This window comes from Cytobacillus sp. FSL R7-0680, assembly GCF_038009245.1.
Lineage (GTDB): Bacteria > Bacillota > Bacilli > Bacillales > Cytobacillaceae > Cytobacillus > Cytobacillus kochii.
Genome location: NZ_JBBPAO010000003.1, coordinates 1 through 47,470, shown reverse-complemented (window position 1 = coordinate 47,470; position 47,470 = coordinate 1). Strand labels below are relative to the sequence as shown.

At 35.3% G+C, this 47,470-nt stretch carries 46 protein-coding genes and 6 pseudogenes; 34 read left to right on the top strand and 18 right to left on the bottom strand.

Annotation, left to right across the window (positions count from 1 at the left end; genetic code table 11):
* Positions 1–62 precede the first annotated feature (62 nt).
* A pseudogene (locus tag MKY26_RS23360) lies at positions 63–398 on the bottom strand (recombinase family protein); the annotation flags it as partial.
* 139 nt (positions 399–537) lie between these two features.
* Entirely contained in the window at positions 538–1,383 is an 846-nt protein-coding gene (locus MKY26_RS23355; RefSeq protein ID WP_010731423.1) for an AraC family transcriptional regulator, read from the bottom strand.
* 285 nt (positions 1,384–1,668) lie between these two features.
* Between MKY26_RS23355 and MKY26_RS23350 the strand changes: the two are divergent.
* Both MKY26_RS23350 and MKY26_RS23345 read left to right on the top strand, forming a co-directional pair.
* Positions 1,669–2,934 (top strand): annotated as a pseudogene (locus MKY26_RS23350) (DUF4158 domain-containing protein); the annotation flags it as partial.
* A gap of 198 nt (positions 2,935–3,132) precedes the next feature.
* Positions 3,133–3,702 (top strand): cupin domain-containing protein, encoded by a 570-nt coding sequence (locus MKY26_RS23345; protein WP_223254522.1) that lies wholly within the window; start codon positions 3,133–3,135, stop codon positions 3,700–3,702.
* Between the two features lie 171 nt (positions 3,703–3,873).
* Here MKY26_RS23345 and MKY26_RS23340 read toward each other — a convergent pair whose 3' ends face one another.
* Positions 3,874–4,314, bottom strand: coding sequence for an Lrp/AsnC family transcriptional regulator (locus MKY26_RS23340; protein WP_116354207.1), 441 nt, complete (start codon positions 4,312–4,314; stop codon positions 3,874–3,876).
* Between the two features lie 132 nt (positions 4,315–4,446).
* Here MKY26_RS23340 and MKY26_RS23335 point away from each other — a divergent pair, with 132 nt between their 5' ends.
* The 3 genes and pseudogenes from MKY26_RS23335 to MKY26_RS23430 form a co-directional block, all read left to right on the top strand.
* Positions 4,447–4,860 (top strand): carboxymuconolactone decarboxylase family protein, encoded by a 414-nt coding sequence (locus tag MKY26_RS23335; RefSeq protein ID WP_116354206.1) that lies wholly within the window; start codon positions 4,447–4,449, stop codon positions 4,858–4,860.
* Between the two features lie 186 nt (positions 4,861–5,046).
* Positions 5,047–6,804 (top strand): annotated as a pseudogene (locus MKY26_RS23330) (Tn3 family transposase); the annotation flags it as partial.
* 56 nt (positions 6,805–6,860) lie between these two features.
* Positions 6,861–6,977, top strand: a pseudogene (locus tag MKY26_RS23430) (tyrosine-type recombinase/integrase); the annotation flags it as partial.
* Between the two features lie 144 nt (positions 6,978–7,121).
* Here the strand turns inward: MKY26_RS23430 and MKY26_RS23325 are convergent.
* From MKY26_RS23325 to MKY26_RS23315, 3 genes are read right to left on the bottom strand one after another with little or no spacing between them, the layout of a single operon-like run.
* Complete coding sequence (locus MKY26_RS23325) at positions 7,122–8,192, bottom strand: GerAB/ArcD/ProY family transporter (RefSeq protein WP_281203336.1); 1,071 nt, start codon at positions 8,190–8,192, stop codon at positions 7,122–7,124.
* 33 nt (positions 8,193–8,225) lie between these two features.
* Positions 8,226–9,419, bottom strand: a complete 1,194-nt coding sequence (locus MKY26_RS23320) for a Ger(x)C family spore germination protein (protein ID WP_341099395.1) — start codon at positions 9,417–9,419, stop codon at positions 8,226–8,228.
* Complete coding sequence (locus tag MKY26_RS23315; protein ID WP_341099392.1) at positions 9,416–10,981, bottom strand: spore germination protein; 1,566 nt, start codon at positions 10,979–10,981, stop codon at positions 9,416–9,418. The genes MKY26_RS23320 and MKY26_RS23315 overlap by 4 nt, the downstream gene beginning before the upstream one ends.
* A 157-nt stretch (positions 10,982–11,138) precedes the next feature.
* Here MKY26_RS23315 and MKY26_RS23310 point away from each other — a divergent pair, with 157 nt between their 5' ends.
* The gene (locus tag MKY26_RS23310) at positions 11,139–11,366 is read left to right on the top strand and encodes a hypothetical protein (protein WP_341099391.1); all 228 of its coding nucleotides are present in this window, start codon (positions 11,139–11,141) and stop codon (positions 11,364–11,366) included.
* 459 nt (positions 11,367–11,825) lie between these two features.
* Positions 11,826–12,395 carry a recombinase family protein gene (locus MKY26_RS23305; RefSeq protein WP_009336472.1) on the top strand — a complete coding sequence of 190 codons (570 nt, stop codon included), beginning with the start codon at positions 11,826–11,828 and terminating at the stop codon, positions 12,393–12,395.
* 99 nt (positions 12,396–12,494) lie between these two features.
* On the opposite strand, the gene MKY26_RS23300 is transcribed toward MKY26_RS23305, so the two are convergent.
* Complete coding sequence (locus tag MKY26_RS23300; RefSeq protein WP_224938897.1) at positions 12,495–12,890, bottom strand: DUF3888 domain-containing protein; 396 nt, start codon at positions 12,888–12,890, stop codon at positions 12,495–12,497.
* A 135-nt stretch (positions 12,891–13,025) separates the two neighbouring features.
* Positions 13,026–13,655, bottom strand: coding sequence for a hypothetical protein (locus MKY26_RS23295; RefSeq protein WP_251163443.1), 630 nt, complete (start codon positions 13,653–13,655; stop codon positions 13,026–13,028).
* Positions 13,656–14,286: 631 nt separating this feature from the next.
* Between MKY26_RS23295 and MKY26_RS23290 the strand changes: the two genes are divergently transcribed.
* From MKY26_RS23290 to MKY26_RS23265, 6 genes and pseudogenes are all read left to right on the top strand, one after another.
* Complete coding sequence (locus MKY26_RS23290) at positions 14,287–15,024, top strand: membrane lipoprotein lipid attachment site-containing protein (RefSeq protein WP_224938899.1); 738 nt, start codon at positions 14,287–14,289, stop codon at positions 15,022–15,024.
* Between the two features lie 376 nt (positions 15,025–15,400).
* Entirely contained in the window at positions 15,401–16,426 is a 1,026-nt protein-coding gene (locus tag MKY26_RS23285) for a DUF3231 family protein (RefSeq protein WP_341099387.1), read from the top strand.
* A 45-nt stretch (positions 16,427–16,471) separates the two neighbouring features.
* Positions 16,472–16,920: pseudogene (locus tag MKY26_RS23280) on the top strand (hypothetical protein).
* A gap of 614 nt (positions 16,921–17,534) precedes the next feature.
* A complete protein-coding gene (locus tag MKY26_RS23275; protein ID WP_251162848.1) occupies positions 17,535–18,017 on the top strand; it encodes a hypothetical protein in 483 nt (160 codons plus the stop codon).
* A gap of 767 nt (positions 18,018–18,784) precedes the next feature.
* Positions 18,785–19,228, top strand: coding sequence for a JAB domain-containing protein (locus MKY26_RS23270; protein WP_341099407.1), 444 nt, complete (start codon positions 18,785–18,787; stop codon positions 19,226–19,228).
* A gap of 130 nt (positions 19,229–19,358) precedes the next feature.
* Complete coding sequence (locus MKY26_RS23265) at positions 19,359–19,850, top strand: hypothetical protein (RefSeq protein WP_340978783.1); 492 nt, start codon at positions 19,359–19,361, stop codon at positions 19,848–19,850.
* A 536-nt stretch (positions 19,851–20,386) separates the two neighbouring features.
* On the opposite strand, the gene MKY26_RS23260 is transcribed toward MKY26_RS23265, so the two are convergent.
* The 3 genes from MKY26_RS23260 to MKY26_RS23250 are packed head-to-tail and all read right to left on the bottom strand — an operon-like array spanning position 20,387 to position 21,159.
* Positions 20,387–20,596 carry a hypothetical protein gene (locus MKY26_RS23260; RefSeq protein WP_340978782.1) on the bottom strand — a complete coding sequence of 70 codons (210 nt, stop codon included), beginning with the start codon at positions 20,594–20,596 and terminating at the stop codon, positions 20,387–20,389.
* A 15-nt stretch (positions 20,597–20,611) separates the two neighbouring features.
* On the bottom strand, positions 20,612–20,803 hold the full coding sequence (locus MKY26_RS23255; RefSeq protein WP_340978779.1) for a hypothetical protein: 192 nt from the start codon (positions 20,801–20,803) through the stop codon (positions 20,612–20,614).
* A 26-nt stretch (positions 20,804–20,829) separates the two neighbouring features.
* Positions 20,830–21,159: a hypothetical protein gene (locus MKY26_RS23250; protein WP_340978777.1), complete on the bottom strand. Its 330-nt coding sequence runs from the start codon at positions 21,157–21,159 to the stop codon at positions 20,830–20,832.
* 143 nt (positions 21,160–21,302) lie between these two features.
* Between MKY26_RS23250 and MKY26_RS23245 the strand changes: the two genes are divergently transcribed.
* From MKY26_RS23245 to MKY26_RS23235, 3 genes are read left to right on the top strand one after another with little or no spacing between them, the layout of a single operon-like run.
* Positions 21,303–21,959 (top strand): SprT-like domain-containing protein, encoded by a 657-nt coding sequence (locus MKY26_RS23245; RefSeq protein WP_340978776.1) that lies wholly within the window; start codon positions 21,303–21,305, stop codon positions 21,957–21,959.
* A gap of 37 nt (positions 21,960–21,996) precedes the next feature.
* Positions 21,997–22,482 (top strand): hypothetical protein, encoded by a 486-nt coding sequence (locus MKY26_RS23240; protein WP_340978774.1) that lies wholly within the window; start codon positions 21,997–21,999, stop codon positions 22,480–22,482.
* A 27-nt stretch (positions 22,483–22,509) separates the two neighbouring features.
* Positions 22,510–22,872 (top strand): hypothetical protein, encoded by a 363-nt coding sequence (locus MKY26_RS23235; RefSeq protein ID WP_340978773.1) that lies wholly within the window; start codon positions 22,510–22,512, stop codon positions 22,870–22,872.
* A 143-nt stretch (positions 22,873–23,015) separates the two neighbouring features.
* Here MKY26_RS23235 and MKY26_RS23230 read toward each other — a convergent pair whose 3' ends face one another.
* The 3 genes from MKY26_RS23230 to MKY26_RS23220 are packed head-to-tail and all read right to left on the bottom strand — an operon-like array spanning position 23,016 to position 24,799.
* The gene (locus MKY26_RS23230; RefSeq protein WP_341099384.1) at positions 23,016–23,225 is read right to left on the bottom strand and encodes a hypothetical protein; all 210 of its coding nucleotides are present in this window, start codon (positions 23,223–23,225) and stop codon (positions 23,016–23,018) included.
* 40 nt (positions 23,226–23,265) lie between these two features.
* Entirely contained in the window at positions 23,266–23,646 is a 381-nt protein-coding gene (locus tag MKY26_RS23225; RefSeq protein WP_340978769.1) for a hypothetical protein, read from the bottom strand.
* Positions 23,627–24,799, bottom strand: a complete 1,173-nt coding sequence (locus MKY26_RS23220) for a ParM/StbA family protein (RefSeq protein ID WP_340978822.1) — start codon at positions 24,797–24,799, stop codon at positions 23,627–23,629. Before MKY26_RS23220 ends, MKY26_RS23225 begins: the two co-directional genes overlap by 20 nt.
* 597 nt (positions 24,800–25,396) lie before the next feature.
* Here MKY26_RS23220 and MKY26_RS23215 point away from each other — a divergent pair.
* From MKY26_RS23215 to MKY26_RS23155, 13 genes are all read left to right on the top strand, one after another.
* On the top strand, positions 25,397–26,845 hold the full coding sequence (locus MKY26_RS23215; protein WP_341099382.1) for a primase C-terminal domain-containing protein: 1,449 nt from the start codon (positions 25,397–25,399) through the stop codon (positions 26,843–26,845).
* 502 nt (positions 26,846–27,347) lie between these two features.
* Positions 27,348–29,888 carry an ATP-binding protein gene (locus tag MKY26_RS23210; protein WP_340978765.1) on the top strand — a complete coding sequence of 847 codons (2,541 nt, stop codon included), beginning with the start codon at positions 27,348–27,350 and terminating at the stop codon, positions 29,886–29,888.
* Positions 29,889–29,902: 14 nt separating this feature from the next.
* The gene (locus tag MKY26_RS23205; RefSeq protein WP_289432528.1) at positions 29,903–30,793 is read left to right on the top strand and encodes a replication-relaxation family protein; all 891 of its coding nucleotides are present in this window, start codon (positions 29,903–29,905) and stop codon (positions 30,791–30,793) included.
* Between the two features lie 56 nt (positions 30,794–30,849).
* Positions 30,850–31,188: a hypothetical protein gene (locus MKY26_RS23200; RefSeq protein ID WP_289432527.1), complete on the top strand. Its 339-nt coding sequence runs from the start codon at positions 30,850–30,852 to the stop codon at positions 31,186–31,188.
* A gap of 13 nt (positions 31,189–31,201) precedes the next feature.
* Complete coding sequence (locus tag MKY26_RS23195; protein WP_340978761.1) at positions 31,202–32,182, top strand: conjugal transfer protein; 981 nt, start codon at positions 31,202–31,204, stop codon at positions 32,180–32,182.
* 18 nt (positions 32,183–32,200) lie between these two features.
* A complete protein-coding gene (locus MKY26_RS23190) occupies positions 32,201–32,422 on the top strand; it encodes a hypothetical protein (RefSeq protein WP_289432525.1) in 222 nt (73 codons plus the stop codon).
* A 3-nt stretch (positions 32,423–32,425) separates the two neighbouring features.
* Positions 32,426–32,857 (top strand): TcpE family conjugal transfer membrane protein, encoded by a 432-nt coding sequence (locus tag MKY26_RS23185; RefSeq protein ID WP_340978757.1) that lies wholly within the window; start codon positions 32,426–32,428, stop codon positions 32,855–32,857.
* Complete coding sequence (locus MKY26_RS23180; RefSeq protein WP_289432523.1) at positions 32,835–35,396, top strand: ATP-binding protein; 2,562 nt, start codon at positions 32,835–32,837, stop codon at positions 35,394–35,396. Before MKY26_RS23185 ends, MKY26_RS23180 begins: the two co-directional genes overlap by 23 nt.
* A complete protein-coding gene (locus tag MKY26_RS23175) occupies positions 35,393–35,827 on the top strand; it encodes a hypothetical protein (protein WP_340978753.1) in 435 nt (144 codons plus the stop codon). Before MKY26_RS23180 ends, MKY26_RS23175 begins: the two co-directional genes overlap by 4 nt.
* Positions 35,824–38,262: a CD3337/EF1877 family mobilome membrane protein gene (locus MKY26_RS23170; RefSeq protein WP_340978752.1), complete on the top strand. Its 2,439-nt coding sequence runs from the start codon at positions 35,824–35,826 to the stop codon at positions 38,260–38,262. The genes MKY26_RS23175 and MKY26_RS23170 overlap by 4 nt, the downstream gene beginning before the upstream one ends.
* The gene (locus tag MKY26_RS23165) at positions 38,262–38,891 is read left to right on the top strand and encodes a hypothetical protein (protein WP_340978750.1); all 630 of its coding nucleotides are present in this window, start codon (positions 38,262–38,264) and stop codon (positions 38,889–38,891) included. Before MKY26_RS23170 ends, MKY26_RS23165 begins: the two co-directional genes overlap by 1 nt.
* Positions 38,878–40,077 carry a C40 family peptidase gene (locus MKY26_RS23160; RefSeq protein ID WP_340978748.1) on the top strand — a complete coding sequence of 400 codons (1,200 nt, stop codon included), beginning with the start codon at positions 38,878–38,880 and terminating at the stop codon, positions 40,075–40,077. Before MKY26_RS23165 ends, MKY26_RS23160 begins: the two co-directional genes overlap by 14 nt.
* A 15-nt stretch (positions 40,078–40,092) precedes the next feature.
* Positions 40,093–40,374: a heavy metal-binding domain-containing protein gene (locus tag MKY26_RS23155; protein ID WP_251162690.1), complete on the top strand. Its 282-nt coding sequence runs from the start codon at positions 40,093–40,095 to the stop codon at positions 40,372–40,374.
* A gap of 916 nt (positions 40,375–41,290) precedes the next feature.
* Here the strand turns inward: MKY26_RS23155 and MKY26_RS23150 are convergent.
* The 4 genes and pseudogenes from MKY26_RS23150 to MKY26_RS23135 form a co-directional block, all read right to left on the bottom strand.
* Positions 41,291–41,551, bottom strand: coding sequence for a hypothetical protein (locus tag MKY26_RS23150; protein WP_251162689.1), 261 nt, complete (start codon positions 41,549–41,551; stop codon positions 41,291–41,293).
* Positions 41,552–41,572: 21 nt separating this feature from the next.
* A pseudogene (locus MKY26_RS23145) lies at positions 41,573–41,812 on the bottom strand (zinc ribbon domain-containing protein YjdM); the annotation flags it as partial.
* Between the two features lie 202 nt (positions 41,813–42,014).
* Positions 42,015–42,353 (bottom strand): ArsR/SmtB family transcription factor, encoded by a 339-nt coding sequence (locus MKY26_RS23140; protein ID WP_251162687.1) that lies wholly within the window; start codon positions 42,351–42,353, stop codon positions 42,015–42,017.
* A 27-nt stretch (positions 42,354–42,380) separates the two neighbouring features.
* The gene (locus MKY26_RS23135) at positions 42,381–44,141 is read right to left on the bottom strand and encodes a SulP family inorganic anion transporter (protein WP_251162686.1); all 1,761 of its coding nucleotides are present in this window, start codon (positions 44,139–44,141) and stop codon (positions 42,381–42,383) included.
* 578 nt (positions 44,142–44,719) lie between these two features.
* Between MKY26_RS23135 and MKY26_RS23130 the strand changes: the two genes are divergently transcribed.
* From MKY26_RS23130 to MKY26_RS23110, 5 genes are all read left to right on the top strand, one after another.
* Positions 44,720–44,923, top strand: coding sequence for a hypothetical protein (locus MKY26_RS23130; RefSeq protein WP_251162685.1), 204 nt, complete (start codon positions 44,720–44,722; stop codon positions 44,921–44,923).
* 148 nt (positions 44,924–45,071) lie between these two features.
* On the top strand, positions 45,072–45,530 hold the full coding sequence (locus MKY26_RS23125; protein ID WP_251162684.1) for a DNA mismatch repair protein: 459 nt from the start codon (positions 45,072–45,074) through the stop codon (positions 45,528–45,530).
* Between the two features lie 73 nt (positions 45,531–45,603).
* A complete protein-coding gene (ytzI, locus tag MKY26_RS23120; protein WP_251162683.1) occupies positions 45,604–45,771 on the top strand; it encodes a YtzI protein in 168 nt (55 codons plus the stop codon).
* An 806-nt stretch (positions 45,772–46,577) separates the two neighbouring features.
* The gene (locus tag MKY26_RS23115; RefSeq protein ID WP_251162682.1) at positions 46,578–47,243 is read left to right on the top strand and encodes a recombinase family protein; all 666 of its coding nucleotides are present in this window, start codon (positions 46,578–46,580) and stop codon (positions 47,241–47,243) included.
* A partial coding sequence (locus MKY26_RS23110; RefSeq protein ID WP_341099404.1) for a DUF4158 domain-containing protein occupies positions 47,240–47,470 on the top strand: 231 nt, incomplete at its 3' end. The genes MKY26_RS23115 and MKY26_RS23110, both read left to right, overlap by 4 nt.

The window sequence follows — 47,470 nt, the reverse complement described above, 5'->3', positions numbered from 1 at the left end:
TAGGCCTAGTGACAGGGTTCCTGCTGTAGACCGCAAAGTAACTTTGGAGAAGTAATAAAATCCTATTTTTTTAGTTCTTCAAGCTTTCTTCTATTGACTGCTCTGTATAAGGAACCTTGTGATATTCCAGTTGCCGAGACAATCTCCTTTATGGAATATTCCTCACTATCATACATCCTTAGCGCAACAGCAAGCTTTTCTTTATCCAACTTGGGTCTACCTAATGTTTTCCCACGCCTTTTACTTGCTTCAAGTCCTTCCTTTACTTTCTCAGCAATAAGGTTTCTTTCTAATTCTGCAATGACACACATCATTTGGAACATGGCTTTGCCTGTAGAGGTTCTTGTATCCATATTTTCTTTTAAAGAAATGAATTGCACCCCCATCTCTTCTAACTGGGGTAGCGTCAGGAAAATGCGGATTTACAACGATAAGGAATTTCCAATATAAAAAGCCTGATTTCCCATCACCTAAATTGAGAAATTAGGCTCTTTTTTCGTTACTCCATAAACAGCATTCTATTACTGAATATGTAATTTACTTCGGGATAACAGGGACCCAGAGTTCGTGTCTTGGTTTATGCTTCGGACCGTAATAACATTCTATACACGGTAAATTTGCAAGTTCATACTCGGAGGTAGGGACCCACTCGGAATATAAACGTTTCCATGCATCCACTATGTTCGGAAAAACTGCCCATGTACTTGCGGGAATAATAAGCGTCTCCATATTTTCTGGGGATTCCCCATCGTATCTTACGCCCATGAAATAGGAAAATTGTTCATCTGTTATGGCAGCTTCTTTTCCGCAAACCCCCAGAAGGCTTTCAAGCGTGCATTTTGGATTTTCCCATGACATATCTACTAGTTCTTGCATAAATCCATCTTTTTTCGCAGTGTTCCAAAGCGTAGGGATTGTTTTAAATGCTCTGCTTGTTTTTACTGGCTTACTTTTTCCAACAATTCTTAATTCAAAATCAAGGTTTTCAATTCTGTACTCCATCTCGGTATCTCCTTTAATAGAAATTTGAAAGGAAATTCTGGGAAAGGCTTTTAACTGTACCCCTCTATTACGAGCATTGGAAGGGGTTACTCCATGCATTTTTTGAAAAGCACGTGAGAAAGTATCAGAAGAAACATAACCATATTTAATTGCCACATCAATGATCCGAATATCACTTTTTTGAATTTCAAATGCTGCGAGTGTTAACCGTCTACGTCTAATATATTCTGATAGCGATATACCTGAGATTGAAGAGAACATTCTTGAAAAATGAAACTCAGAACAATTAGCTGCTTTTGCAATCTCTTTGTAGTCTATTTCTTCATTCAAGCTATTTTCAATGTAGTTTAACGCATTGTTCATTCTTTCTAGCCAATCCATAAGTTTACTCCCTTTCAATATTTACTTTAAAACAAAATAGATAATAATTGCCGACATTTCATGCCTAAAAATGTTGGTATCAAAAAATAAACCTTTTGATAGAATCAGGACAAACTATTTGTTTCCTTCCGATAGGCTTAGTGACAGGGTAGCTGCTCTAGACCGCAAGATTATTTCCAATAAAAGTAAAGTTGTTTTTTGATAATTTCGATAAGTATTGTTGATAGCTCACTATGTCGAAATTTATACTGTTTATAAAATGACATAGTGAGAAGAGGGAAACCATTGAAGAGAAATTGGAATCAAAATGAACTCGATGAACATTTTAGTTTATTGCCAAATTAAAATCACTTAGTGCTAAGTAAGAAAACAAGCGCAAACCGTTTAGGGTTTGCTGTCCTTCTTAAATATTTCCAACAGGAAGCACAGTTTCCTAACAAGAAGCAAGATGTGCCCAAAGAAGTTGTCCAACATGTAGCTGATCAAGTAGATGCTTCGGTAGAGGACTTTTTTGACAACTATGGTTGGGGTGGAAAAGAAAGAAGTTATACGGAACATCGAAAGGCAATACGTAACCTTTTTGGATTTCGAGAACTTACTGCAAACGACAAACATCTCTTCGCAGAGTGGTTAGGAGAACAGGTTCAGTTTACACATGATACCGACTACTTGAAAAATCAAGCATACAGTTTCTTTCGTACGTGGAAAGTTGAACCTCCTTCATTAGGAAGTTTGAAGCGAATGATTGAATCTGCTATCGATCATTTTGAAAAGAATTTATATAAAATGACCTATCAACAACTTTCTCCTAAGACCTGTTCACGATTAGATGCCTTTCTTGAATCACACTCTGATGAAGGGTCCGATGGTTATTTCGAAGCTAAAATTCCTGATGAAGAAAACAACGACATTTTAACCTTTCGCCAGTTGCTATCCTCTCCAGGCAAACCAAGTGTAAGTACGATGGAAATGGAAATCAAAAAACTATTAGCCATTCAACATCTTCAAATCCCTGATGGTTTATGTAAACAGATGTCTCCTAAACTAGTAAAAAAATATCGACTACGTGCAGCTACCGAAACCGTAACGGAATTGCGTGCTCACCCTGCACCTATACGCTATACCCTTCTTGCCATTTTATTTTCGCATCGTCATGAGGAAGTCATTGATTATTTAGCTGATTTATTGGATGAAATTGCGCTAAAATTCGGAAATAAGGCCAAAAATACAACCCGAAAAGAAGCAGTAGAAGAATTAGAAAGAGTCCAAGGGAAAAATAAACATATTGTCAATTTATTAAAAGCGACCGTAGATAACCCAGAAGGGGTCATTCAAGATACTCTATTCCCTATTGTTAGCTCTGATATGATTCGGGATATTATTAAGGACATGACAAAAAATAACCGGGAATACAAAGAAAAAATCTATACGAAAATGCACGCTTCTTACCAAGGTCATTATCGAAAGTCCCTTTCTAAAATTTTAAACAACCTTACTTTTCGCTCAAATAATCAAGTTCATCAGCCGATTATCGAGGCTATCCAACTAATGTTGATTTAAAATAAAGTCTGCTAATTTGTAAAAAAGTTCGATAATTTATAATAAAGTTTGATTAAAATTCCTGTATCAATGCAGGAATTTTTCATTCCGCAATCGGGCCAGATAACGGAATAAGAATTAGCAATGAACTTCTAAATCCGCGGGACATATGATGGGTTTATAATCATATATCTTTGGAGGTATGTTTTAATGAATAACCCTTTTTATATGTATCCTTATTATTCGAACACTTATTATAGTAATGGGCAAATGTGTAATCATGATAATATGTTTGGTCTTGGCTATGGAAATATGTCATATGCTAGGCGCTATGCAAATCAATATTGGTCATATCCAAACACTCAGGGATATACTAGTTCCATATTAAATGACCATGGAAAAGAACCTTTTGTAATAAATATCAATCAGGCTGCTAAACAAAATAATACCTATCGAGATACTATATGGACCGGAAGTCATTTGCAGGTGACCTTAATGAGTATTGACGTTGGAGATGATATAGGGTTGGAAATTCACCCTAAGGTTGATCAATTTCTACGAATTGAGGAAGGTCAAGGACTTGTTCAGATGGGTAAGAGTAAAGATAACCTGAATTTTGTAAGAAATGCGGGTGATGATTTTGCCATTATAGTACCTGCCAATACTTGGCATAATGTAACCAATACAGGTAATATACCGTTAAAGCTTTATTCAATTTATGCACCACCTAATCATCCTTTTGGTACTGTTCATAGAACAAAGGCAGATGCCGAAGGTTAGAAATCTATAGTCTTCTGGAATCGGGCGCAATTATTGAATAAGGTTATACCAGAATCGGGCCATTTTGTGGAATAAGCAGGAACTCGTTCAAGAATTTCCATTATTATTTAAGCATGCTATTTCAATTAACTGTCTGGTAAATAAAGAGTATTGCTTTTGACTGAAAACTTATCAATCCATATTAATTTTTAAATATGTTGAAACTTGTGAAAAAATAAAATGTGTTACAGTATGTGCGATTGGATTTACTTCATCAATAAACTTTTCTGTTTTATCGAACGTTTCAAATTGCATTTTAAGCATATAACACGCACTTCCTGCTATTCGATAACAGAATTCGACGTTTGGAAGTTTCTCAATATAATTTTTAAAAGATTTATAGTCACCATTTTTAACTGTTGCTTCAATTATGCATTGGATTGGTAAACCTAATTTTTCATAATTCACTTCTAAAGTATATTTTTTTATAACTCCAAATGATTCCATTTGCCTTACCCGTTCTGTTACTGATGGGGAGGACAGATTCACCCTTCTCCCAAGCTCGCTCATTGATAGACGGCTGTTATTAAGTAGTTCATCTAAAATTTTTTTATCAATATCATCTATTTTCATTTTTAAAGTCTATCCCCAATAATCGTTAATTTTATAAAAGATTAATTTGATAATCGTTATAAATTTAATTTGTTTTAGTGATTTTACTTTTTATAATTAATTTGTAATTAAATATAACAGGGAGGTACCTATATGGCAAGGATTGTTGGATCTAATTTCGGGGAAACACATTTTCAGAGACTATTGGGGCATAATAAAGAAGTAATGGAAGGATGGAATCAGTTAGGAAATGTGTTAGAAAAAGATGGACTACTAACATCTGAATTAAAGGAACAAGTAAGGAGAACATTAGCCCAAAGTAACGGATGTGAGTATTGTAAGGCGAAAGGAAAACCTGATCCAGATAAGTTTAATGAAAAAACTTCTATTGCAGTAGGATTTGCAGAAGTCTTTTTAAAACAAAAGGGTGACATAGCTGATTCATCTTTTGATATTTTAAAAGAATATTTCACTGAAGAGGAAATAAGTGAATTATGTGCATTTATCTCTTTTACAACTGCTTCACAATATTTTGGTGCAATGATGAAATTAGAACCTTTAAATTAATATTCTATTCATTCCATTATCGGGCGCGATTGTTGAGCAACACAGGTAGAAAATGATCAAACTTTTTTATAAAAACCAAACTTAAATCTGCTAAAGAAGAATCCTTTTTGATTAATCTTTTTTTCAAATGGATTCTTCTTATTTATCGTAAAATAAGGATTTGCGAGATCTTTTTGCTCAAACTTTATTTCAAAGCTACAACTAATTCGAGAGTATGGGGAAAGTGGGCAGCGTTATTTTGCTGCTGGTGATGAAGTTCCCATTGAAGGCGTAATTCAGCCAAAATGGAAAGACGTCATTGTCGAGACAGACAGCAAAGGGATAGAAAGAGTAAATCGAATCAACTATGAAATTGCAGTGATCCAATCGCTTCGCACTCGACTTCGGTGTAAAGAAATTTGGATTGAGGGTGCTGATCGATATCGAAACCCAGATGAAGATCTCCCTCAAGATTTTGAAGAGAACAAGGAAGAATATTTTCAAGCACTGAAAGCACCACTTGATGTAGAGCCTTTTATTGAAGATATTCTACAGTTGATGAAAGATAAACTCCATTTATTGAATCAAGGGCTAGGAGATCATAGTAACGAAAAAGTAGCCATTACTACCAGAAATAATAAAGGATGGATTAGAGTCACTCCACTCGAAAAGCAACCAGAACCTCCACATGTGACGATGCTTAAACAGGAGATTAAGAACCGTTGGACCGACATTAACCTATTGGATTTACTAAAAGAAACAGATTTTCATACGGAGTTTACCAAACACTTTAAAACCACCGCCAATCGAGAGATTTTAGATCGAGAAACCGTCCAACGAAGGCTTCTTCTAAGTTTATTTGGATTAGGAACGAATACAGGTTTGAAAACAGTTTCTGCTGGAAACCATCTAGATAGTTATCGAGAACTTCGATATATACGCCAAAAATTTATTCATAAGGATCATTTGCGAAAAGCCAACGCCGAGGTTACCAACCATATCATCTACAATCGAATGAAAGAGGTATGGGGAGAAGCTACCACTGCATGTGCTTCCGATTCAAAACATTTTGGCTCTTTTGATCAGAACTTGCTTTCAGAATGGCATCCTCGTTATAAGAAGCATGGAGTCATGATCTATTGGCATACAGATCGAAAATCAGCTTGTATCTATTCTCAGCTTAAGTCCTGCCTTTCTTCTGAGGTGGCAGCAATGATGGAAGGGGTTCTTCGTCACTGTACGGACATGGAGGTTGACAGAAATTATGTCGATACACACGGACAAAGTGTCGTTGCATTTGCTTTTTGTCATCTACTTGGTTTTAAACTGATGCCACGGTTTAAAAATATTGGATCTCAAAAGCTATATCGTCCAGAATCCGGCATGAATGAGGAATATCCTCACCTACAACAGGTTTTAAGTAGACCGATTAACTGGGATCTTATTCGGCAACAGTATGAACAAATCATTAAGTTTGCAACTGCTCTACGGTTAGGTACTGCTTCTGCCGAATCCATATTAAAGCGATTTACAAGGGATACGAAACATCCAACCTATCAGGCTTTATGTGAATTAGGAAAAGCGATTAAAACGATCTTTTTATGTGATTATTTACACTATGAAGAGATTCGAAGAGAGATCCATGAAGGATTAAATACAGTGGAACAATGGAACTCAGTGAATACTTATATTTTCTATGGGAAAAACAGTGAGATTCGTTCCAATTCGATAGAAGATCAAGAGGTGTCTGCCTTATCACTTCAATTGCTGCAAAATTGCTTAGTCTATATGAATACCTTAATGGTACAAGAGGTTCTTTATGACAACAACCAATATTGGTTGAAGAAAATGACTCCAGAAGATTTTAGGGGATTAACACCTTTATTTTATCATCATGTCAATCCATACGGAACTTTTGAACTCAATATGAATCAGCGAATACCTATTAAGTTGAAGGTGTCGTAGTTTTTTATCATTTTGATCGGTGACAAAAGCCAGCTAATATCCCATCAAGATATTAGCTTGAGGACTTTGAGGTTGATGCGAGAAAAATTCATATACGTGATCGAGGTGAATTGTCCAATCTAGCTGAAATTAAAACGGTATGTAGTCCCCGTAGTATTGATGTATCTGCACAATGATAGGGTGCTTGCCTTGCTTACTTTTTTATCAACTGATAGTTATACTTTTAAAATCATAACTCTGAAAATACCCCCTTATCTAGCAATGATTTTTGCAAAACTTAAGACATAAGGTAAGCATCACTTTTCCCTTTTTGGGAGCTAACTCTGCTTTGTTTTTCCTTTTAAATAAGAGATACCTAGTAACAAAAATGGAATAGGAAACAGGACAATCATATATGCGTAAATATCTAATGTTTTATCTAGCCGAAGATGTTCTTTTGATAAATAGTACGTACCAAGGAATACGAGTAAAACAAACCCCGTAAACCCAAATCGTCTTATCCACTTTGAGGAAACCTTTGATACAGTTATATCATAAGCGATTCGGAAGTATAGACTGCAGCGTATGTATGTCCCTACAGCCATTAATAGTAATCCATAAATATCAAAACGATCAATGAATCCTAAACTAATAATTCGTACTGACTCTAATGCGGGGTATACAGAATTATCAGCCTGACCTAATCCGAAAATCGTAATACTACCTATAGTTGTTGAAAACATCATAAGTGCATTTAACAAAATTCCAATACTCCATAGTAAAAACATTCGTTTTTCACGAATGTTTTGAATGGGTAGAAATAAAAGTAGTAATAATTCTACCCATATACTTAAAATTATCAAAGATCCCCATAATATTGGATTCCAACCAAACTCAAATATAGGTTGGAGCTCACTCCAATCTTTCATTGGTCTGTCCAAAATCGTGACTGTATGTCCAGTCGCCATAGCAATTATTGCTAGTATTCCTGCCGTTAATGCAATTCTTTTAATACCTTTTGAAGCTGCATAAACAAAGAATAACAAAAACCAGACCAGTATAGCCAATCGTGGTGTCTCAGGAAAAAAGGCAATGTAGATAAAATCAACTAACAAAGCAAACGAGAAAATTGTTAAAAATAAAAAGTAGATAATGAAAATTATCTTTATCATCACTCCAAAAGGTTTTCCTAATAAATTGTGAAGCATATCAGAAATATTTTGTTTTGGGTATTTAAGTCTCAAACGATAAATGGAGATTGCCAACGTAAATGCTGCCGGAAGTGATATAATTATGGAAATCCAAGCATCTCTCCCAGCAACATCGAGCATTAACGGAAGAATCACGACATGTCCCATGATTGGAAGCGTCATTATTAATAAAAAAAGTGTCTCCCATTTCGTTAACATATCAGTAATCTCCTTCTTCATTGTCCATAGAATCTATCGTTTATAAGGGTTGTTATAAGGCTTTTTGTGATTTTTTTCTACACTTTTATTAATAAGACCTTGATGAGTAATATTTGTATGAACATCAATCATTATATCTGCATTAGAAAAAATCTCATTCCATTCAGATTGGACATTTTTCCATTGTTTAGGATATTTTCTGTAGGTTTCCAGTCCAATTCCTGATATATCAGTCTTTATTACCTTTTGAAGCTTATTCAAAGTTAAACGTACGGATTTTTCAGTCTGATTTGATACTTCTTCTTCAACTTTACTTATCCATTGATCATTTATATTCCTATTCGTAGTATTATCAGCTAAAGTTCCCTCTATCTCGATTTTCAGATATGCTTCAAGCTGATTACCATCTAATGTTGGATTTATTTCCGTTTCTAATTTCTTTATCTCTACAGAGATCTTCTCCTTGTCATTCAGAGATACAGTTTTACCTCGAGATACAGTTTTACTTCCGCCTTTTACCTTGTTTAAAAGGACATTCAGCCCAACAGTTTCATCTGTATTCAGTTTACCGACCATTTTATAAGTGTTAATAACAGCAGTGCCGTCTATTGAAGTAATTGCTTTACCCTTTTCTTTTCTTGTTCGAATTATCGGCAAATAGGCATTAGGAATAGGGCCCTCAATTAACTTATAAAATTCATACATTTTTACGGATGTAAATTCAGCAATATATTGTGTTTGTTCTAAAGCAGAAACTATTTCTGCCGAAGAAAGATCTTCATAAAGTGTAGAAGTACCCAAAATATCAATTGGCTTTTCTTCTGTAATGAAAAGATAACTATTCAAACGAAACATTTGATCGCGTCTGCTTTCATCAAGGTAGTCAATAAAATTATCTTTTGCTAATTCCTCACCAATCACCCATAAACGAGTATGCTCAAAATAAAGCCGACGTTTCGCATCTTTTATGAATTCTCTTGCGCCTTGTATCAATGAGTCCGCGTCTCTTTCTAATAGAATATTTTGGCCATTTCCTCCGCCCCCCTCTCCTCCACCTTGTTCACTTGGTCCAGTTGGTTTTATGATTTCGACGCTAATTCGTAATTGTCCGTCAGATTTATCCAACCCTATCCCATGTACAAGTGCTGATTTATCAAGTTCTTGACTACTCCAACAGCCGGTTAATAAAAATAATAATGGGATGATAGTTAGCATCCTTACCATCATTTATCACCTGTTTTAGGTAATGATCTAATTCTAGTCTTACGCTGATTCGGTATACTTTTTGGTCGCTGTTTTTTCCACCTCAACGGCAAACGAATCAGTGAATCTTTCCAATCCTGAAAATAAAAAGGTGCAAATGGCGCCATAAATGGAATCCCAAACGATGTTAAAGAGATCATATGTGTTAATAAACCGAGCATGGCGACAATTAGTCCATATCCCCCGAATAAGCTACTAGCAATAAATAATCCTATCCTAAGAAGTGCGGTGACGTCTGCAATTGGGGTGATAACAAATGCAGCAATGTACGATATGGATACAACAATAATGGTCGGTGCACCAACAAGTCCGGCTGAGACTGAGACTTGTCCCAGAATCAAAGCACCAACAATACTTAACGCTGAGCCAATTTGTTGAGGAAGTCTGACACCAGCCTCACGGACAACTTCAAACATTAAAATCATCATGGCAATTTCCATTGCTAGAGGGAATGGGACCGTCTCTCGCGCTTGAATAATAGGGACAATCATATCAGATGGAATCATCACCTTATGAAAATTAATAGCTGCAATATAAATGCCTGGTAAAGAAATACTGATTACAAATGACACGAAACGCAGCATTCGAATGAAGGAACTATAATAGGGTCGAGAACTGTAATCTTCTATACTTTTTATATTTTCAAGAAATAGGGATGGAACAAACAAACTGACCGAATCCCCATTTACAATGATCACAATTCTTCCTTCCATTAATAAGGCTGAAGCTTTGTCAGGACGTTCTGTATTTCCAATCGTAGGGAAGATTGAAAAGGGATGGTCTTCGATGAATTGTTCGATTTCCCCTGAATTATTTATCTCATCCACTTTAATTTGTTCTAATCTTTGTTTGATCCGTTCAATCAATTTTGGATCCGCAATGTCCTTTACATATCCGATTGTAATATCCGTTTGACTATATTCACCAATTTTAATTGTTTCAAACTGTAAAGAAGGATGTGGGATTCTTCGCCGTAACAATGCAATATTAGTAGGTGATGATTCAATAAATCCGTCATGTGCTCCTCTCACAGCTCGATCAGATTGAGGTTCGGAGATTGCTCGAACCTCGTACCCTGGTGCATTTAGCAGTAATCCTTCACTATACCCATCCAGTAATAGTAACGTATTTCCCTTCAGTATTTGGTATACAGATTTTTCTAAATTATTTTCCTTCTTTGTGTTAAAAATAGAAATTCTTTCTTTTACTTGTTTTAATTCTTCTCCCATAGAGCTATCTAGAGATTCCTTAGTCAGTGGCTCTAATACATTATTGCGAATGGCATCTTCATCAATTAACCCGTCTACTATAACTAGTAGTGCTTTCAATGTGCGACCGTCATGTAATGGAATGATGAAATCATGAAAAATGATATCATCACTTGAATCTAACAGTTGTTTTAGTTTTTCTTCATTTTTATGAACATCCGATGAGAACAAAATTGAATTATTAAATTGTTCTTCCTGTGTCCATTTAGTATTTTGCTTCATTTTTTGCATAATGGATTTAATTTTTAAATAACGCATAGTTTAACCCATCCTAGAAAAGTTTGTTTTTTATACTGTTATTATGGCTTTTATAACTAATAATATGTGCCGTTTTTGGAAATGATATGTTAATGATTTTTGTGCGAATTACATTAATTTACTGGGAATTTATTAATATAGAAAGGTGGGGAGTAAGGTGGATCAAACAAAGTTAATAAAAATGATGATAGCTCTTAATATGAATTTTTCATGGTTATTGGGTATATTGGCTGGTTTAAATATTATTTTCTTTCCGTATGCAGGGGAAGATCCTCTTTTCCAGGCTTGGGCTAAAATGATTTTTTATTTTGGAAATGGATTAGTATTACAGTATGTCTTATTACATTTTTTCAATGAAGACGAACAAAAAACAAGAACAAAATAGGCTATATAAGCATGGTATACATATGAGTGAAGACATTATTAAAAATGTCCTTGGAACAAAACCAAGAGCTAGACATAAAGAGCAATATATTAATAATTAAGATCAATGCTTTTCAAATCCTATTATACATAGGGAAATCTTAAGCTTCGAATTCACTTTCTAATAATTCCTTCTCTTATTCAAGAAAATAGCCCTTTTCTTGAATAATTAACGTGTTTGAGAGGTTATTTAATCACACTCAAGCACACATAAATTTTAAACACTAAATTAATAAACTTTTTACTCAACTAGATTACCAAAAACCAGTGTTTTTGTAATGTCCCCCCATCGCCCTGTTACCCTTTGATTTTATTAAGATTAGCAGTTACCAAAAATAATTACCAAAAGTATTATCAAATACCTTTACAATAAGTGCCCCTCTAGTAAAATAAAAATATACAAGTTTATTGGAGGTTACAAATGATAATTGGTTATGCTCGGGTATCTACTATTGACCAAAATTTAGATCGGCAAATTGGTATGCTTAATGAATATGGTTGTGAAAAAATAGTTGAGGAGAAATTCACTGGTACAGTTAAAGATAGAAAAGGACTTCACCAACTTTTTGATGTCATCCGGAAAGGCGATACAGTTGTAGTGGAGAGCATCTCCCGTTTAGGACGTAAAACATTGGATATCCTCAACATTATTCAACAGTTAGAAGAGATGGGGGTGCAATTCATTTCTTTAAAAGAAAATATGGATACAAGAACCTCTACAGGCAAAGCCATGTTCCAAATGATGTGTGTCATTGCAGAATTAGAAAGAAACCTTATTGCTGAGAGAGTAAAGGAAGGACTTGAAGCAAGTAAAAGGCGTGGAAAAACATTAGGTAGACCCAAGTTGGATAAAGAAAAGCTTGCTGTTGCGCTAAGGATGTATGATAGTGAGGAATATTCCATAAAGGAGATTGTCTCGGCAACTGGAATATCACAAGGTTCCTTATACAGAGCAGTCAATAGAAGAAAGCTTGAAGAACTAAAAAAATAGGATTTTATTACTTCTCCAAAGTTACTTTGCGGTCTACAGCAGGAACCCTGTCACTAGGCCTAGAAGGGTGGCAGCCCTTCTTTTTATTTTATGCATTTTTTATAAGTCTTTATGATTAAAATCTAACAATTTCACTCCATTGGGAGTGACTCTTAATGTTAAGGTTTCTAACCCAAGAGGCGGGTTATGCGCTCCAACGAAAGTTCGGTATTGGACTTTGACGGTAAAATCATATACTCCTTTATTAACCTCTTTTTCTTCAGGAGTCTCCCCAGGTACATTTCTTTTTATACTAATAATTTTCGCATCAAATAAATCATAGGAACGATCGGTTCCGACTTTTTCATTTATAATTTTATAAACATAAGGGTTCAGTAAAGTTAAATAAGAGTCATATAAATTCTCATTATTAATCGAGTTAACATTTGCGCTTCCTACAAGAGGTTGGGTAAATAAATATATTCCTAAGAGAGCTATTAGAATTTTTGATTTCATTTTATTACTCCTTGTACAACGAAATTAACTACCATAAAATTAACATTCCTAAATTTTTATATAAATATTCACTTGTATGCCAATTTGGGGTGTTTTGCAGAAATTCTCTTTTAAAAGGTTTATCTGCAGAACAGTTTAATCTTTTTTGCCCAACCAATTATTAATGGCTACTTTTACATTCGTGGTCGTGTCTTTTACTTCGTCAAAAATAAAGGACAATAAATTGAACCACGATATTTCTTCGTTGTATGGATTATTTTTACTTACATACTTCATGACACGTTTTAATTCATCCATGCGTGATTGATCGAGTTGTTCATGCAAGAATAATTTCACCATGGCATTCAATAAGTTTGCATTCCGCACGCTGGCATCTAGTAATAAAGCGGTTGCTTTGGATGGTGTGACGTCTAAGGCGTCAGACAGCTTGCGAATGTCCTCATACGTCCATTGCGTGAATCGAACCGAGACCCGTTCATTTTTAGGCGATTGATACTTTCTTTGTAGCGACTCCCTTTCCAGTTGTCCAAAGAACGTAGTATTGAAAAACTGGTAATCTCTTCTGAAATATTGAGACAAGTATTCCATGACTTTTCTCGACTGCAAACCTTTCTCGCAAAGTATTTCTACAATATCTTTTACTGGTTGATTGGTGACATAAGACAATTGATAAATACAATTTTTTAAGTCAATGGAAATCGTCGGTTTGATATCTTTTTTTTTATCTGAACGTGTTTGTCTTTTCTTTTTCTCCCCTTCTTTCAACAAAATAATCCCCTCTTTTCGCTTGGTTTGCTTTAGAACAGTGTCATAGTGTTCTAGATTTATTTCATGTATATGAGAGATAGAGAGGAGGTATGTTTAAAAAGATTCATTGTTGACCAAACTTTTAGTAAAAGAGATTTAGGGAGGAACAACCGAAATGGAATTGACCAAAAAAGAAGCAGAAGAGTTAGCGAAAAAAATACGTGAGAATAGTAAAAAACATGGTATTCCTTTGAAGCCAAAGAAAGCGAAAAAAGCAAAATAAACAGCAATCCTTTCGTTAAGGACCGCCACCTTAAGGTGGTATTTTTCTTAAGAAAAAGGTTGTTTATAAGGCAGGTTGGCGAGCGTTTTCATGCATGTTTTCATTCATTCTTTAAAAAGAACAAATCGTGCTTTATCACTGTTTGTTGACATGTATATTTCATGACCAACAAAAGCGCAAACGAAAAGCCAGTTCCCACAAGGGTTCTGGCTTTTTGCAATTGCCGATAATAAGCAGTTATGTCTACTAAAATGTATGGGTGCTGTATATTTATTTGTCAAGAAATTATCCTTTTTAATTAGACCTTTAAGCTATAATGAAATTAAAAACAGATAGGTAGATTAAAAGGATAAGGGGATTAGAAAAGTGAAAAAAGCTATATTTATTACAGTTGCTTTATTTTTGTTAACGGGGTGCGGAGATGAGGAAGGAAAAAAAAAGAAAGTAGAAGCGGGTGAAGAAGTCGTCACCGAAGTGTCCCAACCTGAAAATACCGAAAGTAAAGAAATCAAACCTGATACAAAATCAATTGAAGGGGAAACCGAAGACGGTAGAGTGATAACAGCGTATCACTGGCATGATATCGAAGCGATGCCGAAAGCGGAAACGATACTGGAAGCGGTAGAAACGATATACGGAAAAGACCGTTATTATTATGAGGATACGAAAACAAAAATAGATTTAATGAAGCATATTTTTGAACCAGATAATGAAAAGCGTGGGTTTAATTATGAAATAGATGGAAAAGAAGAAGTGGTTTTTTTCAACAATCAATTTAACTTTGATTTAGTCATTGATAATAATGTAGATATGAGAATGGAAATGATAGACTTTATTCATTATCTGAAAGAAAGTAATTTGATTTTAACGGAAGAACAATTGAGAGATAAAGGACTTGAAAGACAATTTACTTATCAAATTCGATTATTCAACGAACGATTACCAGGTGAAAATTATAGTCAGCCGTCTATTTATTGGATGGTTAAAGCATCATCTTTGCTAGAAATGGACTTCTCAAACAAAGAAGGCATTTATAAAAAAATATATAATTTCGGACAATATGAGGGACCCTATCCGAGCGTTGACGAACAAAATCAAGAATAATAAGGAGGACTAGGTGTGGATTTAAAATAAAATCGCGACGTTTGTAAAAAAGATGCGATGTTTAAAACAAAGTTGCGATATTTATAAAAAAGATGCGAAGATTTACCCCTTTGAATATGCATTGTCCGAAGAGGGATTTTATGGTAAAAAATAACATGACGATATTCAACAATCGGGCCATATTGTGGAGTAGCCTAAAGAAAAATGGATTTATAATCATAGTGAGAAGAGGTTGTGAAGTTTGTTCTTAAACTAATATATGTAGGTTAACTGAATAAAAAAGCCAAGGATAATACTCCTTAGCTTTGTCATAATATACGGTTACTTACAAAGAATAAATCTATGCCATAAAAATATTCTTTGGAGGTAATGCAATATGACTGAACATCACACTAAACTAACTGCTTCTGAAATTGCTTCAATTTGGACTAGCTATACTCAAGATAGTATGTCCAAATGTGTTTTAGGTTATTTTTTAGAACATGTTGAAGATGAAGAAATTAGGTCTATTGTCCAATTTTCTTATGACCTTTCATCTACTCATATAGAAAAGCTAACAACCATATTTCAAGAGGAACAGATTCCAACGCCGAAAGGATTTACTTATGATGATGATGTGAATATGAACGCACCTCGTCTCTATACAGACCCTTTTATGCTAACCTATATCAACCATATGGCTAAGATTGGAATGCTCGGTTACAGTGGATTTGTTTCTATGAGTGCTAGAGATGATATAAGGGCCTATTATAGAGAAGGTCTTAATGAAACATCAGAATTGTATGAGCGCAGTTCAAAAATTGCTCTTTCAAAAGGATTATTTGTTAGAGCGCCATATATTGCCTATCCAAGTAAAACAGACTATATAGACACTAAAAAATATTTAAGTGGGCTAAATCCATTTTCTAACAAAAGGCCACTAAATGCGGTTGAAATATCCCATTTGTTTATGAATATTCAAACCAATATTATGGGAGCAAAGTTAGCCATTAGTTTTGCTCAAACATCATCAAGAAAAGAAATTCAACAATGGATGCTAAGAGGGAGAGATATTTCAAAAAAACATGTCGATTTATTTACAAAATCACTTCTTGATAACGATATTCAGCCTCCTGTTTCGTCAGATATTGCTATTACTGATTCAACTACACCTCCATTTTCGGATAAGTTAACAATGTTTCACATGAGTTTTATGAGCGCAGCAGGAACGGGAAATTATGCAACCGCAGCAGCTGCAAGTCAAAGAAGTGACCTTATTCTAAATTATGAACGCTTATCACTTGAAATCGCTCAATATACTAAAGATGGAGCCGACCTAATGATTAAAAATGCATGGATGGAGCAGCCACCTACCACAAAAGATAAGGACCAATTAACAAAGAAAAAAGATACTCTGGAATAATTAGCCTTCATTCTAATAACAATTTGAAATGTAGGAGTAATAAGAATGAAATGGAAATTGCTTTGGAGCATTGCTCTTCAAGCTTAGGTCAATTATTAAACGGTAAATATGTAAAGGGTATCGTGTTATTAGTCTTAGAATTTCTAATCAATATACAAGCGAATTTTAATGTAGCGATTATCTCTAGTTTTCAAGGGGACATTTCAACAGCGATTCAAGAAACTGATTATCAATGGTTAATGTTTTATCCGTGTTTATATTTTTTTGCAATATGTGATGCCCTTAAAGATGAAGGAGGAGGAACAAAATCTTATTCATTTCTCCCGTTTGTCTTTAGTGCTTATTTCGTAACTGTAGGATTAATCTATTCCTCAACTTTAAAAATATTTGGGGTACTACTCGGACCTGTTTTTTTACCTATGCTGTTTTTGATTCCAGGAATAAGCATTGGCTTATTTATAAGAATTGTATTAACCCGTTATAAAAGGATTTAATAATGTTTTAAAAGTATTATTAATAATCTTAGGTAGGTTCGTGAAAATTAACTGTAGTGTTGTTAAAACACTAAACTCAATGTGGAGGGATGTACTTTGAATATCCTTATTCGCTTGTTTCATATTTTACTTTTTATAGTTAGAAAGGCATTCTTAATAAGTTCAAATAATTTTCATTTTAAAAACTCATTAAGAACACCTTCTTTGATATAAGTAATAAGTAAAGTAAAATCTACTTCTCATTGAAAAAAAGGTGAGCATATGCTTACCTTTTTAAATTGCAGTTTTGGTCTACCACGTAATATTATTATTCAACTGCCGAAGGGTTTTCTGTAAATTTAAAAATCAGCAATGATCTTCCTCAATCGGGCGCGTTTCTTGAGCAAGGAATACGCCTTATTTAATGAATAAAAGGATTGAGTTATATTGTGAATTTTGAAATAATTGTTATTAAGCAATCGGCTACGTTTATTTAGGTACGTCTCTTTCTCGTGTAAGGGCCATTAAGGGAAGGAGCTTTCCTTGAGGCTGGATATTAATGATATTATATGCATGATTGTAATGGTCACAATAATTAATTAGGTTCTAAATTCTAACTTTTAAGGAGTCTCCTTATGAGAATAGATTCAAAAAAGAGAAGAGTACAACAAAAATATAAAGAAATAATTGAGCTTAAAAAACAAGAAAGAAAACACACTATTGAAGTGTTAATAGCTATTTTTTTAATCGTTTTTCTTTCTTTTCTGAATGGAGAAAATGCCAACGTCTTTAATTTTAATTCATCTGCTGTTGAAGTTGGGCACCCTGAGAATAAATGGATAGAAGTTGTTTCAAAAATGGATGAAAAATTAAAAGTGAATTATGCTCAATATACGGGTATAGCAATAGATTTCAATCCTAAACCTATAAAATATATTTTAAAAACTTCTATACAAGATTCAGATTTAGATAATGATCAACATTTAGGTGAATTGATTAAAGATGCTAATGCAATTATAGAATCAAGTAAATTACCCAACTTGCTTCAAGAAGATGAAACATACGAAATTATTGTAAGAGGAATAGATAACGATGAATTAGCCCGTAAAGGATTTTGAATGACAAGATTAAGTAATTGGTGCGCCAGTGAATCAACTAAAAGCAAAAGGAAAATCATTAATTTAATCTTCCGCAAACAGGCGCTTTAATTGAGAAATGAAAAAAGCCTAATTTCTTCACAGTTAATTGAGAAATTAGGCTTTTTGATATTGAAATTTCCTTAACGTTGTAAATCCGCATTTTCCTGACGCTACCCCCGTATGAGAGTTTTCGTTTGTATATTTGTATCCGTTCTTGAAAGATGTAATAGGTCGATTGGTGACGGCATCGAGCCTAACCAATCGACGTCTTTTCTTCAGAAAAGACGGAGCGCAATTTTTCTCGCTGGTAAGCCAGCTTAAAATTACTTATCGTACGCTTCAGGCTCCCTTATAGGGAGCCTTTTGCTTATGAGAAACGCCTGCGGGCATCGAGCCCTTGTCGTTTGCGGTCTATCAAGTACGCATAGACCGCTGGGTGTAGTGCCTTCTCCTTCCTTCGTTCTCCTCATTATAACAACTTCGCTTATGACAGATAGAAGGGCGGGCAATCAGGGAAAGAAAAGGGCAAAGCCAAGTAGGCTAAGGAGCAATAAGAAAGCAAAATACGCTTTCTAACTGCCCCTAAGTCATTGGGCTTCACTCCTTTTCTAACGCTTCCTCCTGTCAAGCATGGGAGAAAGCTACCCTTCTCTGGCAAGTCGGCTTCTTCGTAAGCCGACCCTTCCATCTGTTTGCGCGAATTGTTCAGTCCTTTCCGAACAAAGAAAGGAGAGAGGAAAATGAAAATGGAAAAAGTTTTAGAAATCGTAAGCATTAAACAGGTAATCACAGAGGTGGAGGTGCTGGAATCAATGACAGTTCATTCTCCAGAAGATGCCGCAAGAATAGCCGCAGCGTTTATTGGTGATGAAGACAGAGAGGTGTTCTTTGTCATGTGCTTAAACACCAAGAATCGTGTAGTGGCTGTGCATCGCTGCCACGTAGGAGGGTTGAACGCATCTATCGTCATGCCACGTGAGGTGTTTAAGAGTGCTATCCTGAATAATAGCGCATCAATCATTGTCTCGCACCAGCATCCGAGCCAAGACACGACTGCATCGAGAGAGGACATCGATGTAACAAAAAGGTTAGTTGAATGCGGTAAGATTTTAGGCATTGAGGTGCTAGATCATGTCATAGTCAATGAAAACGCAGACTTCTACAGTATGAAAGAAAAAGGATACATCTAAGCAGGAGGGAGAGCAATCTCCCTTTTTATGGTCATTTTCTCATAAAACAAAAACAATGCATGTTATTGTTTACTTAGTAAACAATAAATGATATACTTTGTTTACTAAGTAAACAAAGGGAGTTTTTTTAATGAAAAAAGCAACTGAAAAAGTCATTGAAAGTTTTCCTATGTTAGAAAGTAAAATTACAGCATATGAAAATGTACTTTTAACCGAAGAAGCTATGAATGGATTAAACGAGATCGAAAAGACTTTTTTAAAATTAATCTGGTTCTTTGAAGAGCCTGAATCTCAATCTTTTGATATAAGAAATCTCTATTTGCATCTTACTGATGAATGGCTTGAATTAGCATTAGAATTAATAACCGACTATTTTCGTGAAGAAACTTATTTAATTCATACAAAGCCTACTTTTTCTATTGTCAAAGAAGATGATGCATATTTGGGTATGAGTCAATTGGCAAATTACTTGACTGAAAATGGATTGAATTATAGTAAGCAAAGAATAAATATGGCTTATAAAAGAGGGAAAATGGCTGAACCCGATTTGGTTATTGCTGGTGTGAAGTATTGGTCTATTGAGACTGCAGAGAAGTTTCTAAAGGGAAACAAGTTATATTGATAGGTTGCTTCGTTTTAAGGAAAGTTCTAAGAGTCGAATTTAAAAGCAAGATGATGGGCGGCAGCACTACAGAAAGTAAATTTACTGCCATCTACTAAAAAGCGTGTAGATAGCCATAAATCAACATTCTGTACGTGTCACTGTGGCACTAAATGATCCGATAACAACGGCATGTACGGCTAGCGCCTACATTCCGTAAGTTCCTGTCTCCTTTGCCTTTCAGGCCGTACCCCATGAGCCGAAAACCTTTAACAACGTACAATAATGATTAAACCTTGGGCTTTGCCCAAACCCACCGGGGAAATCCTTCCCCAGACCCCGTTAAATCGGACTCCCCAACCCCTCAATCCTTGAGGGGCTCCCTCGCCGGTAGGCAGGTCAAAAGGTGTTGCCTTTTGACACAGCAAGAGGGTTTGGGTGTAGTGAGTCTATCAACTCCTTAATGCTCCCTGCGCTGCGGTCCGCTTACCGTTGACAGACGCCGTATATTAGCTTCTGTTCCTTTATGAGATAAATTATTAGTTTCAAAAAACAAATCAATCGTAATTCTTTAACCTTAGGTTACAATCCTCTACAGTAATATCTAATTTTCTAATCTTTTGTTTTAACGTCACTAAAACAATGGATGGAATGTCCTTTGATTCTTCTATAAACCTATTTACAATTTCTTTCTCTGCTAAAGCCGTATCCCTTTCATTTTCCAATTCCTTCACTCGTTCAGACATAAAGTCTTTAGAATGTCTCATTTAATCAACTCCGTTTTATTTTTGATTCGATCTGTGTTCAGGATTTAATAAATCTGCGAAGATAAAGGACCCTTTTGATTCGTAGTTTGCTACAAGGCTATGCAACGCCATTACAGCTAATTGGTTTTGCGACAGCCCTACCTCCTCCGACATCTTTTCTAATTCCTTTTTAAGTGTTTCTGGCATGTTGATGGGTAATCTCTTCATAGTTAAAACTCCTTTTAGTGTCTGTTTTAAATAGGTTCTTTGATTGGGGAAGAATCATAATTCTCGAATCTGCTATCACAGGTTGAACAGATTTTTATCCAATTAGGGTGCTCATCGTACATGGGCGTAAATATCCCTCCACAACTGCAAGCTTCACTATAATCAGGCTCTTCTGGTTCGTCAAATAACCCCTTTTGATGTGCCTGTTCCCATAAAAGGTCGTTTACTTTTTCTTTTAATTGGTCAATGGATTTTTTTAATGCAACTTCATTTTCCTCGAAATCTTTAATTTTACCTAGTAAATATTCATTCTGTTTTTCTAACTCAATAATTTTTTCCTTTTTACCGAAAAGCATACTATAAACCACCTTCCTTTTTAATGTTTCTTTAGTATCATTTTAGCACATAAAAAGCATCAAAACAATACTATTTGTCAGAATTTTGTGTTATAATATAGTTATAGCGATTGAATATTAATATTCAAAAAGGAGCGTTTGAAATGTCCAATATTAAAATAGCTACTGATGAATTGCACAATGCGTTTGAGTTATTAAATAAGACATTCTTTGATAATGGATTACCTAACCTCGCTATTACGATTCAATCAAGTGGAAAACGCAATTCAATGGGATGGTGTACAACAAAAGAAGTTTGGGGAGATCGTGACGGGAGAATCAAACTATATGAAATAAATATAGCTGCGGAATTTTTGGATTTAGACTTTTATGAAACTATGGATACATTAATGCACGAAATGGTGCACCTATACAACATCATTCATACTGTCCGAGATTGTAGTCGTGGTGGAACGTACCATAATAAAAAGTTTAAAGCCGAAGCAGAAAGACGAGGTTTTTACTTTGAATCAGATAAGCCAGATAAAAAATACGGATGGTATAACCCAAGATTAACAGAGGAAACAAAGCAGTTAATATCCACTCTTGATATTAATAAAAGTGCTTTTTTAATCGCTCGAAGGGGAATGGAATTACATCGTAATGAGGAAGAAGGTAATAAAGCAGAAGAACAAAAGGAAGAAAGGAAAAAATCTTATAAATGGGTTTGCCCTGGTTGCGACCTAATTGTTCGCTCTACGAAGCTTGATGTATCTTTAAAATGCTTAGAATGCAATGAAGAGTTGGAAGAAAGAGACTAAGGGAGAGGTTTTCTCTCCCCTGTATGGAGGTTGAAAAATGATAACTTGTGTGTACTGTGCTACTGAATTAAGTTCAAAATACTGCCCTTTTTGCGAAATGGAATTAAAGGAATATCAAATATCAAAGAATGGCAATCGCATGTCAAACACCATAGATTCAATTCCTGCAGAAGTAGAAATTTTCAAGGATACTAAAACCCTTATGGAGAAAGAAACCATTGAATTGTTATTCTTATTGCGTTATGCCAGAAAACACCGTTCTGATGTATATAATTTGCGTATAAACGTTCATAGGGCAACCAATCAAGGGAATGACATGCAAGAGTATGATACTTCCTCTTATAACGATTATGAGGAAGCTACCAGAAAAGTATGGGTGATTGAAAATATTATTAAGGAGCGTATAGGTTACTTCCCTAGTAAGGTGACTGAAAAATTCATTCATATTTATCTGGGCCGTATAAATCAATCTAACGAAAAGAAGATGAAAATTAAAGAATCATCGGTACAAGAAAATGCTTGAGTATAGCATTAGAAGGGAGGGAACTGTATGCATCCGATGAATAGTCTTTTTCCATTGTTGATAGGGTTATTTTTATATCTTGTTTTTAATCCTTTCTTCCAATCATTCGATCTACTATCTGTTTATTTCATTTGTGCTGTTCCAGCTGGTTGGTCAATGATTAACCGTTATAAAAATAATCCGACAGATACGCAGCTTATAATTCGCGAAATATATCGAGTGCGTTCTGATATATTCTTCGATTTATTTTTTTTAGCAATACGAAAGGGATTTAAGTTTTTTCTTGCTCTTATAATTGGCTGGTTAATTGCCCCTTATTTATTATTTGAAGCGATAACAGGAATTATATCAGCTATAAGAAAAATGAGAATTAAAGGAGTAGCACAATGAGGGTGATCGTAGCAGAAAATAAAATTACGAGGAATAAAAAAGGAGCTGGAAAGAAAGCTCCTTTTTCTGGTCAATGGCAGCACGTGTTAAAACAAAAAACCACCTTAAGGTGGTCTTGTGCTTTAGTTTCTAAAATATGACGCTTATTTATTTAATCGATTAATTACATCAGCCCAAAATTCTTCCGATACTTTTAATTCAAAGGCATCCAGTTCTTTTGTTTGTTTGAGCGAATCTAGGTGTTTAAGCATTTCTTGCTTCGTTTCAAAAACTCTTTTGATATTATTGTTTGGTTCGTTAATTTGCTCTATAACAATACCTTCGTCATTTTTATAGATTTCTAAAGTCCCCATTTTTATCTCCTTTATTTTAGGTTATTATCCAACTGTAAAATTAAGCAAAAGGGTCGTCGAAATCATCGAGACTCGACCATGCAGAGTTAGAGCTCTCTTCTTTTTCTCTTGGTTCTATTGTTTTTGTTGTCTCTTTTGTAATTACTTCTTTTTCTGGTTGTTCCTCTTTTTGTATTTCTGGTTGATATATAGGTTGCTTTCCATTAGTTGATGAAAGATCAAAATTAATCTTTCTTGGCATTACTTCTGCAACATCTACAAAGCCTGTTTGGTTGTAAAGTTGTTGAGCTGCATATAAGAAGAAGTTAGATAGGTCGGATTGTTTGTTAATCCATTCTACAAATTCAGGTGTAATATCGCGGCTTAAATAAATGTTTATCCTATCTCCTTGCTTATATACCTTATTTCGAGTGCGTGCCACTTGCAGTTACACCTAATTCTCTTTCTTTCTGTTGTTCGTACCTTGGTGAGCATGTATATACGAGTAAGCCGCGCGCATTTACAAACATAGGGTCTTTTAAGAATGTAACGTTAGTCATACGATCCTTGGATTTTAGAATTGGCTGCAAGTAAGGTTTAAGTATTGCTGCTCCACCGCCATAGATAAACACAAAAGGGTCATCCTTTAAATCGTCAATCTTATTTATAATCGAGCTGCTAATTTGTGTTGATAGTTGTAACAACCCTGTTTTGGATTCTGCAACTAGATCATTATGACGAGGATGTTCAGGGTCAAAGTAGATTTCGTTAAATTCTGCCATGCTATCAATGGATTTTCTAGGATTATTACGATTCCAACGCTTGATAATTTCATTAATAGTAGATTTAACCCCGAAATTCAACCCTTCTGAAAGTTTAGGGTTATATTTAACGCCTTCTGTCACAACGATTTCAGTTGTGCCAGCACCAATATCAAAATGCAAGAGGGTTTTATTGGTGAAATCTACTTTCATAATTTTATCGCCAATTTCTATTTTTCTTTCTGTAACTTTTCCGTTTTCATCAAAGACTACACCCCAAGCTGCGGCTGCGCCTTCAGGTAAGCATTTGCAGTATTCGATTTTTAAAGTGACATAAACATTCCTTCCTGATGGATGATGGAAGATAATTTCGTGTGTACCCATAAAACGAGTAGCGTTATTTTTGGCACTTTCTTGTGTGATTGTATTTACTGGTAAGGCAACAGATAGATCATAAGAAACTTCAATATTATCTTGCCCGTAATTCTTTTTGATTGCGTCGATGGCGAGCCCAGAAAGTGTCACAATAACAGGAATTTCATCTTTAGATTTATCGGACTTTTTTTCTAATTCATTTGGTGTAAGGTTATCTTTTAAAACTTTTTCTCCTATTATATATCTTTCTCCATTCCTTGTTAGAGCTTTAGAGTTGATAGTTACATCAATATTTTCTAATAAGTCATTAGCTGCAATATCATCCATGTCCATTAATTCAGTTGTTTCGCCCATGTAATAAGAAAAAACAGTAGGAATTGTTATAGGGTCTGTATCCTTTACCCAAAGTTTTAATCCGTTGTTCCCAGCGTCTGCACCAGCTTTTAAAATCGTCATCAGAAAAACACTCCTTAATTGGTTTATTTTGCTATCTTAAGTATAGTATACATTTATTTTAATACTCTGGCAACACATTTTATGTATTTTATGCGCACAAAATGCGTAAAAAATAGTGTTTTTTTATATTCTTTATACATATAATATATTATATTATGCGCACAAATAGCGCATAAAAAAACCGATTGGCTTCTTTTCGCCGATCGGAAGAATAGTAGACAAACAAAAAAGTTTTATGTATAGTTATAGATAATTCTAAAATTTACTAGTCTAAGAGATTTTTTATAATAAAAATACAAAAACAAATACATAAAAAAACAAGTAAAAAGAGCCGTGCTGTCAACACCGCTCTTTTAGAAATAAGCTAGCTCCACGGCAACCAACCTCGATCTAGCTTTGATAGGTAAATCATGATGCTGTCAACATCATGATTGTTCTTATTCATATATGTACTTATCATATATGAAATTTTGGATAATTGCAATGTTTTTTGTTCGGTAAAACCTAACAAAATTCTGCATCTTTCTCTATCAAAGTTAAAGGTTTAGGACCGCTACAGGGCAGCTTGTGGCGGTCTTTTTGTGTGGAGAAGGAGAAGAAATGAACGCATTAAGAGAGATTTATAGAGATCAACTAACAGATTTACCAAAAAAACAAATAGATAAGCAGCAAAGCGGTTATAACAGTCATTTGGGTTGGGTTTATGTTTGTAATACGTTTTACGAAAAGCCTAAAGCTGTGCGTACATATCGCTCCTTATTTGGTGCGACAGAAGCTTATACATATTACACACCTAATACGTTTTACCGCAATGATCAACGTCATGAGGGTGCTTTACGTTGGCTAAATGCTATGGTTGTTGATATAGATGCAAAAAATGGATACAACCAGGGCGGGCTTTTTCTTCCTGATGTATTGGATTCTGTAAATGATGCAGGACTCCCCATGCCTTCTTTAGTTGTTTCAACACCTTCAGGTGGTTTTCACCTTTATTGGTATTTGAATAGCCCTAAAAGAGCTTTTCCAAAAGTGACAGCTCATTATAAACGAATTCAAATGAGTATTGCTGAAGCTTTAAATGGCGATTTACAGGCTGTGGGAGCAGAGCGATGGTTTCGTATGCCTACCGAATCAAACATTGTTTATCAGACTGATAGTCGTATTAGTTTTGATAATCTATGTGACTGGTTATCTATTTATCAAGAAGAAAAAGCAGAAGAAAGGAAAGTAACTTGTGTAGGTGTAGATGGATTACTACAACATCCAGCAATCAAAAAGCTTTTAGAAGGCGTATCAGAAGGTCAAAGAGATAACACTTGCTATACGCTTGCTTTGGCATACAAAGCGAATGGATACAGTGAAAATGAAACAGAAGGTTTTTTGCAAGAATGGAATGCTTTAAATGAGCCACCCATGCGTCAATTAGATGTTAAAAGAAAAGTAAAAAGCGCATTTAAAAAAGATGCTCCGCATGGCCCGTCATCTTATTGGATTCGCTTGCTTTCAGGTATGCCATTTACTTATCAAACATGGGAGGAAGCAAAACCAAGAGAAGAACGTACATATAGCCATTTTGATGAATGGAAAGAAGATATTATTAACTATTTAAAAGCCAAAGGAGGAAGTGTATCTGCTGCACAAAGAAAGATTGCTGAAGAGGTTAGGTCGTCATCAAATGAGAAAAAAAACATCCCGTATACAACTTTTAAAAAGATTATAGAACACCTTGTTCAAATTGGAATAATTACAAAGAAGATAAAAGGAAAAGGACGTGCTGCGGAAACCACTTTAACCCTTATTAAGAAAACAAAAGTCATCCCTTTCCAACGCAAAAGGGAACAAAAAAGAAATGGGTCCAATTCAAATACATTTATAGATCAGGTGGTGGGTGGGTCAACTGGTTTGTTTTTGCTTTCTAATAATTCTTTATCTGGCTCTTCAAAATTTCTTGAGGAACCAGCTTCTTTACTATTGCCTTCTGGAGAAATGGACCACCTAAAAACAGGAAAAATACTGGTGTATATTGGGAATAAGGTCCCTTGTATATAATTTCCAGTGTGTTATGATTAAGGCAATTAATCATATAATCAAATATTAAATAATACTAATCACCACTTTAAGTTATTAATTAATTGGTTTGGGTGGTTGAGCGGTGTCCGGTCCTGCCAAATGATCACGGCTAGGTGAATCGTTTACCCGTGATCATTTGGCAGGACCTTAGATATTTAACCCACTTACCTGATTTCAAATGTTATGTAGTGGTAGGGGGGAGTGGTGAATAGTAAGTAAGTGAGAGAGAGTAAGTAAGTTAAGTAAGTAAGAGAGAGTGAGTGTGGGGGGAGGTAAGTGGGTAGAGAGTTAAGTTCAAGAGAGTAAGTTCAAGTAAAGGAGTTCAAGAGAGAGGGGAAAAGAGGATATTTTATGAGAGTGTGGTGGATAGATCGGTTAGGATAAAGAGGTAATTGGAAGTTAGAATTTTGTGATTGGTAAAGAAATGTAATTGAGAAAATAATATATTAGTTGATAATGAGTTTTTAGGGAGGTGGAGTATTTGAGGTATCATTTATTGCCATTTTTGATTCCGAAAAGTGGAAAAATTTATGAATTAAAGACAACGATGGATGCAAAGATTTTGTATTTTAAAGATGAAACAGCATGGTCGACAATGTTGAGTTTTCTAAATAGACCATGGTATAGAAGATTGATTAAGCAAGAATGGATTAGTTGGGAAATTATTGCCACAAAAGATGATATAAGATTTTTTGTTTGGGTTCCTGATGATCATGTAGGAAGAGCATTTAAAAGTAAATATTATGCAGAACATCCAGAAGTAGAAATTACAGAAGTTAACCCAACTCCATTAGATTTTAAACGCCCTCATGCAGCAACGAAGCTATTCACCGAGAGTCATTGGACAGTTCCCATCAAGACATACCACAATGAAGTTGTAGATACCCAAGCAGAAATAATTGAGTTTTTAGATGGATTAGAAGATGAGCAAGAAATTCATATGCAATTTTTAGTTCAGCCGGCTTATGGCACTGAGAGAAGTTTTAGAGGAATTACTAAACAATTTCATAAACAAGGCGCAGCGGATGAAACATTAGAAAAAGATAATGAGTTATATTTGTCAGCTATTGAGGGGAAATCAACTCGTGTTTTATCTAGGATTGGCATAAAGGTTGTTGCGTTTGGTCGAGATCAAAAAGATGTTAAATCTTTAATTAAAAGCGCTAAAGGTTCTATAGGTACTTTCTCTAGCGGAAGGCTTAATCAGTTAAAAGGTCGTGAATGGTGGTGGTTTCGAACGATTCGCCCTTTATTTCGATGGGAGTTTCAAAATCGATTATTTTCCATTGAAACTAAAAAAAAGCGAGTTATTTTAGGCACTGAAGAAATGGCCGCAATTATGAGATTGCCAAGCGAACGAGTGCAAAATAATAAGTTGAATCGTTTGAAAATGAGGGCTACCCCATTGCCAAAGGAATTAAAGAAACCTTCATTTGACCCGAATTTGACGATATCCCTAGGAGATCATCAATATCATGGGCATGAAACTAGTGTATTGTTTGATTTAGCTACACTTAGATATCATGCAGCATTTCTTGGAATGTCTGGTATGGGTAAATCAACAGCGATGTATAATCTCGTGGAAGATTTAATCAAATTGGATGGAGTTGGTACATCTATAGGTGGAACGGTTATTGATCCCCATGGTGATTTATGTCAGGACATTGCAGCACGTATTCCGCCTGAAAAGCAGCATCTTGTGAGATACATCAAATTTTCAGAAGGGGAATTTCCTTTTAATGTTTATGATGTTGATTTTGCTACAAGTGAGGATAAAATTGCACAAACGGTAGCAGATGTATTAAAACGAACTTGGAAGGATTTTTGGGGTCCTAATATTGATGACAATTTCTTAAATGGAGGAATCACCTTACAACGAGTAGGGGAAGCAAGCTTGCCGAATTTACAGAGGCTTTTAAGTGACCCTGATTATCGTGATTCTGTTTTAGAACGTTTGGATCGAGCAGACCCTATAGAAAATGACTTGTTCCTTTATTTTGCGAATTTACAACAGTTGCAAGATAGGGAACTTCAAGCAAAAACAAATTCTACTCTTAATAAGCTTCGTAAAATTACTTTATCAGGTGTATTAGGAAAAATGTTGAGAGCAAAAACAAATGGTTTACGCTTTCGAGAAAGTATGGATGAAGGGCGAATCAATTTATTGGATTTATCAGAGTTAACCAGTGATGAAAAGAAATTGATTGGCTCAATGTGTTTAACGTTTGCTGAATTGGCAGGGAAAAGTCGTGCAGATACACCAGCATCTGAAAGAAGCCGTTTACCTTATCATTTTGTGATGGTAGATGAGGCGCCAACGCTTATGGAGCATAGTACTGACGCTATCGAATCTTTTGCTTCGGAACTTCGGAAGTATAAAACATCTATTATTTTAGGGATGCAGGGGATTAAAGATCAGCTGCCACGAGAAGTTGCGTCAGCGATTTTCAGAAACTTTGGAACTCTTGTTTCTTTCCGTTTAGGAGAGCCAGATGACGCAGCATATGTGAATAGATCGATGACATCGGAAACATTAAAAGAATCGGATTACCTTCAAGTTGAGCCTTATCATGCATATATGCGTATGCAGGTTGGAAATGAACGAACAAGACCTTTTCTGATTCGGATGAAAGCACCACAAGAAGCATTTTATCAATCTTCGATTCCTGGTATTAAACAAAGAACGATTGAAGAGGCATTAGAGTATGAAAAATTAGCTGTTCCAGTGGTTACGAAAGAATCGGAAGTAGAACCAGTTGATGAATATATGGAATTAGATGTGTTGGTTGGCGATGGTGAAATTCCTGACCAAGAAAATGAAGCATTTCATGAGATAAGTGGTGAATTACATGCTTTAACAGAAGAATTAATGGAACAAGATGAGCAGAAAGATGAATCTGAAAATGATGGTTTAATTGCTGATGACACAAATCAAGAGGACACACCAAATCTAGAAGATAATCAGGAGAAGAGGGAGTCAAATGATAAAAAAGCGGTTAATATCGAGGATTTATTGGTTTAGGGGGTTAATGAGGAATGGTAAAAAGAATCGGAGATATAGAAGAACAATTATTTGTATCATTGCATGACTTGGTTTTTGTGGATGTACCGTATTTAGAAAAATACATCTATGTTCACCCTGACGGGACAGCTTATTCTAGACCGTGGATATCACGGCAAATGAACGCATTGCAAAGAGAGGGTTATATTAAATCTTTTCCAGTTGCTAAAGCGTCAACACGTGGAAATGACCGTTTAGTTTACACCTTAGATAATAAGGGTGTGCAAGAAGTAAAAGAGATTTTAGGGGAATCTGATTGGGATAAACGATGGACTGATCGTACACCAACATATATTTATCATTCATTGCAGATGTCTCATATTCAAGGTGCTTATGCTTCACAAAAAGATAAAGTATTTGCTTTTAAAGAATTTTTCTCTGAAAGGCGAGCTTTCAGGAATTATGGGGAATCCTCAAAAGACAAAGAAGGTAAAGTGAAGCAATCAGCAACTACTGTTATTCGGCCCGATGGTGCATTTGTTTTAGAACGCACGCTAAATGAGCAATCTATTCAAATTTTATACTTAGTGGAATTAGAAAGAAGTCGTCAAAGGATTGATGTCACCATAAATAAGTTACGACGCTATAACGAATATGTGAGAAAAGGCGCTTATAAAGATGATGTGGTTTTTGGTGATAATATACAACTTGTTCGTGTTTTATTTGTATCGAGTAACCAAAACGAAAGAGATCAATTGATGAGAAATGCTAAAAAAGCAGAATCAAGAGAAATCGAAAAAATTGGCGGTGCTTTGATGTTTGCTACTTATGATGAGGTTTTAGAAAACCCTTACGGTGACATATGGAAGGCTGCGCATTCTACTGACCAAGAGAAACTATATAGCCTATATAAACGTATAGAATAAAAAGTTGAATATTAATATTCAAAAATTGGAGCTGCACTTGAAAGGAGGTGATTCGATTGGGGTACAAGGTGAAGCGAGGTTCTTCATCGAGTGGTGATAGTACCATTAAAGATATGCTATTGGGCTTTTTAAAGCGATTAGTCGGATTAGTCATCATTCTTGCACTTATGATTATTGCTGGATACTTTCTATTTCAATTTGCTTATGATCAATATCCACCTTTCGCAGAAGCAGCAGATGATGTCTTAGGTTGGCTGAAAAGCTTTTATACTGAATATGGTATTTGGGCAACTCTAGGATTAATTCTTTTCCTTTGTATAGCTGTTTGGGCTTTAGGAGAAGAAGCCAAGAAAAAAGATAGTAGAAAGAAAGCCATGGAAGAAATGATGAAATAAAAAGGAGGGCATTATGAAAAAGCGAGAATATCCGAAAACGGTATTCAGAAAAAAAATGCTTAAAGGTGTGTTTTGGACTGGGTTTGGGCTTGTGTTGTTCTTATCAATTATCGCTATTGTCAGAGTGGGAAATGCAGGAGCCAATGAAACAAAAGAAGAGATTCCGATAGAAGCACAAGAGGAAGTGATAAATCTAGCAGCTAAAGAGGGCGGTCAAACCTTTGCGCAAACCTTTGCGTCTCAATATTTCATTTGGGAAAACACCGATGAAGCAAAAGAAAAAAGAGGGGAACGCTTATCTAAATATTTAGCTGAAGGATTAGATCAGCAAGCAGGATTATCTTATGAAGGGATGGAATGGAGCAGCACGTTATCTTCTTCACAAGTATGGAAGGTAGAAGAAACGAAAAAAGATGAAGCTTTGATTACACTACGAATCAATCAGAACTTGAAAAAGGTGATTCCACCTGACAAAAAGGCAGTAGAAAAAGCTAAGAAGGATAAAAAGAAACCACCTCAACCTAAAGAAGAAACATCAGGACCACACGAAAAATACTTTGTTGTTCCAGTGAAAACAGATGGCCAATCTTATGTAGTGCATCAAATACCTTATTTCGTGGCTGCCCCTCAAAAGCCAGACATTGCAGCAGACACTAAAATAAGCGAAGAAGATAAAGTGTTAAGTTCTGAATTGCAGGAAGAAGTAAAAACCTTCTTATATACCTTCTTCAAGGTATATACGACAGGCACACAAGAAGAATTAACTTATTATTTGAAAGATAATGATGATTCAGTTTTATCTATGACTGGTATCATGACTTTCAAAGAAGTGAAAAACCTTGTCGTGAAGGAAGGGGAAAAAGAAGGAGAATATATCGTTCATGCCACGGTTGCTTTTAGCGATCAACATTCTAAAGCAGAACTTGTTTACCCGTATGAAATGGAAATTGTCAAAGATAATCGATGGTTTGTAAATAAATTAAAGAATCAATAATTAGGAGGTTCATAGATTATGAATTTTGGAGAAAATATTCAAAGTTGGTTTTCAACACAAATTGGTGCTTTGTTTTTGGTAGCTATCGGAGCTATAGCAATTTATTTCTTAGTGAAAAGAGAGTTTTCTAGGTTCGTTGGATTTGCTATATTCGCGATGGTTGTAGGCGTATTTGTATTCAACCCAGACACTATTACAAATCTTGGTTCTAACTTATTCAGAACCGTGTTCGGAGGGTAATATATGAGACCAAAGATTCTACGAACCTATAACAGTGTATGGAAAGTGGAAAAGGTACTTTATGGGGTGCAAGACATCCCACTGCCGATACCTGTGACGTATCGGCAGATAGGATTTTTTGCGGGTGGAGTTGCCTTGGTTTGGTTCCTAAACAAATTCCCCCCTTTAAGTTTAATTGATTTGGGTTTGATTGAATACATCTTTTTACCGGGATTATTTGCCTGGTTTTTTACCAAACAACTGTTAGATGGAAAAGCGCCGCACCGATTCTTTTATCGGGCGGCACAACACCACCTTAGCCCTCGCCGTATAAACCGATATAAGGAAGTTTCAGAAGTGAAAGCTCCTTATAAATATAAAAGTTCTATTAGTTATCGAAAGCTTAGTTATCAAAAAAAGGATGGTGAAGTAAATGAACATCGAATTTCCCGTTAAATATTTTGAAGGCAATTTGGTGTTTTCTCAAGATGGCAGTTGTTGGGCTTATTATAAATTAGAAGGGTTTAATTACGATTTTCTTGCAACTGACGAGAAGGACATTATTTTTACCAAAATTAAAGCATTTTTTTGGCAGATTAACTTAGATACTCATTTGCTTGTTGTTCCGAATTTTCAATCGATAGAAGAGAAACATAATAAATTCAAAAAAACATTAACAGGTCCATTAAAAGAAGCTGCTGCTAAACATACGGATGACGCAGCCATCCAATTGGAAAGTATGTTAGGCAAAGAAGGAACAGAGTATTTGTTTTTCATTGGCGTAAAATTGCCGAAACCCGACAATGTAAAAAATAAAAAATCCTTTCTTCAGGACTTAAAAGAAGCGTGGAAAGAATTTATTAGCGGTGTGAATGAAGCATCAGGTCTAGATACACCTGAAATTATCGAAGATGAAATTTTGCGTTATCGTAAATCGGAACGACGTATTCATAATAAAGTTCATTCACGTATGAGAGCTGAACCAGTGGATGAATTAACAGTTCAATGGTTGATTAGAAGAAACTTTTATCGAGGGATTGGGAAAGCGCCTCTTATACAAAATTGGAGTCCAGCGTACACAGTGAATTATAAAGAATATGAGGAAGAGAATGTAACTGTTCGCCGCCCGATGCATCATGACATTTTACGTTTAACCGAAGGGTTGATCGATGATTCTCCTAAACGGAGCCTTTTATTAAAGCAAATTCATGAAGGTGAAGAAAGAGAAGGGCATGTCGCTTTTCTAACTGTTTCAAGTGTACCTTATGAATTAGAATTTCCGAATGAAGAATGGATATATGCCATTCAAAGCCTTGATTTCCCTGTAGAAATCAGTATTCGCACAGAAACGATGGATAATCGTAAAGCTTTATCAGCTGTACGAAACAAACAGAAAGAATTAAAAGACCAAGATCGTCACGCAAGAGAAACAGGCAATGATACAGGGTTGAACGTATTGGAAGGAAGGCAAGAAGCGCATGAGCTAGAAGCTCATTTACAAAAATCACGAATGCCATTAATTAAAACATCTATTGTTTTCGCTGTATCTGCATCAGATGAAGATGAATTAAAAAGACGTTGTGATACGTTGAAGGACCATTACCAAGATATGATGTTTCAAATCGAGCAACCTTATGGTGATCAGTGGCTTGCATTTAATGAGTTTCTACCAGCAGCTAAAAGGTATGTTACCGATTATGTTCATTTCATGGAGCCTGCGACAGTAGCAGGAGGGATGTTTGGAGCTACTAAACAATTAGGCGATGGAGAAGGCTTTTTTATCGGTTCAACAGGTATCTTAGACCAACCTGTTTATATTATGCCTAACCGAGCTGCACAAGGGATTAGAGGAACGAAAACAAATGCTTTATCAGCAGCATTTCTTGGCTCACTAGGTGGAGGAAAATCCTTTTGTGCTAACTTGATTACGTATTTATCGGTATTATCAGGAGGAAAAGCTTTAGTGGTGGACCCAAAGGGAGATAGAGATGAATGGGGCGACAAGCTTTATGATTTAAGAGACCATGTCAACATCATTTCGCTTTCTACGAAAGCAGAGGATGCTGGAAGGCTCGACCCGTTTTCCATACACGATAATATCAAAGAAGCTGAAACGCTTGCTCTAGACATCCTAACGTTCCTCACAGGTGTGCGTTTAGATGATTCTAAACGATTTCCTAAATTAACACATGCTGTGCGTGTGGTTGCCGAAGGAGAAAAGCCTTGTTTGAAAAAAGTAATGCAAACCTTGCTAAATGATGATGACGAAGTGGCAAGAGAACTTGGTGGACATATTCAGTCCTTTAGTGAATTATCCTTTGCACAGCTATTATTCGGTGATGGAGAGGGTCAATCATCTATTAGCTTAGAAACAGCATTAAACGTTCTACAAATACAAAATTTAGAGTTGCCATCACCTGACACACCTCCAGAAAAATACAACTTATCTGAAATGCTTTCTATAGCAATGATGCTTCCAATTTCGTCGTTCGCATTAAAATTCATTCATTCTGATCGTAGTATCTTTAAAGTGGTGTTACTTGATGAAGCTTGGGCAATCTTAAACACAAGCCAAGGGAGTCACTTAGCTACACGTCTTGTGCGTGCAGGGCGTTCTATGAATGCTGGAATTTACTTTGTAACACAAAATGCGGATGACTTGTTAGATGAAAAAATGAAGAATAACATCGGTATGAAATTTGCTTTTAGAAGTACCGACTCAAAAGAAATTGAAAATGTGCTTTCCTTATTAAATTTAAAAAATACTGAATATAACGCATCTATATTGAGTGAATTACAGAATGGCCAATGTCTATTTCAAGATATTTCTGGTCGTGTAGGAGTTGTTTCCATTAATGCTTTATTCCATGACTTATTCGACGCATTCGATACAAGACCACCTGCTGAAAGGGTTTCGGAGGAAATAGAAGAAAATGAGGTTATACAAGAAAAGAATAATCAACCAGAAAAAGAAGAAACGGAGGTTTATGTATGAAGAAATGGTTAGTTGCAGCAGGATTGACAACAACAATCTTCGTTACCGCAGCATGCGGTAACGAAGAAGTAAACGGTCAAGGACCTTCAGATGTAGCGATTCAGTGGGTAAATGCAGAAATACAAAATAATCAGCATAAAATGCTTGAATTATTAGATGAAAAATCAATTGCCTTAGATAAAGAAATTAAGGGAGATAACGAAAGTGAAGCTGAAAACTATAAGTTAACCGAATGGAAAGCTTCAGATAATCGATATTTTTATGAAATGATTTATGAAAATCCAGAAGATAAAAAAATGGTTACAGAAAGAATGGAAATCATCAAAACGGATGATGGCTGGAAGCGTACATCTTACAGTGATCTTCGTAATTTCGATACACATATTGCAGATATAGAACCGAAAATATTAAAGGAGCTGCATAATCAGTGAAAAAAATCTTGAAGCTATTGGCTGTCATCTGTTTAATGTTTGTGACAATGCAAGTACCTGTAGCCGCAGAGAGCTTACAAGATAATCTTGTTCCACAAGATAGAGATACACAAAGAGTAGGAGAGGTAGAGCTCGAGTATAATGAGCATCCACAACATCATTATGAGCTTGACACGTATGTTGATACATCTGGTGACTGGATGCCGTGGAATTGGATAGATGGCGCAGGAAATCAAATTTATGTAGCTCTAATGGAAATGGTTAATGCGGTATGGTTGCTCAATAATTTATTAGCTAATTTCACAATGGTCATTGTTCAAGATGCATTTGAACTTGATTTTGTTTCAAGTGTAATCGATCAGATTGGTGCAGCGATTTCTAATATCGCAGGATTTAATTCAAATGGTTTTATGGGCAATGGTCTTTGGCCGCTATTAATCACTTTTATTATATGTATGGTAGGTGCGTGGGCAGCTTATGTAGGGATGGTAAAAAGAGAAAGTAGTCGCGCATGGGGTGGAATCATTTCAGCTTTAATTATCTTTGTTTTTTCAATGGGGTTCTTCGCTAATTCTGCGAAATTCTTAGGTGGTATTAATGAATGGTCTAGTGAATTACAAAGTAACATTTTAGGGGTTTCAGCAGGTATTGTTAATCCTGGATCGGGTTACAGCAAAGATGAGGGGTTAGCTACTATCAGAAATCAGATGTTTGATTTAATGGTGAAAAAGCCATATTTGCTTATGCAATATGGAACTACACAAATTGATAGTAACCGAGTAAATCAAATATTAGAGGTTGACCCTATTCTTAATCCTGAAGATCGTGAAGAATTAGTAAAAGCAGAAGTAGAAAGAAATGAAAATACAATGATGTCAGCTTCAGGTATCAAACAAAGAGCTGCGTTTGTTCCGTTACTTTTCATCGCAAATACCATCATCGGAGTTTTTCTGCTTCTTATTTCAGGAACAATCATTTTATATCAATTAATCTTTTTAGTGTTAGCTTTATTTGCACCAGTTCCATTATTGATGGCTTTAATACCGAGTTGGAAACAAACAGCTCTTAATTGGATTATGAAACTCGTTCATGCGCAGATTATGAAGATTGCTATAGCTTTATTATTAACTATCTTGTTTGGAGTCTCCGCAATTCTTTACCGAGCTACAGAAAGCTCTGATTTAGGTTATCTAGGTATGATGTTATTACAAATTATTTGTTTTGTAGGTGTTTGGGCAAAACGAAAAGACTTGTTTGGAATGGTATCAACAGCTACAAGTAATATTCAAAGTAGTACCGGTCAAACATTAAACAATTACAGAAATCGCTTTAATCAAGCCAAGAATAATTTACGTAGAGGTAAAGAGTTAATGAACGGCGAGAAGAGTCCTTTACCTTTAGCGAACCGCAAAACAGGACTTAAACCACAGCCCCATATTGGTAAGCTAGACGAACAACAATTAGCTGAACGTAAAAAGGCATTAGTTGAAACAAAAGACCGTATTTCAGCTGCAGCAAGAAGTATGACTCTTGCTAACCGTAGTGATCAAGAGTTTCAAGAAGGAAAAGAAACGTATAAAAACCAACTCCATAATCGACCAGACATCGCAAATGCCCCAACTAATCAAGAAGAGCTTATGGACCGTCAGATTGATTCTAATAGCCAAGATAAGAGTAATGATAATGTAACGAATATAGATGATTTGCGACGTCGCCGTATGGGTTCAGGCAATACAATCCCATTAGTGAATAGATATCCTGAAAAGCCTGCGGATAAAGAAACAGCGTCTACACTCGAAGGTATGGATATTAATGATCGTCAACAGTCAGAGCGTAATGTCAATCATCAAAATATGCGCGAACATACAGACAAAATTCAAGAGAAGCAGCAATCAAATCTTGCCGAACGTCGAACACTTCAAAATGACACAGATAAACAGACCGCTCAAGAAGTGATTAATCGAAATCAATCTACTCATGACAATGATGTTAAGAACATTCAAAACACAGTGAATCGTGACCGTATCACACAAGAAAGCAACGTTTCTAACGAAACGGTCAATCGTAATTTAATGAATAACGAAAATACACAAAGAAATATTAGTGAGGCTGTTAATCGACAAATCACTAATAACGAACAGATAAATCAAAACTTCAATGAAACAGTTAATCGAAACATCACAAATAATGAAAGTACGCAAAGAAATATCAATGAGACATTTAATCGAAATCACATCACCAATGAGAACAATGCAAGTACTCAACAAACAACATCAAACGGAGCAAGACGAGTTAGTAAAATGACAGCTGAAGCAATTCAGACAATCATTAATCGAGCAAAGAATGACGATAAACCATTAACTAAATGGGAAGCCGAACAAGTAGCTGAATGGAGAAAGAAACAAGGTAATCAAGAGAATGAAGGAGGTAACTAATGTTTGGATGGGATTTTGAACACAGTAAAAGAGATCGTGTGAAACTGTTTATATTTACCCTTTCCATTTTCCTTGTCGTGGGCTTTACCACATATTTTTTTCTCAACAAAATGGCAGTAGATTCAGCGCAATCAGAAGAGGTAGTCGAATCAGTGGAAAACACTGATTCTGGCTCTTCATCAGCCGTTCAAGATACAGAAAATGACGAAGAATCAACAACAGCAACTAAGACATACAACCAAACAGAGCAATTCTCCGAAGAACAAATGGAAAGGTCCAAAGATGTCGCTATAAAATTTGTAAAAGCATATCACACTTATAATGCTGAAAAGCCGATGGAGTATTTAGAAAATGCGCAACCGTTTATGACGGATGCTTTGTATAAGAAATTCGAAAAAAACCCTCGTAGAGAGCCATTAGAACGAACTTATTTAACGGTGGATGAAATAGATATTACACAAGTTTCTAACGCTAGCAGCATTGTTGTCCGTTGGAGTGTGATGGTAAAAGGGGAAGCTAAATCCGTTGATGGTTCTACTCAAAAAATAGAAGATTGGTATCTTGTTGGTTTGAGAGAAAATAACGGTGAATGGCTTGTAGAGGATGTGAATGTAAATGTCTCAAGCTAATGACCCAAACGACAATTATGAATCAGATGGCAGCTCGGCGCTAAAAAGCGCAGCTGCCACAGCTGGGAAAGCAGCCGCAAAGAAAGCAGGGCAACAAGTTGCTAAAAAGGCAGCACAAAAAGCAGGAACTGCCGCAGCATCACAAATTGGTTGGCCCATCATATTAGGGGTTGCAGCTGTTGTTATATTGTTTATTGGTATAGCTGTATCCGTCTTTTTCCTTTTAGCTTCTAGTGCAGAACAAGAGACAAAAACGCAAACAGGAGGGCTATGGGGCGGTGATATTTCGGAGTTAGGTCAGAATGAAATTCCTTCCGTATTTATACCTGTTTATCAAGCAGCACAAGAAGCTTATGGCGTACCGTGGAATTTGTTGGCTGCGCACCATCGAGTAGAAACGCATTTTTCAACAATCGAACCGATGATTTCGCCTGTGGGCGCACTTGGTCACATGCAATTTATGCCCTGTACATGGGTTGGATGGGGGCATCCAACTTGTTCAGGGCTTGGCGCAGGGAATATATCAGATTCTGATTTATCAGATCCTAAAGTGATAGAAAAGTATGGTGGGTATGGTGTAGATGCGAATAACGATGGAAAGGCTGACCCATTCGACATTGAGGATGCCATTTTCTCTGCAGCTAGCTATCTAGCTGCCAATGGAGCAGCTGATGGTAATTTAAGAGAAGCCATATTCGCTTATAACCGAGCTGATTGGTACGTAGAGAAAGTTTTAGGCTTTGCTGGTTCATATGTAGATGGCTATGTTGCTGTAGATGGCACAGAGGGGTTAAGTGGTGTAGAAGTAGCTGACATTGGGCGTCAATGGATTGGTAATTCCGAATACGTCTTTGGTGGTGGAAGAAACCAAAGTGATATTGAAGCAGGGCGCTTTGATTGTTCAAGCTTTGTACATTGGGCTTTTGATCAAGTTGGTGTAAATCTCGGGCCGTTAACATCAACTACTACTGATACATTAAAGAACCTTGGTAAAACCGTATCACTAAAAGAAGCGAAACCAGGAGACCTTGTTTTCTTCAATACCTATAAAGACGATGGGCATGTAGGTATTTATATAGGAGATGGAAGATTCATAGGTGCTCAAACGAGTAAAGGTGTGGCAATTGAAGATATGACAAGTGGGTATTGGAAAGATACATTTAACGGTAGAGTGAAGCGACTTTAAAGGAGGAAAAATCAAATGATTATGTCGACAGGGGATATTAAAGAAAAATATGAAGTATTAGATGTTTACCATAATTACATCACAACACCTGTAAAAGAGAACAAATTAATTAGTTTTACAAAAGAAAAAGACCTCATTTCGGAGGCATTTAATAAAATTAATTTGCAAGTGATGGAATACGCTGAAAGCATGGGTGGGGATGGAGTTATCCATATCCGTTATGATACTAAATTTTTTAATCAAGATAAAAATGTTATGGTTTCAGGATATGGCACTGTAATTAAATTGATTGATTAATAACTACTACGGAGCAGCCTTAATGGCTGCTTTACTATGTTTAAATCAAAAGTCATTTACATTTAAAAGATATTATCCCGTTTAAAAGAAATTAATTTCGCCACAGAGCCAATGAAGCGTTGTTAATTTCTTTTTTTGTGTAAATGAAAGGTTGTCTGCAGAGTGAACTATTCTTTGTAAAAGCGTTTTGCTGTCAGTACTCCTATATAGTTCTTTAATTTTTTAAAAATTATAAAAATATGAATAATTCCCTATTTGTGGAAAAATAAAATCGTGATATATTCTTAAAGAACAAAAAATTGAAAAAATAGAAAGGAATGGTCGAAATGAAAAAAATGCTAATAGGGGTACCGCCAGCAAAACGCGGATTTACAACGTTAAGGATATTCCAGTATTAAAAATCCCAATCTCTCAGTGATTTAAATGAGAAATTGGGATTTAATTATTCAACGATTGGGTAGTTATCTACAGTATCAGCTCATAAAAGTTGAAAGAATGCACCTTTTATCGTTGATTACATGTAGTCATAGATACACGTATTAAGGACGTGACTTGAGCCCCCAGTGGGTACAATTGATACTTTAGGCTTAGTATGTTTTCCATCAGGCAACGAGCCTATCTATCACACCTACCGCGCTAACGCTTACTGTCCTTGAAGTTTAATCTGGAAGAAGTACACTTCCACACTAAACTTCAAGGTTGTTTCTTTCTCCAGTTACCCAAGTCTATTTCCCCATACCTTTGGATACGTTGAATACTATAAGAAATATCAGTATATAATGTTTCCACATAGATAGAAATCTGGTCGTTTTTGTATCATTACATACGTTAGATACGGTAGAAAAACATACTGTAGATAAGCGCCTGATTATGGAATAGTATAGAAGACTGACTAAAATACCCTTTATTAAAAATTTTAATAAAGGGTATGATCCAAAAAATTTATGCCTTTTTTTGCTTCCCATTCTTTTCTTAGGTCTTGTTTTGATAAATTTATAGCTGTTTTATCATTTTCACTCTCACCAAAACCAATAATTTTTTTATCATCTTTTTGATCATAAGAAGAATACGCGTGAAATAATCCATTTTTAAGCTTAAAAACAGCTGTTCTTATAGTATCCCCGATTTCGTCTTTAGTTTTTATATAGTAGAAGGTTGATGAAATTTGTGTCTCCATTTTTTCACACCTTTTTCAAATTGTACCTATTTTTACGACTAATGAACTTCCTTTTACTTTAAGGTCTTTGATAACTGTTACAGAATCACCATCATTTAAGACATTTCCATTTGCATCTTTGAAAATCTTTTTATCTTCACTATTATCATTTTCTTTTTCTAATAAAGTCCACTCATGAGCACATTCTGGACAAACAAAAAGACTTCCGTCTTCGTAAGTGTATTCTGAACTACATTTTGGGCAATTTGGCACATTAACCATAATTTCTTTCCTCCATTCATTATTGTTAATTCTATATGAGAGTTAATTTCAATTTCCTTTTTTAAAACTTCGTAAGAATAGCAATTACGAACTTGAAAGCGAGTTCCTTATATGATTATATCCTGTCATGATCTCTTGAATTAGATGAAATTCATTTAAACTCTTTTCAAATTTGAAGAAAAGGTTATCCTTTTCTTTTTTTCTATTCCTCATTATCTGTATCATTGAATTTATCTAACATTGTTATCGTATCAACAAGGTGATTATTAAAAATTTGACGAGCAACACTGAGCAACTCAATAATCATAGGATCTCTTAAGGAATAAACGACCCGATTACCATCTTTGGTACCTGTAACTATATTTTTTGCTCTCAAGACTGTTAATTGCTGCGATACTGCCGAACCTTCACTTCCTACAAGATTTTGAATTTCATTTACATTTTTGTCTCCGTCAGCTAAAAGTTCAAGAATTCTTATTCTAAGTGGATGAGCAAGAGCTTTAAAAAATTCAGCTTTAAACCGTTGCATTTCTAAGTTCAATTTATTTCCCTCTCTTTCTAGATACAATTAAGATGTCGTAACTACTTTTCCTTTTTTTTCAATGTTCTCATGTGCACCCGAAAAGACTGTACATTCCCTAAAAGCAAAATGTTTGCATCCAAGACATTTGTCCTTATTTAGATGTTCAAGTGCAAAATCTATTGCATTTCCAGTACGATCAAAAAAACGCCCTTCTCCTATATATTCAAATAAACCTGTTTTTACTAGAACGCTTTTAGGTTGAGGTTTAATACCAGATATCAATACAACCCCGTGTTTGGAAAAATCCTTTACGATACTTGATAAATAAGATTCACCCGTTGTATCCATAAAAGGGACTTTTCCCATTCTTAAGAGTAAAACTCTCGGTTTGTAGTTGATCGTATTCATTATTGAGTGCTCAAACGCTTGAGCAGTCCCAAAAAATAAAGGACCTTCTACATTATAAATACTAATTTGAGGACAGTCACGAGCATCTGTCACCATTTTAGATTCCATCTTTTCATGTTTATTGTTTGGGTTAGGTAGTGCCTTGACTGTTACCGTAATATCGCTCATTCTTTTTGTAAATAAAACCACTGCTAATAAAAGACCTATTTCAACAGCAACTGTAAGATTAACAAAAACCGTTAATAAAAAAGTAACAACTAGAACAAGTGAATCTTCCGTTTTTGTTTTTAACACGTGATAAAATACATGCCTCTCACTCATGTTCCACGCTACAACCATTAAGATAGGGGCCATACTGGCTAATGGGATACTTGAAGCATAAGGAGCAAGAAGTACTAATACTAACAAAACGACAATTCCATGAATCATTCCGGAAAATGGCGAGAACGCACCATTTTTGATATTTGTCGCTGTTCTGGCTATGGCTCCTGTTGCAGGAATTCCACCAAATAAAGGAGTAATCATATTAGCGATACCTTGACCAATTAATTCTCGATTACTATTATGCTTACTATTTGTCATACCATCAGCGACCACTGCAGATAATAAAGATTCGATACCCCCAAGCAATGCAATTACAAAAGCTGGCCCAATTAATTGTTGCACGCGTTCAAAGGTCATTTCAGGTACCTTAAAATGAGGTAAGGCACTTGGAATCTCACCAAATGTTGAGCCAATTGTGGCTATTTGATTAGGATAAAATATGCTGGCTATCACTGTAGAAAATAATAATCCTATTAGTGGTCCTGGAACCTTCGGGGAAAATTTTGGCGTTAACAAGACCGCAATAAGGCATATTCCAGCAGTTAATACACTATAAAAATTAATAGAATGAATGTGAATGATAATTTCTCTGATATTACTTAAAAAGGTTTCATGTTTTTCTACCCCTGTAAGGCCTAGAAAATTAGCAATCTGACCCACAAAAATAATGACGGCTATTCCTGATGTGAAGCCTATAGTCACTGGCCTTGGAATGAATTTAATTAATGAACCAAGTTTAAAAATCCCCATTAAAAATAGGATAATACCTGCAAAAAATCCAGCAATTAATAAGTTTTCATATCCATAAGTCATGACTATTCCAAATAAAATAGGAATAAAGGCTCCTGTAGGTCCACCAATTTGATACCTTGACCCACCAAATAGTGAAATTAAAATACCTGCAATAATTGTAGTATATATTCCATATTCGGGTTTAACACCAGAAGCAATTGCAAACGCCATACCCAAAGGTATAGCAATGACACCAACGACTAGACCAGACAATAGGTCTTTTTGAAAATTCGGTAAAGAATACCCATTATATCTCCCAGTAAAAAACCATTTATGTTGCATAACCAACCCTTCTTCGTTTATAATATTTGCATATCTCTATATCTGATTATTTGAATATATTATGATATGAATTTACACTGTTTCCTTAATTATGTCAAAAGGAATTTTTGAGGTGAAATACATGAGAATAGGAGCAAGGGTTTTGTTTAATAACACAATATATAAAATTTTATATATTTTATCCAACGGGATATTTTAAACATACTATTAACCCAATTAATCTCAAACGAACAATCGAAAAAGTACAAGAACAAAAAGTAGAACAACGGTAGAGTATGTGTCTTTTCTCTTTTCGTAATATAATTATTGCTTTTCAACATTGGATAAGAGACTACAATACCTGCTCCTACTGCTGAACGCCTATATAATAAACAAAGTAGTTTTTGAAGGTACTTACTGAGTGTTTTGCTTAAGTTAAGGAATATTTTAAATACCTATTGCACTTTTTGGAACTAATTGACTTCCTTTTTACCTGTGCTCTCATTATGTCCAAGCACCAGCCTAAGAACATAATTAATGGAAATAGGAAATATCCCCCTTTATAGAAAGATAGAATTACTAGTAAGGATGGTGGGGAAATGGACATAAAATCTTACAAGGATAAAGACGGGAACAAGGTTGTTATAGGTGATCTAGTTGAGGTCATTTATCATGAACCTAATGTCGAAAAAATAGGTAAGGTAGTAGCTATAGAAAAAATAGGTCACTATGTTTGGATAAACTTAGAGGGGGAAGGACATATTTGGATGCGGGGCACAAGGCATACTAGAAAATTATACTAAATGGGCAGAACTAAGAGGTGGACAATGTGGGCAGAATAACGTTCATAGGTACGTGGATGGATACATAGTTACCTGTTTGCCATGGTCGGATTGGGTAAAAAATTGGTTAATCTAAGGGAGAAATTTAATTGCGGATGGAGCGAATAAGTTGAGTATAGAAATAAAAAGAGAAGACATTATCCAATATGGATTGAAGGTACTTCAATTAGTTGGGTCACATTATATTTGTGAGGTTTGTATAAAAAGTGGGAACTCTTGTTGTCAAGGGTGTGAGCTTTTAAAAGACGGTTTAGGGTGCCAAAAAAGAAATACTAGTTGTACTGCTTGGTTATGTGGTTTACAAAAATTCTTTTTAAATGAAATTGAATTGTTAGATGAGTGGGAAAACTTATGGGAACAGGTCCCTGGACAATGGTTCCGTAGGGATAACACCCCAGAAACAATAAAAATAAAATCATTACTTAATCATGAACAGTTAGATAGTAAAATAGGAAAACTGATGGCTGAAAAGTTAGAATTGTTTGTAAAAGAGGGAGGAAATATAGATAAGTTAGAAAGAAAGTTGAACCTAGATTTTGATCTTAGAAATTCAGAAAACTTTATATAGAAGATAGTAAGGTCATGTAAATTTATAAATAAAATCATTTAGTTATATAAATATTTGAGGAGGAACTATAAAAATGGCGAATTTTTTGATTGTAAGCTTAGTCATTATCTTTATTATCTTAATATTAAGTTTAACCACTACATCGAAAGCATACCAATATAAACATACTATTGACCCAGTTGATCCCCATTCAGCTGCTAACAATTCAAAAAAACAAGAAAATGACAATCAACAACGATAGAACAGTGTATCAAACGGTTGTTCCATTTCAGTTTTTTTGTTTCCTTATAATAAAAAGAGCACAATAATAAAATTCAGAAATTTCCTATTACTCAAGTATTTCCTAATGTTAAGGAAAGGTTACTTTCGTTATTAGTTACTTATAAACATCATTCCTACATCGGCTCTGACAGATTCCGTAAGCCCCGAGTAGCTGTTGTAATTCACTAGGTCTATTAATTCTTAAATTTCTTTTTTAAATTTCATTAAAGGATGTTTGAATGAGACCATTATTAACTTTTCGCTCAACAGCGTTACGGTAAATATCTACTAATAAATCATTCGATACTAACATCTCCAAGGATCTATCATTTATTATAACCTCAAATATATACTCTTTTTTTAATATTATGTGATTTATCGGTTTTATTATGTAACATCCATTAAACGGATATACAAGGTTCTTATTTAAAAATACATCGTTGATAAAATCAACGTTTCAAGCTTCTTCAGAATCCTCTTACTACATAAAAAATTGGTTTTATGCAACCTCTATTTCCTGTATTAATCTTACAAAGGTAACCTAATAACGTTTTTAAACAACGCTAATAATGTATTTATTTACTGGTTTAAATATCTTTATTGTCATTTAACAACAGTAATGTAAGGTATTTTTCATATTATGGTTACTGTCAAAAAGTATACTTTATGACACGTTGGAAAACAGATAATATTCTGTGTGTCAAAAAGTGTGCTTTTTTATTTTGAAACATTTCATTTTGTTGATATACTTTTTGACATAGTTTAATAGTTTAGGAGTTGATATTTTTGAAACTAGGGTACGCTCGCGTTTCTGCTAAGGATCAAAATCCAGAACGGCAGCTTAAAAAATTCCGTGAACTTGGAATTGAAGAACGTTATATCTTTATTGACAAGCAAAGTGGAAAAGATTTTAATCGGCCGCAGTATCAGGCGATGCTTTTAATCATTCGCGAAGGGGATTTGATATATCTTGATGCACTGGACCGATTAGGTCGGGACTATGATGGTATTATTCGAGAGTGGAAGTATATTACACGGCAGCTAAACGCAGATATCGTGGTACTAGAAAATGAGACGCTTTTTGATAGCCGAAAATTCCGAAGAATGGGCGATCTTGGAAAGTTAATGGAGGACCAATTTTTAAGCCTGCTTTCTTATGTAGCCGAGCAAGAACGTAAAAAAAATAAGCAACGGCAAGCCGAAGGAATTGAAGTGGCAAAGAAGAAGGGTGTGAGATTTGGGCGACGTAAGTACGAGATTAATGCAGATTTTATTCGGGTGTATGATGAGTGGAAATCTGGATCAATCACTGCGACGGAAGGAATGAAGCGTCTTGATTTAAAGCCAAATACTTTTTATCGACGTGTAAAGGAGTATGAAAATCAAAGAAAGGAGCAGATACCTTGCGCGGTAAAGAACTTCTTACAACAGACCAGCGACAAGAATGGATGACCCCTCCCAATGGTGAATGGGAGCTTGCTACTTACTATACCTTCTCGCAACATGATTTGGAAATCATAAATCGTCACCGACGAGACTACAACCGGTTAGGCTTTGCTGTCCAATTAGCACTACTCCGTTATCCAGGATGGAGCTTAACTGATATAAAGGAGATCCCCGACTTCTTGCTTGACTATTTGGCAAAACAGTTGGATATTGAGCCAGGAGTATTTTCCTTA

Bases quoted from the DNA above. Each gene is read 5' to 3' on its own strand.
- MKY26_RS23195 (WP_340978761.1), top strand. From the start codon at position 31,202: ATGAAAAAGCGAGAATATCCGAAAACGGTATTCAGAAAAAAAATGCTT.
- MKY26_RS23160 (WP_340978748.1), top strand. From the start codon at position 38,878: ATGTCTCAAGCTAATGACCCAAACGACAATTATGAATCAGATGGCAGC.
- MKY26_RS23165 (WP_340978750.1), top strand. From the start codon at position 38,262: ATGTTTGGATGGGATTTTGAACACAGTAAAAGAGATCGTGTGAAACTG.
- MKY26_RS23315 (WP_341099392.1), bottom strand. From the start codon at position 10,981: ATGCGTTATTTAAAAATTAAATCCATTATGCAAAAAATGAAGCAAAAT.
- MKY26_RS23205 (WP_289432528.1), top strand. From the start codon at position 29,903: ATGGTAAAAAGAATCGGAGATATAGAAGAACAATTATTTGTATCATTG.
- MKY26_RS23190 (WP_289432525.1), top strand. From the start codon at position 32,201: ATGAATTTTGGAGAAAATATTCAAAGTTGGTTTTCAACACAAATTGGT.
- MKY26_RS23325 (WP_281203336.1), bottom strand. From the start codon at position 8,192: ATGTTAACGAAATGGGAGACACTTTTTTTATTAATAATGACGCTTCCA.
- MKY26_RS23255 (WP_340978779.1), bottom strand. From the start codon at position 20,803: ATGAAGAGATTACCCATCAACATGCCAGAAACACTTAAAAAGGAATTA.
- MKY26_RS23305 (WP_009336472.1), top strand. From the start codon at position 11,826: ATGATAATTGGTTATGCTCGGGTATCTACTATTGACCAAAATTTAGAT.
- MKY26_RS23300 (WP_224938897.1), bottom strand. From the start codon at position 12,890: ATGAAATCAAAAATTCTAATAGCTCTCTTAGGAATATATTTATTTACC.
- MKY26_RS23240 (WP_340978774.1), top strand. From the start codon at position 21,997: ATGATAACTTGTGTGTACTGTGCTACTGAATTAAGTTCAAAATACTGC.
- MKY26_RS23250 (WP_340978777.1), bottom strand. From the start codon at position 21,159: ATGCTTTTCGGTAAAAAGGAAAAAATTATTGAGTTAGAAAAACAGAAT.
- ytzI (WP_251162683.1), top strand. From the start codon at position 45,604: ATGGCGAATTTTTTGATTGTAAGCTTAGTCATTATCTTTATTATCTTA.
- MKY26_RS23235 (WP_340978773.1), top strand. From the start codon at position 22,510: ATGCATCCGATGAATAGTCTTTTTCCATTGTTGATAGGGTTATTTTTA.
- MKY26_RS23335 (WP_116354206.1), top strand. From the start codon at position 4,447: ATGGCAAGGATTGTTGGATCTAATTTCGGGGAAACACATTTTCAGAGA.
- MKY26_RS23130 (WP_251162685.1), top strand. From the start codon at position 44,720: ATGGACATAAAATCTTACAAGGATAAAGACGGGAACAAGGTTGTTATA.
- MKY26_RS23175 (WP_340978753.1), top strand. From the start codon at position 35,393: ATGAAGAAATGGTTAGTTGCAGCAGGATTGACAACAACAATCTTCGTT.
- MKY26_RS23285 (WP_341099387.1), top strand. From the start codon at position 15,401: ATGACTGAACATCACACTAAACTAACTGCTTCTGAAATTGCTTCAATT.
- MKY26_RS23215 (WP_341099382.1), top strand. From the start codon at position 25,397: ATGAACGCATTAAGAGAGATTTATAGAGATCAACTAACAGATTTACCA.
- MKY26_RS23155 (WP_251162690.1), top strand. From the start codon at position 40,093: ATGATTATGTCGACAGGGGATATTAAAGAAAAATATGAAGTATTAGAT.
- MKY26_RS23320 (WP_341099395.1), bottom strand. From the start codon at position 9,419: ATGATGGTAAGGATGCTAACTATCATCCCATTATTATTTTTATTAACC.
- MKY26_RS23265 (WP_340978783.1), top strand. From the start codon at position 19,359: ATGAAAAAAGCAACTGAAAAAGTCATTGAAAGTTTTCCTATGTTAGAA.
- MKY26_RS23230 (WP_341099384.1), bottom strand. From the start codon at position 23,225: ATGGGGACTTTAGAAATCTATAAAAATGACGAAGGTATTGTTATAGAG.
- MKY26_RS23245 (WP_340978776.1), top strand. From the start codon at position 21,303: ATGTCCAATATTAAAATAGCTACTGATGAATTGCACAATGCGTTTGAG.
- MKY26_RS23340 (WP_116354207.1), bottom strand. From the start codon at position 4,314: ATGAAAATAGATGATATTGATAAAAAAATTTTAGATGAACTACTTAAT.
- MKY26_RS23185 (WP_340978757.1), top strand. From the start codon at position 32,426: ATGAGACCAAAGATTCTACGAACCTATAACAGTGTATGGAAAGTGGAA.
- MKY26_RS23345 (WP_223254522.1), top strand. From the start codon at position 3,133: ATGAATAACCCTTTTTATATGTATCCTTATTATTCGAACACTTATTAT.
- MKY26_RS23260 (WP_340978782.1), bottom strand. From the start codon at position 20,596: ATGAGACATTCTAAAGACTTTATGTCTGAACGAGTGAAGGAATTGGAA.
- MKY26_RS23355 (WP_010731423.1), bottom strand. From the start codon at position 1,383: ATGGATTGGCTAGAAAGAATGAACAATGCGTTAAACTACATTGAAAAT.
- MKY26_RS23135 (WP_251162686.1), bottom strand. From the start codon at position 44,141: ATGCAACATAAATGGTTTTTTACTGGGAGATATAATGGGTATTCTTTA.
- MKY26_RS23150 (WP_251162689.1), bottom strand. From the start codon at position 41,551: ATGGAGACACAAATTTCATCAACCTTCTACTATATAAAAACTAAAGAC.
- MKY26_RS23275 (WP_251162848.1), top strand. From the start codon at position 17,535: ATGAGAATAGATTCAAAAAAGAGAAGAGTACAACAAAAATATAAAGAA.
- MKY26_RS23180 (WP_289432523.1), top strand. From the start codon at position 32,835: ATGAACATCGAATTTCCCGTTAAATATTTTGAAGGCAATTTGGTGTTT.
- MKY26_RS23270 (WP_341099407.1), top strand. From the start codon at position 18,785: ATGGAAAAAGTTTTAGAAATCGTAAGCATTAAACAGGTAATCACAGAG.